This window comes from Paenibacillus rubinfantis, from assembly GCF_001486505.1.
In the GTDB taxonomy this organism is placed as follows: Bacteria; Bacillota; Bacilli; order Paenibacillales; family Paenibacillaceae; genus Fontibacillus; species Fontibacillus rubinfantis.
The window spans coordinates 287,912-345,582 of record NZ_LN909065.1; the positions used below are offsets into that span (position 1 = coordinate 287,912).

49 protein-coding genes and 2 riboswitches (1 of these 51 cut by a window edge) are annotated in these 57,671 nt (G+C 54.5%); of the genes, 11 read left to right on the forward strand and 38 right to left on the reverse strand.

Going from position 1 to position 57,671, the window contains the following annotated elements; translation table 11 throughout:
- Window positions 1–791: the 5' portion of a response regulator gene (locus BN3277_RS12700; protein ID WP_059043222.1), read on the reverse strand. It extends 877 nt beyond the left edge of the window; 791 of the gene's 1,668 nt are visible here — the first part of the coding sequence; it begins with the start codon at window positions 789–791; its stop codon lies beyond the left edge, outside the window.
- 212 nt (window positions 792–1,003) lie between these two features.
- Here BN3277_RS12700 and BN3277_RS12705 point away from each other — a divergent pair, with 212 nt between their 5' ends.
- Window positions 1,004–1,594: a hypothetical protein gene (locus tag BN3277_RS12705; protein ID WP_059043224.1), complete on the forward strand. Its 591-nt coding sequence runs from the start codon at window positions 1,004–1,006 to the stop codon at window positions 1,592–1,594.
- Window positions 1,595–1,847: 253 nt separating this feature from the next.
- On the opposite strand, the gene BN3277_RS12710 is transcribed toward BN3277_RS12705, so the two are convergent.
- The 13 genes from BN3277_RS12710 to BN3277_RS12770 all read right to left on the reverse strand — a co-directional run bounded on the left by BN3277_RS12710 (window position 1,848) and on the right by BN3277_RS12770 (window position 18,139).
- Window positions 1,848–2,828, reverse strand: coding sequence for an alpha/beta hydrolase family protein (locus BN3277_RS12710; protein ID WP_059043226.1), 981 nt, complete (start codon window positions 2,826–2,828; stop codon window positions 1,848–1,850).
- Between the two features lie 91 nt (window positions 2,829–2,919).
- Window positions 2,920–3,891, reverse strand: coding sequence for a DMT family transporter (locus tag BN3277_RS12715; protein ID WP_059043228.1), 972 nt, complete (start codon window positions 3,889–3,891; stop codon window positions 2,920–2,922).
- 3 nt (window positions 3,892–3,894) lie between these two features.
- Complete coding sequence (locus BN3277_RS12720; RefSeq protein ID WP_059043230.1) at window positions 3,895–4,599, reverse strand: ABC transporter ATP-binding protein; 705 nt, start codon at window positions 4,597–4,599, stop codon at window positions 3,895–3,897.
- Window positions 4,596–5,396, reverse strand: a complete 801-nt coding sequence (locus BN3277_RS12725) for an ABC transporter ATP-binding protein (protein ID WP_059043232.1) — start codon at window positions 5,394–5,396, stop codon at window positions 4,596–4,598. The genes BN3277_RS12720 and BN3277_RS12725 overlap by 4 nt, the downstream gene beginning before the upstream one ends.
- The gene (locus BN3277_RS12730) at window positions 5,393–6,688 is read right to left on the reverse strand and encodes a branched-chain amino acid ABC transporter permease (protein WP_059043234.1); all 1,296 of its coding nucleotides are present in this window, start codon (window positions 6,686–6,688) and stop codon (window positions 5,393–5,395) included. Before BN3277_RS12730 ends, BN3277_RS12725 begins: the two co-directional genes overlap by 4 nt.
- Before the next feature lie 10 nt (window positions 6,689–6,698).
- Window positions 6,699–7,682: a branched-chain amino acid ABC transporter permease gene (locus BN3277_RS12735; protein WP_059043236.1), complete on the reverse strand. Its 984-nt coding sequence runs from the start codon at window positions 7,680–7,682 to the stop codon at window positions 6,699–6,701.
- Window positions 7,683–7,720: 38 nt separating this feature from the next.
- Complete coding sequence (locus BN3277_RS12740) at window positions 7,721–8,935, reverse strand: branched-chain amino acid ABC transporter substrate-binding protein (RefSeq protein WP_059043238.1); 1,215 nt, start codon at window positions 8,933–8,935, stop codon at window positions 7,721–7,723.
- Window positions 8,936–9,231: 296 nt separating this feature from the next.
- The gene (locus BN3277_RS12745) at window positions 9,232–9,687 is read right to left on the reverse strand and encodes a GNAT family N-acetyltransferase (protein WP_059043240.1); all 456 of its coding nucleotides are present in this window, start codon (window positions 9,685–9,687) and stop codon (window positions 9,232–9,234) included.
- A 117-nt stretch (window positions 9,688–9,804) separates the two neighbouring features.
- Window positions 9,805–11,661 (reverse strand): ABC transporter ATP-binding protein, encoded by a 1,857-nt coding sequence (locus tag BN3277_RS12750; protein ID WP_232436417.1) that lies wholly within the window; start codon window positions 11,659–11,661, stop codon window positions 9,805–9,807.
- A complete protein-coding gene (locus BN3277_RS12755) occupies window positions 11,658–13,427 on the reverse strand; it encodes an ABC transporter ATP-binding protein (protein ID WP_059043241.1) in 1,770 nt (589 codons plus the stop codon). The genes BN3277_RS12750 and BN3277_RS12755 overlap by 4 nt, the downstream gene beginning before the upstream one ends.
- A gap of 262 nt (window positions 13,428–13,689) precedes the next feature.
- On the reverse strand, window positions 13,690–15,450 hold the full coding sequence (locus tag BN3277_RS12760) for a dynamin family protein (RefSeq protein WP_059043242.1): 1,761 nt from the start codon (window positions 15,448–15,450) through the stop codon (window positions 13,690–13,692).
- Window positions 15,451–15,552: 102 nt separating this feature from the next.
- Window positions 15,553–16,974 (reverse strand): dynamin family protein, encoded by a 1,422-nt coding sequence (locus BN3277_RS26470; RefSeq protein ID WP_059043243.1) that lies wholly within the window; start codon window positions 16,972–16,974, stop codon window positions 15,553–15,555.
- 175 nt (window positions 16,975–17,149) lie between these two features.
- Window positions 17,150–18,139, reverse strand: coding sequence for a helix-turn-helix transcriptional regulator (locus tag BN3277_RS12770; RefSeq protein ID WP_059043244.1), 990 nt, complete (start codon window positions 18,137–18,139; stop codon window positions 17,150–17,152).
- A 162-nt stretch (window positions 18,140–18,301) separates the two neighbouring features.
- Here BN3277_RS12770 and modA point away from each other — a divergent pair, with 162 nt between their 5' ends.
- Window positions 18,302–19,171, forward strand: coding sequence for a molybdate ABC transporter substrate-binding protein (gene modA / locus BN3277_RS12775; RefSeq protein ID WP_059043245.1), 870 nt, complete (start codon window positions 18,302–18,304; stop codon window positions 19,169–19,171).
- Window positions 19,172–19,177: 6 nt separating this feature from the next.
- Window positions 19,178–19,852, forward strand: coding sequence for a molybdate ABC transporter permease subunit (modB, locus tag BN3277_RS12780; protein WP_059043246.1), 675 nt, complete (start codon window positions 19,178–19,180; stop codon window positions 19,850–19,852).
- A 42-nt stretch (window positions 19,853–19,894) separates the two neighbouring features.
- Here the strand turns inward: modB and BN3277_RS12785 are convergent, their stop codons facing one another.
- From BN3277_RS12785 to lepB, 22 genes are all read right to left on the reverse strand, one after another.
- Complete coding sequence (locus BN3277_RS12785; RefSeq protein ID WP_059043247.1) at window positions 19,895–21,034, reverse strand: homocitrate synthase/isopropylmalate synthase family protein; 1,140 nt, start codon at window positions 21,032–21,034, stop codon at window positions 19,895–19,897.
- Between the two features lie 16 nt (window positions 21,035–21,050).
- Window positions 21,051–21,836, reverse strand: a complete 786-nt coding sequence (locus tag BN3277_RS12790; RefSeq protein ID WP_232436418.1) for a HesA/MoeB/ThiF family protein — start codon at window positions 21,834–21,836, stop codon at window positions 21,051–21,053.
- Between the two features lie 25 nt (window positions 21,837–21,861).
- On the reverse strand, window positions 21,862–22,344 hold the full coding sequence (locus tag BN3277_RS12795; protein WP_059043248.1) for a DUF269 domain-containing protein: 483 nt from the start codon (window positions 22,342–22,344) through the stop codon (window positions 21,862–21,864).
- Window positions 22,329–22,754 (reverse strand): NifB/NifX family molybdenum-iron cluster-binding protein, encoded by a 426-nt coding sequence (locus tag BN3277_RS12800; protein WP_059043249.1) that lies wholly within the window; start codon window positions 22,752–22,754, stop codon window positions 22,329–22,331. The genes BN3277_RS12795 and BN3277_RS12800 overlap by 16 nt, the downstream gene beginning before the upstream one ends.
- A complete protein-coding gene (nifN, locus tag BN3277_RS12805) occupies window positions 22,729–24,054 on the reverse strand; it encodes a nitrogenase iron-molybdenum cofactor biosynthesis protein NifN (protein ID WP_059043250.1) in 1,326 nt (441 codons plus the stop codon). Before nifN ends, BN3277_RS12800 begins: the two co-directional genes overlap by 26 nt.
- Window positions 24,051–25,412 (reverse strand): nitrogenase iron-molybdenum cofactor biosynthesis protein NifE, encoded by a 1,362-nt coding sequence (nifE, locus tag BN3277_RS12810; RefSeq protein WP_059043251.1) that lies wholly within the window; start codon window positions 25,410–25,412, stop codon window positions 24,051–24,053. Before nifE ends, nifN begins: the two co-directional genes overlap by 4 nt.
- Window positions 25,413–25,485: 73 nt before the next feature.
- Window positions 25,486–27,015 (reverse strand): nitrogenase molybdenum-iron protein subunit beta, encoded by a 1,530-nt coding sequence (nifK, locus tag BN3277_RS12815; RefSeq protein ID WP_059043252.1) that lies wholly within the window; start codon window positions 27,013–27,015, stop codon window positions 25,486–25,488.
- Complete coding sequence (gene nifD / locus BN3277_RS12820; protein ID WP_059043253.1) at window positions 27,012–28,466, reverse strand: nitrogenase molybdenum-iron protein alpha chain; 1,455 nt, start codon at window positions 28,464–28,466, stop codon at window positions 27,012–27,014. The genes nifK and nifD overlap by 4 nt, the downstream gene beginning before the upstream one ends.
- Window positions 28,467–28,531: 65 nt before the next feature.
- Window positions 28,532–29,401: a nitrogenase iron protein gene (gene nifH / locus BN3277_RS12825; protein WP_232436419.1), complete on the reverse strand. Its 870-nt coding sequence runs from the start codon at window positions 29,399–29,401 to the stop codon at window positions 28,532–28,534.
- A gap of 49 nt (window positions 29,402–29,450) precedes the next feature.
- Window positions 29,451–30,929: a nitrogenase cofactor biosynthesis protein NifB gene (gene nifB / locus BN3277_RS12830; protein WP_316244809.1), complete on the reverse strand. Its 1,479-nt coding sequence runs from the start codon at window positions 30,927–30,929 to the stop codon at window positions 29,451–29,453.
- A gap of 286 nt (window positions 30,930–31,215) precedes the next feature.
- Entirely contained in the window at window positions 31,216–31,491 is a 276-nt protein-coding gene (locus BN3277_RS12835; RefSeq protein WP_059043256.1) for a hypothetical protein, read from the reverse strand.
- A gap of 31 nt (window positions 31,492–31,522) precedes the next feature.
- Complete coding sequence (nth, locus tag BN3277_RS12840) at window positions 31,523–32,200, reverse strand: endonuclease III (protein WP_059043257.1); 678 nt, start codon at window positions 32,198–32,200, stop codon at window positions 31,523–31,525.
- 111 nt (window positions 32,201–32,311) lie between these two features.
- Complete coding sequence (locus BN3277_RS12845; protein ID WP_059044762.1) at window positions 32,312–35,035, reverse strand: S-layer homology domain-containing protein; 2,724 nt, start codon at window positions 35,033–35,035, stop codon at window positions 32,312–32,314.
- A 73-nt stretch (window positions 35,036–35,108) separates the two neighbouring features.
- Window positions 35,109–35,702 (reverse strand): GerMN domain-containing protein, encoded by a 594-nt coding sequence (locus tag BN3277_RS12850; protein ID WP_059043258.1) that lies wholly within the window; start codon window positions 35,700–35,702, stop codon window positions 35,109–35,111.
- Between the two features lie 25 nt (window positions 35,703–35,727).
- Window positions 35,728–37,200 (reverse strand): N-acetylmuramoyl-L-alanine amidase family protein, encoded by a 1,473-nt coding sequence (locus BN3277_RS12855; protein WP_059043259.1) that lies wholly within the window; start codon window positions 37,198–37,200, stop codon window positions 35,728–35,730.
- A gap of 580 nt (window positions 37,201–37,780) precedes the next feature.
- Window positions 37,781–38,389: a GerMN domain-containing protein gene (locus BN3277_RS12860; RefSeq protein WP_059043261.1), complete on the reverse strand. Its 609-nt coding sequence runs from the start codon at window positions 38,387–38,389 to the stop codon at window positions 37,781–37,783.
- Window positions 38,390–38,427: 38 nt separating this feature from the next.
- The gene (locus tag BN3277_RS12865) at window positions 38,428–39,942 is read right to left on the reverse strand and encodes an N-acetylmuramoyl-L-alanine amidase family protein (protein WP_059043263.1); all 1,515 of its coding nucleotides are present in this window, start codon (window positions 39,940–39,942) and stop codon (window positions 38,428–38,430) included.
- 261 nt (window positions 39,943–40,203) lie between these two features.
- On the reverse strand, window positions 40,204–41,616 hold the full coding sequence (gene ltrA, locus BN3277_RS12870) for a group II intron reverse transcriptase/maturase (RefSeq protein WP_059041086.1): 1,413 nt from the start codon (window positions 41,614–41,616) through the stop codon (window positions 40,204–40,206).
- 460 nt (window positions 41,617–42,076) lie between these two features.
- A complete protein-coding gene (gene leuD, locus BN3277_RS12875) occupies window positions 42,077–42,676 on the reverse strand; it encodes a 3-isopropylmalate dehydratase small subunit (RefSeq protein ID WP_059043265.1) in 600 nt (199 codons plus the stop codon).
- A gap of 25 nt (window positions 42,677–42,701) precedes the next feature.
- Window positions 42,702–44,126, reverse strand: coding sequence for a 3-isopropylmalate dehydratase large subunit (leuC, locus tag BN3277_RS12880; protein ID WP_059043268.1), 1,425 nt, complete (start codon window positions 44,124–44,126; stop codon window positions 42,702–42,704).
- Between the two features lie 336 nt (window positions 44,127–44,462).
- The gene (locus BN3277_RS12885) at window positions 44,463–45,392 is read right to left on the reverse strand and encodes an AEC family transporter (RefSeq protein ID WP_059043269.1); all 930 of its coding nucleotides are present in this window, start codon (window positions 45,390–45,392) and stop codon (window positions 44,463–44,465) included.
- Window positions 45,393–45,568: 176 nt separating this feature from the next.
- Window positions 45,569–46,129 carry a signal peptidase I gene (lepB, locus tag BN3277_RS12890; RefSeq protein ID WP_059043271.1) on the reverse strand — a complete coding sequence of 187 codons (561 nt, stop codon included), beginning with the start codon at window positions 46,127–46,129 and terminating at the stop codon, window positions 45,569–45,571.
- A 125-nt stretch (window positions 46,130–46,254) separates the two neighbouring features.
- Between lepB and BN3277_RS12895 the strand changes: the two genes are divergently transcribed.
- A complete protein-coding gene (locus BN3277_RS12895) occupies window positions 46,255–47,178 on the forward strand; it encodes a LysR family transcriptional regulator (protein ID WP_059043274.1) in 924 nt (307 codons plus the stop codon).
- Here BN3277_RS12895 and BN3277_RS12900 read toward each other — a convergent pair.
- Window positions 47,166–48,008 (reverse strand): carbon-nitrogen family hydrolase, encoded by an 843-nt coding sequence (locus tag BN3277_RS12900; RefSeq protein WP_059043275.1) that lies wholly within the window; start codon window positions 48,006–48,008, stop codon window positions 47,166–47,168. The two genes, BN3277_RS12895 and BN3277_RS12900, sit on opposite strands and share 13 nt — an antisense overlap.
- Window positions 48,009–48,469: 461 nt before the next feature.
- On the opposite strand from BN3277_RS12900, the gene proB reads away from it, so the two are divergent.
- From proB to mtnB, 4 genes are all read left to right on the forward strand, one after another.
- The gene (gene proB / locus BN3277_RS12905; protein ID WP_059043277.1) at window positions 48,470–49,576 is read left to right on the forward strand and encodes a glutamate 5-kinase; all 1,107 of its coding nucleotides are present in this window, start codon (window positions 48,470–48,472) and stop codon (window positions 49,574–49,576) included.
- Between the two features lie 43 nt (window positions 49,577–49,619).
- Window positions 49,620–50,867, forward strand: a complete 1,248-nt coding sequence (locus tag BN3277_RS12910; RefSeq protein WP_059043279.1) for a glutamate-5-semialdehyde dehydrogenase — start codon at window positions 49,620–49,622, stop codon at window positions 50,865–50,867.
- 54 nt (window positions 50,868–50,921) lie between these two features.
- Complete coding sequence (gene proC, locus BN3277_RS12915) at window positions 50,922–51,782, forward strand: pyrroline-5-carboxylate reductase (RefSeq protein WP_059043280.1); 861 nt, start codon at window positions 50,922–50,924, stop codon at window positions 51,780–51,782.
- An 83-nt stretch (window positions 51,783–51,865) separates the two neighbouring features.
- Window positions 51,866–52,546 (forward strand): methylthioribulose 1-phosphate dehydratase, encoded by a 681-nt coding sequence (gene mtnB / locus BN3277_RS12920; protein ID WP_059043282.1) that lies wholly within the window; start codon window positions 51,866–51,868, stop codon window positions 52,544–52,546.
- A gap of 103 nt (window positions 52,547–52,649) precedes the next feature.
- On the opposite strand, the gene gcvH is transcribed toward mtnB, so the two are convergent.
- Complete coding sequence (gcvH, locus tag BN3277_RS12925) at window positions 52,650–53,045, reverse strand: glycine cleavage system protein GcvH (protein WP_059043284.1); 396 nt, start codon at window positions 53,043–53,045, stop codon at window positions 52,650–52,652.
- 245 nt (window positions 53,046–53,290) lie between these two features.
- Window positions 53,291–53,390, forward strand: a riboswitch (glycine riboswitch).
- A 3-nt stretch (window positions 53,391–53,393) separates the two neighbouring features.
- Window positions 53,394–53,520: riboswitch (glycine riboswitch) on the forward strand.
- Window positions 53,521–53,618: 98 nt separating this feature from the next.
- On the opposite strand from gcvH, the gene gcvT reads away from it, so the two are divergent.
- The 3 genes from gcvT to gcvPB are packed head-to-tail and all read left to right on the forward strand — an operon-like array spanning window position 53,619 to window position 57,637.
- The gene (gene gcvT / locus BN3277_RS12930; protein ID WP_059043286.1) at window positions 53,619–54,749 is read left to right on the forward strand and encodes a glycine cleavage system aminomethyltransferase GcvT; all 1,131 of its coding nucleotides are present in this window, start codon (window positions 53,619–53,621) and stop codon (window positions 54,747–54,749) included.
- 18 nt (window positions 54,750–54,767) lie between these two features.
- Window positions 54,768–56,132, forward strand: a complete 1,365-nt coding sequence (gene gcvPA, locus BN3277_RS12935; RefSeq protein ID WP_059043288.1) for an aminomethyl-transferring glycine dehydrogenase subunit GcvPA — start codon at window positions 54,768–54,770, stop codon at window positions 56,130–56,132.
- 8 nt (window positions 56,133–56,140) lie between these two features.
- Window positions 56,141–57,637, forward strand: a complete 1,497-nt coding sequence (gene gcvPB, locus BN3277_RS12940; protein WP_059044764.1) for an aminomethyl-transferring glycine dehydrogenase subunit GcvPB — start codon at window positions 56,141–56,143, stop codon at window positions 57,635–57,637.
- Window positions 57,638–57,671: the final 34 nt, after the last annotated feature.

Below are 57,671 nucleotides of genomic sequence, written 5' to 3' on the forward strand. Positions count from 1 at the left end.
GCCAGTTGCTCCTGCTTGTCCGCATTTACGATGCTGAGGACCACAACCTCGTCATGATGGATGAATACCCGATCTCCCGGATGAAGCCGAACGATTTCCTCAGCGATATTAAAGACAGCAAATAACTGCAACTGCGTGTCATTGGTATCCTTCAAGGAGACGGACGTCAACCCTTTCCCAGAGTCTCCGCTTTCGGTCGGTTTTCGCAGGCTTGCCCCCGCAGAATCGATTCGAATGACGGAAACCAGGTAACGATCGCCGCTCAGGTCCAGATCATAATGCTCGCATTTCTCTTGGATTTCCGCTTCCTGCAGCCGGCGGGACACCAGTGAAGACAAAAACAGGCTTTGCAGAATCGGCAGATTTTTGCGGTAATGCTCAGTTAACAGTTGCACGTTCTCCTTTTCGGCCATCTCTTCGTCGAGTTGCATTTTGACTTTACGCAAGATCTCAGCCAGCTCCCCTGCCGAAAACGGTTTCAACACATATTCGTCGATGCCCAGACGGATGGCTTTCTGTGCATATTCAAACTCCTCGTACCCGGTCAAAATAATGATTTTTGTTGCAGGATATTGCTCGCGAATCCATTCGGAGAGTTGCAAGCCATTCATAAACGGCATTTGAATATCCGTCACGACGACGTCCGGCGTATGCTTCTCTATCAACTCGGCCGCTTCCTTGCCGTTCTCCGCCGTCTCCATAACGGTGTAACCGAGACTTTCCCAGTCGATCAGGCTGAGCAAGCCTTCCCGTACGTCCTCTTCGTCATCGGCCAATATCAACTTATACATCGATGGACCATCCTCTTCTATGCCTGAATTCCCCCCGATTTTAACGTATCGGTCCGCAAATGTAAATCGCAGATCACACGGAGAAGCCGAAAAGAACCAAGACCTTAGTCCAGTTTATTTTCCGCCTTCAGTCCGTTTTGGGATTCCCATAAACCAAGTACCATGTTATTATCCAAAGGAACTATCATCAACTCTAAATGGTGGTCGAATTTATGAACAATGAAATGAAAATTTATGTTCTGCTCAGCAATCCGAAGACAATAGTAGCTAAAATGATCGGTTTATATACCCGTGCGCCTTATAATCACGCATCCATCGCGTTTGATCCTGAGCTGCGGGAGGTCTACAGCTTCGGGCGGAAACACCCGTTTATTCCGATCTTTGGCGGCTTCGTTAAGGAAGACATTCACTGCGGGGTCTTCAAGAAAGCGACCTGCGCGGTGTACAGCTATAAGGTTAGTGCGGAGAACTACATGCGCATGAGAAATTTTGTGAAAACCTTTGAAGATAACGGCGAACTTTACAATTATAACTTTCTGGGCCTCTTGGGCGTGATCTTAAATATGGAGCTTGGCGGAGAGAACTCCTACTTCTGTTCCGAGTTCGTCAGCCGCGTATTTCAGGAAGCTGGCGTTAACCTTCTAGAGAAATCCGCGGGATTAACAACCCCGTCCGATCTCTGCGGCTGCTCGCATCTCCAGCTTGAATTCCGCGGGCGTCTCGAAACCTACCGCGAACAGTATTGCTATTCACGCCGAACGGCATTAGCGTATGAGCAAAGCCGATATTATGCCGCGAATTAAGCTGGATGATGAAGCGGACTTCCCGATGAGATCGATCGCGTTCAGATAGCGTTATTTCTTCACCTTATGGGGTGGAAATAACGCTATTTTTGATGAATAGAGGGATGGAATCACCTTATTTGATCCAAAAAGGCCCCAATAGACGGTTTAGGACCGAATTAAGACTAAAAAATCACCCTATTCTGCCGTTTTTCGAAATTTCCAGGCGGATAAGGTGATTTTGTGGCGTTATTTTGTTTGGTCGGACATCTATCTATTCGACGATAAAGGGTTTGGGGGCACCATACTGTTGCAGCCATTGATTCATTTCTTGATTCCTCTGATCAATGTACTTATCCTCTAATCCATGCTGACCCTCGGGGTATACCACAAGCTTTACGGTTTTACCTGCCTTCTCCATTTCATCCGCAAATAATTGAACGGTTTGCCAAATTAAGTTCTTATCGCCAGTACCCTGCAGCAGCAGAACAGGGGCTTGTATATGTGGAATTCGGTCCAGAATTGTATAGTCCCCTTTGGATTTCTCATGACCATTAATATATCTAAATCTAACATAATACGACAGTTCCCTGTGCTCCTCTACTATCGCCGGGGATGTCACGTCCGAATGCTCATCTAACCAGCGTATCGTTGCATCCCAGCCCACAAACGGACTTATCGCAACAACCGCTTTGACATCCTGCCGTTCAGAAGCCAATCTCAAAGCCACACCACCTCCCATCGATGAGCCGAGCAGGTAAATCGAATTCGGTATTACTCTTCCAGTGGATATCGCCGCTTGTATTGCATTTTCCGCATCTCTCTTATTCTCCGCAATTCCCTGCACATGGCCATCACTTTCCATATATCCGCGATAAAGGGGAAACAAACCTACCACTTGGTCGCTAAAATATTTAAACCCGAGCGTGAAGCCATAGTTATAATGAGACAACTCTTTACGTTCCCAAGCGTATCCCCCATGAAGAGAAACCACCAAGGGATATTTCCCCCGTGCCTTGGGAACGGTTAGATAGGCTAGAACTTTGATATTGTCACTCCTATAAAACATTTTGTAGATACGAATATTGGGATTTTGTCCGGGCAACTTTATTAATTCTTTGGATAAGACTTCTACTTTATTTACCTGTGTCTCTCGAGCATTACATCCGGACATCGCGACAAGAATAAGAATCAATACGAACGCAAACGAATCTCGCAAAACTCCCCTTCTTCTACTTCTTTCAAATCCCTTCACTTATCGGCCCCCCCGATTCCCTAATACAGTCAACAGCATCATAAATGGTTATATATGTATCTTAACCCACAAAAATAGGATAGGCATAGACCTATCCTGTAAACGGAACCTCCTCCGGAATGGGTACCTTCTTTTGAGATAATAGACTATGTAGGACCATCCCGCCGATAACCAGAGCCATGCCGAGCATGGACACAGCCGAAGGTCTCGGAACCGGCAATAATAGCAGCTCGCCGATCGTTGCAAAAACAACTTCACCGGCTTGCGTTGCTTCTACCGCCGCCAAACGATGCGGGGAGCCTTTGGCCATATCCGTAGCGGCAAAAAACAACACGGTCGCGATCAAGCCGGAACAAACGGCCACCGCCAGCGCTTGGCTGGCCTGACCCGCGCTAGGCGGGCTGCTGCGCCAAAAGGCGATTGCCGTCAGCAGCAACCAGAGCGGCAGAGTAGCCAAAGCCATCCCGAGGACTCGCTGGTACGCATCCAGCCGTCCTTCGCAAATCGCCATCATTTTGCGGTTGCCGAGCGGATAAGCGAAAGCTGCAATTACCACAGGCAGCGCGCCAAGCAGAAGATCCCGCCCCGATAGGGCGTGAGCCTGGCTAAACTGCATGATAAATACGCCTAGCAGGATGAGGCTAGACACCCCTAGCCCTTTCCATTGGATCCGTTCCCGAATCTTGACCGGGCCTGCCGGTGTCATGCGAGTTGAACGAAAAGCCGGCGCTACCAACAGGCCGGCCACAATTGTGGTTTGCCACGTGCCGGCGATCAGCCAGCCAGGTTCATATTCCGCCGCAATACAAACGGGAACGTACATCACCCCAAAACCGATGAAGCTCCATCCGATCCAGGCCCAGGGCCGCCTGCGCATCTCCGCCCATAACGGCCTCCACTTCCCCCGAATCGCAACGACGCCAAGCAGCAGCGGAATCATAAACAAGAAACGCAGGGAAGCTGTGTACAACCAGTCTCCCCCTGACCATTTCATCGTCTGGTTAAGTACAAACGTCGAGGAGAAGAACAAGGAAGCCAACAAACCATACAATATCGGGCGCATGGGTTAAGCCAAATAAGCTTCCTTAACCAGCTCGTTGGCGAGCAGCAATTCGGCCTGGTCCTCCATCAAGATTTCTCCGGTTTGCATCACATAGCCGCGGTGAGCAATTTGCAAGGCTTGAAAAGCGTTTTGCTCAACGAGCAGTACGGTCATCCCCTCGCGGTTCAACTGCTGGATAATCTCGAAAATCTGCTCGACGATAATCGGGGCGAGCCCCATCGACGGTTCGTCCAGCAATAAGATCCTCGGCTGCATCATCATCGCCCGGCCGATGGCCAGCATTTGCTGCTCTCCGCCGCTCATGGTCCCGCCTGTTTGCGTTAGCCGCTCCCGGAGGCGCGGGAAATGGTCGAACACCCTCTCCATCCGCTGTTTGATTACTTTTTTGTCCCCCACGGAAAAAGCGCCCATCTCCAGGTTCTCCTTCACCGTCAACCGCGGGAAAATCCGCCGTCCCTCCGGTACATGCGCAATTCCCTCCAGCGCCGCTTGGTGCGGCGGCAAACTTGACATCTCAGTGCCGTTAAAGCGAATGGTACCGGTCGTGTTCACTTGACCGCAAATCGCCTTCAACGTTGTGGATTTTCCGGCCCCATTGGAGCCGATCAACGAAACGATCTCTCCTTCCTCCACGGTTAAGGTGACCCCTTTTAAAGCCTCAATTGCCCCATAGTAGGCGTGAACGCCGTTCAGTTCCAGCAAGCTCATGAAATCACCTCAATTTGGACGGTTTCGCCATGAACGGCGCTTTTCCCCAGGTAAGCCTCAATCACTTTGGGGTGAGAACGAATATGGTCCGGCCCGCCTTCTGCGATTTTCGTGCCATAATCCAACACCAGGATATGCTCGGACAGTTCCATCACCAGCTTCATGTCATGCTCGATCAGGATGATGGTCATCCCCGTTTCCTCCTGGATTCGCCGAATTAAATCAATCAACTCAACCGTCTCGCGCGGGTTCATCCCCGCAGCCGGTTCGTCCAGGAGGAGCACCTTCGGCTTGGCCGCCAACGCCCGGGCGATTTCGAGCCGCCGCTGCGCGCCGTACGGCAGACTCGCCGCCTGTTCGTTCAGCAGCTCTTGCAGCCCAACGAACTCCAGCAAACGGTAAGCTTCCTGATGCACCATCTCCTCCTCATGGCGAGCGGGTGGCAGCGAGAGCAACGTGCCGACGATTCCCGCCTTCAGGTGGATGTGCATGCCGACCATCACATTTTCCAATACGGTCATACTGCCAAACAAGCGGATGTTCTGAAAAGTCCGGGCAATTCCCAAACTAACGATTTGATGGGGTTTAACGCCTACGATGGACGTTCCGTCGAGTTCAATCGTACCTTCGTCCGGCATATAAATACCGGTAATCATATTAAAAAACGTCGTTTTTCCGGCCCCGTTGGGACCGATCACCGCGGAGATTTTGCCGCGCGGAAACGCAAAGTCAACGCCCCCAACCGCCGTTAAGCCGCCAAAGCGCTTCACCAGCTTGCTGACCTTGAGAATCGTCATTGACCTACACCTCCGCTTTGTTGCTTCGCCGGCGGCATCACGGGTAACGCCTTGCCCGAAGACTGCGCCTTCAGCCGCTCGGCATCGACCTTCTTATTCTTGGCGGTGATCAGGCCGTTGGGCCTGAAGATGGCGACAAGCACCAGAATCGCCCCGAATATCAAACGCTGCATCTTGGAGGGCGAGATCGAGCTGGGAATATGAATCACCCCTTGCAGGGTTAACTGGTTTAGCCAGTTGGTGAGTTCCGTCAGCACCTGCAAGTTCAGGAGCGTCACCAAAGCCGCACCAAGAATGACGCCGGGCACGCTGCCCATGCCGCCCAGCAGCACCATCACGAGAATCGTAATCGATTCGAGCAGCGTAAAGCTGGTTGGATCGATAAACGTTTGCTTCGCCGCAAACACCACCCCCATCATCCCAGAAAAAGAAGCGCCGATGGCAAAAGCGCTCAGTTTGGTGCGGATGAGCGGGATGCCCATCGATTGCGCGGCGATCTCGTTCTCCCGAATCGCCTTCCAGGCCCGCCCTAGACGGGAATGCTCCAACCGTTTCACGCTGAAAATAACGATCGCCAAAATAAAAAGGACGATAAAATAAAACTGGTTGGGAAACGTAAAGGACAAGCCAAACAAGTTCGGCGGTTGGATCGAAGACAACCCCATTGCCCCGTTCGTAATATTCACCGGTTTATCGAGATTGTTAAAGATAATCCGGATAATTTCCCCGAAGCCTAGCGTGACGATCGCCAAATAGTCGCCCTTGACCCGAAGGACCGGCAAACCAAGCAGCAACCCAAACAACGCAGCCATAAAGCCGCCCAGCACGATAAAGATCCAGAACGCTCCTCCGGGCAACGGGAACAGTTGGCCGGAGATAAACTCGTTCGCCTGCGGCGTGGCAAAGATCGCATACGTATACGCTCCAACCGCAAAGAACGCTACGAAACCAAGGTCGAGCAGTCCAGCGAATCCAACTACGATGTTAAGCCCTAACGCCATCGCGATATAAATACCGCACTGCGTGGCGACTTCCATATACGACTGATGGGCCGGGCCGCCGGAGGTCGCAAACGGAATGACCAGCAGCAACAGCACCGCACCAATCCCCCATTTGATCGGGGTTTGGAAGGTCGTCAAATAGAGCAGCAGCAAGGATCCGAGTAAGAGCAGAAAGGCAACGACCGACTTATTCGAAAAATATACGCTGGCCGCCGTAACAAGGACAAACAGCGTTAACAACAAGGCTTGGGCGGGTTGGCTTCGCCCCAGCCAGAGCTTTAGTTGATTCATGGCAGCTCACCTACACTTTCTCTTTCACGGCTTTACCAAACAACCCTTCCGGCTTGAAGATCAACACCGCGATCAGGATCAGAAAAGCGACAACGTCTTTATACTCCCCGCCCAACGCGCCGCCGGTGATGACGGACAGGTTCGCAGACGAGAACATTTCCAGCACGCCGATAAACAACCCGCCAAACATGGCGCCCCGGATATTGCCGATGCCGCCGAGAACCGCAGCGGTGAAAGCTTTCATTCCCAAAATGAACCCGATATACGGATCAATGGTTCCATACTGCTGGGCGAACAGGACGCCGGTCCCGCCCCCCAGCGCCGATCCAATAAAGAAAGTCAGCGCGATCACCTTATTGACGTTAATCGACATCAGCGATGCCGTCTCCCGGTCCTGGGCTACAGCCCGCATGGCGGTTCCCCATTTGGTGCGATTCACGAAAAAATCAAGCCCCACCATGAGGACGACAGCCACCGCCACAACGATGATCGTATTCGTCTTCAAAAAAGCATCGTCAAACCCGCTCCATACGAAGGATGCGCCCAGCTTCAGATTCTCGCCGTACAAGGAAATACCGGTGACGATGAAATTCCCCGTCCGGATATCGGCGATAAATCGAACGATGTCCTGCAGCAGGAAGGACACCCCGATCGCCGAGATCAATGAGATGAGCTTGGGAGCCCGGCGGAGCGGGCGATACGCCACCCGCTCGATGCCGATCCCCAACAACCCGGTTGACAGCATCGCCGTCGCCAGGATGAGGAAGTAGGCGAGCCCGGCGGGCAACCCGGTCAGCCATCCTGCCGAGTTCATCGTCAGCAAGGCCGCCGTACCCACGAATGCGCCGGTCATAAAAATTTCCCCATGCGCAAAATTGATAAATTCAAGAATGCCGTATACCATCGTATAGCCGATAGCCACCACCGCATAGACGGCGCCTAAAGTTAATCCGTCCACCAAGACCTGGGGGAGTGTTTGCAGGATCATCTCCATAAGTCCATACCCCTTCTGCGTTATTGCCGAAAGTCTAATTATTTCGGCTGTTCGATTTCCGATACCATCGTGCCAGGGTAGGTTGGTGAATCAAATTTATAAATGAAGACCTTGGCATATTCGTTATCGCCTTTGTCGTCAAAGCTAACCTTCGTGGCGATCCCTTCAAAATCGGTTGTTGCCCGGACCACATCGCGGACCTGCTCGCGCGTCGGCAGCTTGCCGCCGTTGTCTTCGATTGCTTTTTTCACTGCGTTTAAGATGACATTCATCGAATCATAAGCATATGCCGAGTAGTTCTCGACGGATTTGCCAAACTTCTCTTGATATTTGTCCGCCCAATCCTTGTTGGACTTCGTGACGTCCGTAGACACGGAGCTGTACGCCACTTCGGTTAACTTGTCGCCGGCGATGTCTACCATCCCCGAGGAATCCAACGCATCCCCGCCCATGATTGGTACTGTGATGCCTTTTTCGCGTGCTTGTTTGACGATCAGCCCCGCCTCGGCATACATCCCGCCAAAGAAGATAAAGTCCGGCTTCTTGCTGAGCACCTGATTCAATACACCGTTAAAGTCTTTCTCCCCTACCGTGATCCCCTCGTACCCGGAGATGGTCGCGCCCAATTCCTCGGCGGCACTGCGGAACGCGTCGGCCAACCCTTGCCCGTAAGCCGTTTTATCCTGGATGACGAAAATATTTTTCGCTCCCACCGTCTTCACGGCATATTCGGCACCCGCCGGTCCCTGGAAGTCGTCGCGGGCGACAATCCGGTTGGCCGCCTTCAGCTTCCGGTCGGTGAAGTCGGTCGCCGTGCTGGCCGGGGAGACCATTGGAATCCCGTATTTCTCGTACACCACGGAGCTCGGAATCGATACCCCGGAGTTCAAATGCCCAAGAACCGCCAGTATCGCTTGATCGGCGCCGATCAATTCGGAGTTAGCCACACCTTTCTTTGAGTCGCCTTGATCGTCGTAAGGCACGAACTGCAGGTCAAATCCCAGATCCTTAAATTCGGCTTGACGCTCTTCCAGCGCCATCTGCCCGCCGAGCTTGATCGATTCCCCCTGAATAGCCGAGCCCCCGGATAGCGGGGATTGCGATGCAATTTTGATCACCGTGAGTTTGTCGCCTGCCCCTGCGGTATCCCCATTCGCTGGTTTTGCCTCACCGCCGGACGAATTACACGCCGAGAGCAAACCCAGCAATAAACAAATACTAGCAAGCCATGCAAATCTTTTTTTCCCCTTCATACACATCCTCCTCAGATCGATCTTTTTCTAGGGCTTTGCCCCGCTTGGTGTTATGTACGAGTCACTTTACATAACATTAACTGCACTTTAAACTCTTTTATGTTAGTATTCGTGACATTTGAAATCACCTTACCCCATCGACTACGTAAAACTACAATTTCCTACTTCATCTCTAGTTAGGTTCTTAAAAATATTTTGCGGGACGACTCCACCTTCCCGTTGAAACACAAAAAAGCCCCGCCCTTCATCAGGGCGGAGCTTCCATCGCAGTTTGCCATTAAGGTCTATTTATTAGGTTAACTTACCGGCTTATTCATTCGGTAGCCAGTACAACTGAAGCCGCAATGCTCATAAAACGTTTTGGCGGACAGATGGTTCTCGCGGGCCGTGGATAACACCAGATCCGTGCTGCCCCGTTCACGGGCCCACTTCTCCGCTTCTTCGATCAACCGTCTCCCGATCCCCGTGCCGCGGTGTTTCTCGTCAACGACCAATGCCGTAATCCGGGTAACCGGTTTACTCATATCATGCGTCTGATGCTGCTTCAGGAAAGCCGTCGCAATGACTACGCCGTCAAGTTCCGCCACCAGATTACCTAGCAACAGCTGGCCTTCCAGCATCGCTAAACGTTCCTTCAGCACGCTTGCCGTCATCGGATAGCGCAGTTGACGCATTAAAGGAAGCATGTGTTGAACATCGTCGCAACAACCGTTGCGAATGACCAAAGCCGGAGCTAACGCCTCAATACTCAATTGGACCAAACCACCTTTAATAAATTTGCCAATTCACAAATCCCATTCTATTTTCCGGCTTTACGAGCAAGATTGCAATAGTTCTAGTTAAAAATCTAAATATTTTTCGATAAAAAGTTACAAATACCGAAATTGAGCTTCAACTAAGCCGCAATAGATTCCCTTTTGTTCCATCAATTCCCGGTGAGTGCCCGATTCTTTGATCTCCCCATGATCCAACACGATGATTTTGTCGGCGCTTCGGATGGTAGAGAGACGGTGAGCTACGATAAAAGACGTTCTCCCCTTCAACAGCACCTTCAACGCCTCCTGAATCTTGAGTTCGGTCTCCGTATCGATGCTAGCCGTAGCCTCGTCGAGGATGAGAATTCTTGGATTCGCCAGCAACGCGCGGGCAAACGATAGCAACTGGCGTTGCCCCATTGACAGCACATTACCTCGCTCCTCCACCTCTGTACCATAGCCGTTAGGCAGCTTCATAATAAAATCGTGGGCATCCACCGCCTTAGCCGCCGCCTCTACTTCTTCATCCGTTGCGTCCAACCGGCCGAATCGGATATTATCCCGGATCGTTCCCGAGAATATAAACGTATCCTGCAGCACGACGCCAATTTGGCTGCGGAGGCTTTGGACGGTGACGTCGCGAATGTCATGGCTATCGATGACAACCGAGCCGCCACTGGGATCGTAAAAACGGCTGAGCAGATTGATGATCGTGCTTTTTCCCGAGCCCGTATGGCCGACAAGCGCAATCGATTGGCCGGCTTTCACGTCCAGATCGATCCCTTTTAGGGCGGGACGGCCTTGTTCATATTCAAAGACCACCCGGTTAAAGCGAATCGCTCCCGTAATCGCCGGCAGCGGCTTCGCTCCCGGTTTATCGGCAATATTCGGCTCCTCGTCAATAAATTCAAAGATCCGCTCTGACGAAGCCATCGCCACCAACAGCTGGTTATACATTTGACCAAGGCGGTTGATCGGATCCCAGAAGTTGCCCACGTAGTTACTGAAGGCTACCAGCAGGCCGATGGTCAACTCCCCCGACTGAATGAGGTAAACGCCGAGCACAAACAGCACAAACGTACCGATGCCCCCGGTGATTTCGATTAAGGGGCCAAACCCCTGGTTCATCGCAGAAGCTTTATCCCATGATTTCTTGCTGCTTAGGTTCATCGAATCGAAGTAACGCATATTTTCCCGCTCTTGCGTGTAAGCCTGAGTTACGCGAATGCCCTGAATCGATTCGTTGAGATGGGAGTTAATCCGCGAGTTCTTCATGCGGACCTCCTGCCAAGCCATCCGGATTTTTTGCCGCAGTTTAGTGGAGATCAGGAACATAATGGGGACGGTAATCATCACCGCAAGCCCCAGCTTCCAGTTAATCAGCAGCAAAATAACAACGATCCCGGCCAGCTGTACGCAGTCGATCATCAGGTTGACGACGCCATTGGTAAACAGCTCCTGCAGCGAGTTAATATCATTCGTAACCCGCACCAGCACCGAGCCGGCCGGACGTTTGTCAAAGAAGTTAAACGAGAGCTTCTGGATATGCTGAAACAAATCGGCGCGCAAATCATAGATGACCTTCTGGCCGACGATATTCGTGTATTTGATTCGGTATACGCCCGAGATCCATTGGATCAGGTACAGCACGAGGACAGCAGCAGTAATGCCATAAAGCAGCGTTAAGCTCGTTTGACCGTTCTCCGGCACAATAGCCCGGTCGATCGCCAAACTCGTCAAATAAGGCACGGCCAGCTTCGTCACTGTCCCAAGTACCGTCATCAGGATGATCAAGGGCAACATCTGTTTGGCATAGGGGATCATATAAGCAAAAAGCCGACGGAATTGCTGCCAATCAAACGCCTTATCCATGATCTCGTCATCTTGATAGACGAAGCGCTCCTCGATGCTTCCGCGGGGGGTCTCCTTACCGGACGCCGGCTTCGGCCGGGTTGTAGTTTGCGTATTCATGCGTTCCCCTCCCCTTTACGCCGGACCGTTCCGTCCAGATGGTCTGCATATTGGATACGATACACGTCCTGGTATGGACCCGAGGCTTCAATCAACTCCTCATGTTTCCCGCGTTGAACGACCCGCCCTTCGTTTAAGACGAGGATTTCGTCTGCATGACGGAGCGAAGAGATCCGATGGGCGATAATAAACGTCGTTCGGCCCCGCATGACCTCCTGAAAGCCGGCTTGGATCTCCTGCTCGGTCTCCATGTCCACCGCGCTGGTGGCGTCGTCCAGGATCAGGATTTTCGGGTTCTTGAGCAAGGCGCGGGCGATGGCGATCCTCTGCTTCTGCCCGCCGGATAAACCAAGTCCCCGTTCGCCGACCACCGTATCATAACCTTCCGGCAATTCCATGATAAATTCGTGCGCCTTAGCCAATTGGGCGGCGCGGATAATCTCCTCCATAGATACGTTGGTCATCCCGTAAGCAATATTGCCCTTAATGGTCGACGAGAACAGGAACGTCTCTTGAAACACCGTGGCGATTTGACTGCGCAGGCTGCGCACGCTGAGCTCGCGGATGTCTTTACCGTCGAGACGGATATGGCCTTTATTCACGTCGTACGCACGCATCAACAGCTGGATCATCGTTGATTTGCCGGAGCCCGTGCCGCCGAGAAAACCGATCACGGAGCCGGGCGGGGCATGGAAATCGATGTCGACCACCGCCGGCATTTTGTTCCCATAAGCAAACGTAACGCGCTCGAACCGGACATCGCCGCGAACCTGTTCGGGGTGAAGCTCCACCGCTTGCGCTTCGTCCTTCACGTCGATCGGCTGATTCAAAATCTCCAGCACCCGTTCCCCGGACGCCTTGGATTGCGTATAGTTGTTAATATGGAAGCCTAAGCCCCACATCGGGCCGATGATAAACCAGATTAAGCTGAAAAAGGCGACCAGATCGCCAAGCGACAACTGCCCCTTAATCACCAGCGTCCCGCCTACCGACAGCAGTACCGCCACGCTGATGGAAGCCAGCAGCTCCATCACCGGAAAGAACCGGCTCCATAACGTCGCCGCAAAAATCTGATTATCCTTGTAGCGCTCGTTGCGATGCGAGAACTTCTCGACCTCATGCGGCTCCCGAGCAAACGATTTGACAGTCCGCACGCCGGTCACGTTCTCCTGTACCGCGGTCGTCAAGGAGCTGAGCGCCTGACGCATTTCCTGGAACGCCGGATGGATTTTGGACTCGAATTTAAGGGCGACGCCGGCCAGGAAAGGAATCGTAATCATCGTCACCAAAGTGAGCTGCCAGTGAATGGAGAACATCACCGCCGATCCAAATGTCACCATCAGGATAAGATTTAACAGCTGAGCGAAGCCAAACCCCACGAAGTTGCGGATCGCTTCCAAATCCCCGGTTAATCGCGACATTAAATCCCCGGTTTTGGCCGTATCGTAATAGCGGAACGATAAGAACTGCAGTTTTTCGTAGCACGCATTGCGCAGCCGGTACGCTAGATAGTTCCCCAGCCTTCCGCCAAAAAAACCGTGAAGAAACTGCAGCAGCGCCTTCACAGCTACAACGGAAACCGCCGTCGCGGCTATCCATACCACCTCTCCGTAATTCCCCGGCCGAATCACATCGTCGATCAGCTTGCGCAGCAGCATCGGATAAACCAAGCCCAGCCCGGTGGCCGCCGCCAAACATAAAATCGACAATACCAAGTAGTTCAGCCTCGCCTGGTAATATCCCCGAAGTTGCCTGAGAACCTCCATGTCACTCCTCCTACACCCGTTTGTTGAAATAAACTTGGACAACCGTCATAAACCAATGACCAATGATTTCGGACGTTTTGGATGAAGGGGCAGAGGGGAGTGTCTGAACGCCGCGAAACCTGTCACAGCCTGGAAGCATGCGCTTTCATGGCCTTAGCTCCTTGCAGTGTATCATCAGGATTTTCCCGCGGCAAAGCGAAGAAAAGCCTAATATCCCCTAAATTCGGAATATTAGGCCTTGATCTCCGGTTAAACCTGCTTATTATTCATAAAAAGCTTCCATTTCCTCCACATCCCGCCCGATTTGATTCAGGATGCTCTTCCAATGCGCCAGCTCCTCCGGGGAGGCTTTGGAGCCCTGGATGCTCTGCTCCCATTCCGCCCACAGCCCGCGGAACGTTTCGGCGGTTTGCTCCTTGCGAAGCGCGATTTCCCGCTCATAATGCTCCCGGAAAAACGTCTCCATACTTTCTATGATCTCCTTCAGCTTGGCAAGCAGCGGCTCCTCAAGCTTCGCCCGCAGTTGCAAACGGCCGCCTCCTTCAAAAAACGCCTTCGGATTCTTAAAGAAGGGCCAGTAGGTCTCCGGCGTCAGCGTTCCGCCGTCCAGCAGACCCTCGGGGATCTCCGGCGTATTCCAGCTCGATTCCGCGTTTGAATAGCTGAGCGGCATTTCCAGAGCCGCCTCATGCCGGCGGCACCAGGTTTCCGCCTCGCGGCGAAGCAACGCCTCTGCTTTGCGCTCCAAGCGCAGCGTGGTGGCGAGCAGCTCGCGCTCCAGTTCGCCCGAGATTTGATCCAACCAACCGCGCATAGCGACGGTAAAATTGCGTTTCAGCGGACCGTTATGCTCCTGCAGCAAGGAGGGGTGGAAAAATTCGGCGAACAGCTCCAGCGCCTGCAGTCGGACCCGCTGCACAACGTGGAATAACAGCTCGGCGTTCTCCTGACTCCACTCCCGGCCGATATCGACCTGGACAAACTCGGTCACAGCCCGTTCAAAGACATCCCGGCGTCCGCGCAAAATGGCGAGCTGCTGCTCCGCGTTTTCCGCGTTTTGTCCAGCTGCTTCCGTCCATTTGAATAACCGTTCGCGCATCTGCTTCATCATTTCGGCCGCAGAGGAGACTGCGAGGTTCCCTAGATCGTGTTCCAGGAAAGCCGAGAAGCGCTGCCGGAAAAGAGAGAACCCCGGGTCATCCGCGGCATTCTCCCGCCCTGCGGCCATCGCCCGCATGCTGGAAACCGCAAATACATTGGGCTCCTGGATCCCTGCGGTGCGAAGGCCGTCCCGCACATGCGCTACGACGGCAGTTAACTCTTCCTCCGAAGCAGCGAGATCGGCAGCATTCACAACGAAGAACATTTTATCGAGAGCGAAGCTGCCCTTCATCCGGCCCAGCTGGCTTAACAACTGCTTATCGGCCCGCGAAAAGGCATGATTGTAATACGTCACAAAGATGATCGCATCGGAGTCCTTCATATATTGGAACGTCACTCCCGTATGGCGAGCGTGGATCGAATCCGCCCCCGGGGTGTCCACAAGCACGATGCCTTGTTCGGTCAACGGACAGCTGTAATATAAATCGATCTCCGCCACAAAGCAGGCTTTTGCTTCATTCGCAGCATAACTGCGGAACTGCTCCGCCTCCACGATCTCCACCTGACCTAGCCGCTCGGCCGATCCTGCCCATCCCGCTTCCGCCGCTTTCAGGAAGCTGTAATGAGCGCGGCCGGCCGCCGGAACGTCTTCGGGTTTCAAGCGCCGCACCACCTCAAGCCAGGCCGTTTCCTTCCATTCCCCCAAACCAAGGGCTTGGAATGAATAGGCCAGGTCTTCGCGGATCGCCTCGGCGCTTTTGAACTTGACGGCGGCCGTGTGATGGCGCTGGCCTCCGGACGGCGCCATCACGCGGATAATCGCCGCGGTGGTTGGATGCGGCGAGACGGGCAGCACGGCTTCGCCCAGCAAAGCGCTGGCGAAGGACGACTTACCGGCGCTGAACGCCCCGAACAGCGCCACGGTGAAGACGCCGCCGGGGGGATATGGCCCTGCCTCCTATACACATCTTCTAGTGGATCATCAGGATTTTCCAGCTCGGAAGAGCACACGTCTGAACTCCAGTCACGCGCGGCGGAAGCGCGCGGCGATGCCCGCGCCAACCGCCGCCGCGTAATGCAGCGTCGCCTCGCCGGACAACATCGCTCCGCCCGGAAGCGGCTCCGTGATCCACGCCTCCTCCGGCCTCGGCAGCCGCTCGTCCAGCTGTTGCTCCCAGGCTTCGCCCCAGACCTCCAGCTCTTGGCCGATCGCCCGCAGCTCCTGACGTACATGCCAATCTAGCTGCGCTTCAACCTGTTCCCCCAGCGCCTGGAGAAACTCGGCTTGACGCCCCTGCTTCTCCGCTTCCGTCTTCCCACCGGCGAACCAGCCTTTCGCCTTAAATCCCGGCGCCCGACTTTCCAGAAAACGCCCGGCCAGCTCGCGCAGCGGCGGTGTCATCAGTTGGGCCGTCTCCAGCAGGCTCCCGATGCGGCGCAGCCACTCCAACCTTCGCGACGCCCACACCTGCTCTCCCGAGGTTCCAACAACCTCCTCCAGTTGGTGCAGCTCTTCCTCCAACGCCGATATGTCCGTTTCGCCGCCCGCCTCTGCCTCAAGCCGCTCGCGCCGGGCCTGCTCCGCTTCGGACGCCCGGACCAAATACCCTTCGACCGACTGAGACGCTGAGGCATAAGCCCCGTATTCCAGCAAACCGTCCCCACGACCAAACAAGTCGCGGATCACCTGCTTCAACTGAGGCAGCATGTTCCCGGGCGCATCCTCCCGTTTCAAAGAAATATAAAAAATCCCCTGAGCCGCAATATTCCATACCCGAAACGCTTGGCTGACCGACGCTTGATAGTCCGCGAAGGCCAGCTCCGCTTCCCGGTGCTTATCGATCTGATTCACGACCATATAAACCGGCTTCCCGTAATCGCTCAGCGATTTGGCAAAGCTTAAATTCGTCTCCGAGGACACATGGTTATAATCCATCACATAAAACACGACGTCCGCCAAGTGCAACGCGGAATGCGTGGCGATCGCATGGCCGGCGTCATTGGAGTCGACCCCCGGCGTATCCAGCAAAACGCCGCCGCGGGGCGGCAGTTTCACTCGGTCCCACAGCTCTACGCGGGCGTATTCCTCCCCATTGCGGCAATAGTCCGCGACCTGCTCCACCGGCACTTCCACCTTGGCTTTCGTCGGATCCGCCGGCGTCAGCAGCGCACGCGCTTCCCCTTCCCGAATAAGCACCACGTTCGCGCTGGTGGGAAGCGGGCTGGCCGGCATCACCGCCTTGCCGCTTAATGCATTAATCAGACTCGACTTTCCTGCCGAAAAATGGCCGCAAAACGCAGCTACCAATTCCCGCCGTCCCAGCTTGTCGCCAACCTCCCGCAGTTCCGCTGCCGCGGTGTGGTCTCCTTCCCGATCCATCAGGTCCCGCAGCCGCTGCAGTCGCTCCTGCAAGGTGTGCTCCGTTTCCGTCATCGTCCCATCCATCCTAGCCCCTCCGTTTTCCACGCTGCGAAATCCAGTTTCATTTTTATTATTCACATTTTAACATTTCCCTGCGCGCTTGGAAACGCTCCCTTGCCGCGGTTCATCCGGGTTCGGCGGCATACCAAAAACCGCCTCCCAACGAGGCGGTTCAGTTCTACCATCAATTCCACACCATCTAATACAACCCGGCCTCTCGATCGGCCAGCACCTGACCGGTGAGCGACAGGTCATAGTCGCCCAACGACGACAGTACCCCGCGCAGCTCGGTCGATTCCAGCGCTTCGCGCAGCTTGGCGATCCACTCGCGGTTTTCCGGTTTGTTGAGGACAACGAGATCCACCCGCTCGAGGGTGAGCGGAACAAATTCCAAACCGGCGATCCGGGCCGGACGTTCGCTGCCAACCCCCACATCCGCCTGGCCTAGGGCTATTCGTCCCCCAAGCCCCATATGCGAGGTTTCCTCTTGAGAGTATCCGACGATGGTCGCCGGCGTGATCCCGTGCTTGCGCAACTGTTCGTCCAGCAGGACTCGGGCACCCGAGCCTTTTTCCCGGTTGATTAACCGAATTCCGGACCGAGCCAAGTCCTCCCAGGTTCGAATCCCCAGCGGGTTGCCTTGCTTGACGTAAAAACCGGCCCGGCGCGTAGCAAAATTCAACACCATATAAGGAAGGGAAATAAACAGCTTGCGAATGTACGGTAAATTGTACTCCCCGGTATCCCCGTCGTAGAGATGGGTGCTAACGATATCCGCAGAGCCGCTATACATGGCCACCAAACTGTCCATACTGCTGGCAAAGGACCGTAGCGGACGGCACGTACGAAGTTTGGATTCCAACGTTTTGGCCAACAAATCAAGCCCGGGGTCCTGACCGGTGATGACCAGCGTCCTCGCACCGTCCCGCGCTTCCATGCCGCCTTCTTCCGGACGAGGCGGTACAGGGTATGGAACCTGAAACACCGGCATACCGGCGGCAGCGGGCGATACAGCCCCGCCTTTCGCTTTTTGCTTATAAGCTTCCAGGTCGGTGGAGTCGACCCGCATCTGTTTGCCAACTCGGTAAGCGGGAAGTTCCCCTTTTTTGATCAGGTCGTAAACGGTTAGCTTGGACACCTTCAACAGCTTGGCGATTTCTTCTGCCGTATAAGAGATCGGTTCGGTCATAATGTGATGTACTCCTCATCCGTTTCACCAAAGTTCATGCAACTAGACTCATCTTACCGGGGATTCCCCTTTTTTTCAATGAAAACTCCCCCAAGGATCTATGCAGATCGTTATGTTTCGTATAATCTAGATATAATTAGATATAATTGAGGAGGGATACCCATGCATAAATTATTGAAACTGCCCTTTTTGGCGCTGTTCACAGCCCTTATCATGCTTTTACCCGCCGGATGCGGGGGCAACGCAGCCTCTTCCAACAAGGCTCCCTCCGTCAGTGCCGAAAGCAGCACAGCGGCGAACCCTTCGCCAACAACGGCCGAGAACCAATCCGAACCAACTGAGCAGGTCGAACTGCTCGTTTCTGCCGCCGCCAGCTTAACCGAAAGCCTCGATGAACTCAAAACTGTATTTGAAGCCAAGCATAGCAATGTGAAACTTATATTTAACTACGCGGCCTCCGGAACCCTTCAACAGCAAATCGAACAAGGCGCTCCGGCTGATTTGTTCCTGTCCGCAGGGACCAAGCAGATGGATGCACTGGTTGACAAAGACCTCATTAACCACAACCTGAGAACCAACCTGCTGACCAATGAGCTGGTGCTGGTCGTCCCAACGGACGGTTCCGTAAAGGTACTGGATATGGAAGACTTAACCAATCTCGGCGATATCGCGATTGGCACACCTGAATCGGTGCCCGCCGGGAAGTACGCACAGCAGACCCTAACTTCCCATCAGCTTTGGGAACCACTGCAACCCCATCTGGTGCTGACGAAGGACGTCAAACAGGTGTTGTCCTATGTAGAAACCGGCAACGTCGACGCCGGATTTGTTTACGCGACCGATGCCGCCCAATCTGACAAGGTGAAGGTGGCTCTGATCGCAGAGCCGGAAAGCCATGACCCGATTGAATACCCGATGGGTGTCCTGAAGAGCACCGTTCATCCGGTTGAAGCCAAGGCTCTCTATGAATTCTTATTGAGCGAGCAAGCAAAGCAAGTGTTCAGCCAATATGGATTTACCCCGGCGGAGTGATCTAACATGCTTGCACAAGTTAATTCGTCTTCCTTTTGGGAGCCTGTTGGATTATCACTGCAAGTGTCCATTGCCGCCACCGCCATCGCTTTTGCGGTTGGCCTTTTAGTGGCATGGCGCATGTCCGCCGCTTCATTCTATGGAAAAACGCTGGTGGAGACCGTCTTTCTGCTTCCCCTCGTCCTCCCGCCAAGCGTTGTTGGCTTTATTTTGCTCGTGATGCTAGGCAAGAACAGCTGGATCGGGCAAGCCGCGGATACCCTGCTGCACCTGAGCTTCGTATTTCAGCCACTCGGAGCGGTGATCGCAGCAGCCGTCGTTAGCTTTCCGCTGATCTATCAAACGTTGAAGTCCGGCTTCCAGGCGGTGGATAAAGAACTGAAGGACGCCGCCCGTTCCCAGGGAGCTGGGGAATGGCAAGTGCTTGCCTATATCGTGCTGCCGCTGGCCTCCCGTTCGCTGCAAGCGGCGGGTGTTCTTGGGTTCGCCCGTGCCCTTGGCGAATTCGGTGCGACCATGATGATCGCCGGCAACATCCCCGGCCGAACGCAAACGATTCCGACGGCGATTTATTTTGCAGTTGACGCCGGAAATCTACAGCTGGCCTGGGCCCTGACCGGCTGTACGATTCTGCTGTCCTTTGGTCTGCTGCTGATCTCCTCCCGATTAAAAAACGACTAAACCAAACACCCCGCCAGATCCCTTTCTGGCGGGGTGTTTGTTCTAGGCTTCATGCTGCTGGGCTAGCTCCTCCAACGCCCATTGCCTCAGCTCCCAATCGGCAACCGAACGCTTGCGTTCTCCTGCCGTTTGCCGCAGCCGGTGAAGAAGGGAAACGAGGAGTCCTTCGCTGACCTCCACCCCCTCCTTCCGGAGCACCTGACGAACCGAGCTACGCCCGGAATGTTTGCCCAGCAAGAATTCATGGTTCATGCCAAGTTCCTGGGGATTCAACGATTGATAGGTGCGCGGGTCTTTGAGCAAGCCGTCCACGTGAATGCCGGATTCGTGGGCAAACGCCAGCCGGCCAAGCAGCGGCCGAGCTTCGGGAATCCCTCTCCCGGCGGCCCGGGCTACGAGCTCTGCCAGGCTCTTCAAGCTTTCGGCGCGCACTGCGCAAGTCCCGTTGTAGAGATGCTTCCAGGCCATAACGACCTCCTCTAAAGGGGCGTTGCCCGCCCGTTCGCCGATCCCCAGCACGGTTGTGCTCGCCCACTTGGCGCCGGCTTGGATGGCCGCCAGCGTATTAGCCGTCGCCAAACCAAAATCGTTGTGACAGTGAATCTCCAGCTCAATGTCATCGGGACAGCCCGCCAGCAACGCAGCAACTCTTTCTTGCAAACCGCCGGGATAATGCATCGAGAGCGTATCGGCATAACGATAACGGCGCACCCCCTCACGTCCCAGCGCGTCCATCAGCTCGCGCAAAAACCCCAGCTCCGCCCGAGAGGCGTCCTCGAACCCCATCGAGACGGTTAAGCCATTCTCCAAAGCATAGTTCACTGCGGCCTTACCGAGTTCCATGATCTCGGAGCGTCCCGCTCCCAGCTTGGCTTTCATTTGAATGTCCGACACGGGCAGGGAGATATGGGCCCAATCCACCCCTGTCGAAAGCGTCGCGTCGATATCGGCACGCCGCGCTCGGTTCCAGGCCATCCACTGGATCGGGAGGCCTAAAGCCAGAAGGCGGCGAATCGCGGCGCGCTCCTCGCTGCCCATCGCCGGAATCCCCACTTCGGCCTGCTCGATGCCGCAAGCGGCCAAGGCTTTGGCGATTTCCAGCTTCTCCTCCACCGTGTAAGCCACACCCGCCGCTTGTTCCCCGTCTCGCAGCGTGGTATCGCAAATACGCAAGTTTTTCATGAATGAGCCCCCTATTTTATCGCGATTTGCAGCACGCACAATCCGGATTTCGCCGCAGCGCCACCACGAATTGGCTCAGGTCCAATGTATGGAACCGCAGCATTCGATGGACAAGCGGTTGACCGATCCCAGCGATCCACTTGACGGCTTCCAACGCCGCTAGACAGCCGACCAAGCCCGAGGTGGCGCCAAGCACCGGAAATCCAAATGGCTCCCAATCCTGTTCCCGTTCGGGATAAATACATGCCAGGCAAGGAGTTACACCAGGGATAATCGTCGTCAGCGAGACTTCAAACCCATACATCGCCGCTTCGACCATCGGTTTTCTCGCCGCAACGCACAACCGATTTAATTCGTACCGTTCGGGAAAATCGTATCGCGCATCTATTACGAGATCCGCCCGTCGAACCCAGTTTTCGCTTTCTGCGGTGATTTTGGCGTTATATCCTTCAATCACCACATCTGGATTCAGCCGCTTCAAGCTCCGCACCGCGGTTGCCATCCGCTCTTGGCCGATTTGATCTGCATCCATCAGAATCTGCCGGTTGAGATCCGGTTCTCCGATCACCCCTTCATGCGCCAAGATCAACCGGCCGATCCCCGCCGCAGCCAGGTAGAGCGCCGCTGTACCGCCAAGCCCGCCAATGCCGGCTACCATAACCGTCGCCGCTTTCAGCTTGCGTTGCCCTTCCCGGCCAAGCAAACGCAGCTGACGTTCGTACCGAAGGAACTCCCACGATTCCCCCTCGGCATTTCCCCCGTTCTGGCTTGAGACCTTCTCCCCCAAATGCATGTACGACATGCTTTCGCCCTCCTGTTAAACGGCCTTATTCCCCGCAAGCGGCCACATCCTTAAAGCGCGATTGCCATACGAGCGCTTCTTGCATTCCGCTGAGCACAAATCGATCCAGCTTCATCCTTGAAGTGAAGGGAAAACGCAGCCCGGCTCGAAGCGTCGTTGAAACCAGGATCAGTCGCCCGCTGCACACGATCGCCCTGCCGAAGCCTTCCTCGTTCATTTCGACCATACTTTGCACCAGGAAGCCGGTTTCCGTCTCCAGCGCGACCGCCATAGCCTGAAACACGTGCTCCACCTGACGGCGGAGTTTGGGGCTTGGACGGCAATCCCTGCTTAACGCTTGCTTCTCTTCCGACGAGAACAGCAGCAGCCGTTCAATCTTCTCCATCGGCTGAAGCCTGGCAGCCCTTCCCAACCCGTCCCAAGCGTCGATCAAGCCGCATAGGGAGTGATAAAACAGCTGTAGCAACCTTTGTTCCGCTTCATGCTGAGCATTTAAGGTTTCTTCCATCGCTCCCCCTCCTCTTGAGGCGATCCGTTCTCTTGTACGGCGTCCTCCTCGGCTCGGAGTACCTTACTTAGCCACATCGGCGGCTTCCCGCGAAGCAGCTCCAGCAGCTTGCCGACCTGATCCTCGATCCGCACGCCCGATTGCACTTTCACCGGCATCATTTTCCGCCGCGTGACCTTCGCTGCGGCGGAAGCCCCGATTTGAGTCAAAAACACGAGGGTACAATCCTCGATGAGTGTGATCCGCAAATCGATTTTCCCTAGCTCGTCTCCCGCAATGTGCGCGGGAACGCAACGCTTCTCCGAGGAAACGGCGCTGCCTTGGCGAATCTCATAAACCGTAAACATCGGGGCATGGCCGAAATGGGCGTTGACATGTTGCCCGTCATCCGTGGCGAACGCGACCCGCATGGCGTTTCCCCTCCCTTTGCATCAGCCGATTCCCGGCTTTATGAATCTGATCCATCGTCCCCCGATATCCGATCGTTAACGAGGTATAAGCGCCAAGCTCATCAAGAATTGGAAATCCCGCCGCCATAAAAGCCGCCCCGCAGCGCTCGGCGCTATGTTTTCCGTGGGAATTGCTAATCCAGAGCTCGGCCCCCTCCGCCAACCGTTCCGCATCCTCGAAATCGCCAATCAGGATATCCCGCTCCGCTTGTTGCAGGCTTGCCGCATCATACGAAACGACCAAAGCGTTAAACTCAACCCCCATCTCCTCTAACCATACAGTGGATGAAAGCAAATGATCCGGCTCTAAAGCGACCACCGCCTTAGCCCCCGCAAAATAGAAGTGGGCGTCCAGCATCGCGTCCAGCAGATTTTCCCGCTGCCACCGATATCGGACCGGAACCGATTCCCGGCTTAAATCCTGCAGAAAGTGAAAAAAAGCGTCACTGGCCTGAAGTCCCGTGAGGCCGGGGAATACGCGGTACGGAACCCCCGCCCCGTTAAACAGCCGCCGAGCCGGACGTTCCATACTGGAGCCAATGGCGATGGTGAACTCCGAGCGCAGCATCTGCCGCGCCGCATCCAGCGGCACGCCCCCTCGGGTTAGCGGGGTAAACCCGGTCAGCAAATGCCCTGACAACGAGGTTGATACATCAGGAAGGGCGAGCACATCAAAGCCAAAGGAACCGATGATTTCCTTGAGCTCCATGACGTCTGCGGCAGTCAACCAAGAGCCGGGAAGCAAATTGATTTGACGTTTGACCGGTTTTTGCGGTTTCCGTCCCGCTTGCTCCAGCAAGCCGTCAACCACCGCTTCGGTCATCGCGCTAAAGCCCGACTCTAACGAACCACGGTAGTCCGGAAGCGAACAGGCGACGACCAGCATATCCTTAAGGCACCGCTCCCTTTTGAATTTGTTCAGGGTTCCGGCGTAATCGGCTCCCGACGCCTCCGTTAACGCCGTGCTGATCACGCCGATACAATCCGGATGATGCTTTTCCAGCACCGTTTCCAACGCTTCGATCAAGTTTCGGTCGGCATCAAAGATCACATCCATTTCCTGCAAAGCGGTCGTTTGTACCGCCACGGGTTCATGGAAGTGCCGGGTCAGCAGTGTCTTGGCAAACGAAGCGCAGCCCTGGGATCCATGGAGGATCGGCAGAGAGCGATAAATGCCTTGCAACGCCAACACGCCGCCCAGCGGCTGGCTGGTTTTTAACGGATTACAGATCAGCGGTTTCGCATTTGTCCGCAACGTCATGAAGGATTCCCCCGTTCCCATGGGGCTGGCGAGCGAACCAAATCCCAGACGGGATGCTCCATCGCGAGGGTTAGCTGCTTGGCAAGACGAATCAAGCCGTCGTACCCTGCGTAAGCGGTATGCCGTTCTTGATTAATGTCTACGAACGGAATTTGCTCCTTCAGCGCCATATACATATTGCGACCGCCGGCAATCACTACGTCGGCCTTGCGCTCGCGCACCGTCTTCAGGATCCGTGCCGCTCCCCCATCGTCAATGTACGCCGCTTCTTCTCCAACTCGTTCGGCAATTCGCGCAAGATCGCCGGTGGTGCTTTTGTTCGTCCCGACGCCCACAACCTTGATTCCCAGCTCCTGCAGCGCCGTAATCACCGACCAGCTTTTGACTCCCCCCGTATAGAGCACCGCCTTCTTGCCTTTTAGCTTCTTCCGATAAGGAGCCAATTCGCGCCTGACGCGCGCTTCCTCCTGCTCCACCAGCCGGTCAACACGCCGCTCTACCTCCCGCTGATTCAACAAATAGGCCAACTGGCGGAGGGAATAGCTGGTTTCCTTGACTCCGTAAAAAGACCCTTCAAAATAAGGAATCCCGTATTTCCTCTCCATGTTCACGCCGAGTCCAAGCAATGCCCGGCTGCATACGATCATGTTGGCTTTTGCCCGGTGGGCTCCGGCGATTTCCCGAAACCGGCCGTCGCCGGTAATCCTCGCGTGAAGCCGAATGCCCGTCTGATTTAGCAGCCTTTCGATATCCCACAATTCGCCGGCAATGTTATATTCCCCGATCAAATTCACCCCGGATTCAGCAGTAACCTCTGGCTCCAGGCTCCCGATCACATGTTGGAACAACGCCTCCCCGGCCAGGCGGGTGCCCAGGTTTTTGCTGCCGACAAATCCCGGACTATTCACGGGCACGCACACCACACCAAGCTCTTCGGTCGCCTGCTTGCAGATCGCATCGATATCCTCTCCCGTCAGCGCCGAAATACAGGTGGCATAAACAAAAATCGCCGGAGGCGAATACCGCGTAGCGATATAATGAAGCGCCTCACGGAGCTTCCGTTCCCCGCCGAAAATAATATCGCGCTCGCCTACATCGGTGGTGAATCCATACGCCGACAACCGGGGGCCGCTCGACAGGCTACCCCGCGTCCCCCAACTGTTTCCTGCGCAGGCGCTGGGACCGTGTATCAGATGAGCCGCATCTGCAATCGGCAGCAACGTAATAAGCGCGCCGTCGAACGAACATCCTCCCGCAGCGCTGCCCGGTTTGGGTCGCGGGCACGGTTTGCTTTGCGGCGCTTCTTTGCCGCAGGATTCCTGAACTCCTGAATAACCCGTTAACCTGATCGCTTCCATCCGTCCAGCCCCCTCCCGCTTGTGCAAGTTGTGTCGTTACTCTCGCGTTAAATCACCTTTTGACCCTGTACGTTTAACGTACAAGGTCAAAGCTATGAGCCGGAGCTTGCTGATCCAATTGCTCCAACACGGTATTGACGAACATCGTAAGCAAATTCAGCGCTCCCTGATATCCGATAATCGGGTATCGCTGCAGATGATGCCGGTCGAAGATCGGAAATCCAACCCGGAGTAAAGGCACTCCGGCTTCCTTCGCCGCATATTTCAAATGGCTGCTGCCGATGGCAAGTTCAACGGGTTCATCAAACAACAAGGAGCGCAGATGCCAAAGGTCCCGGCCCACATGCACCTTCGCTTCGCTCCCGTAAGGACTGCGGTCCAGAAGCAGCCGCGCCTCCTGCTCAAATTCCGGATCTCCGTTCGAACAGACGATGTGGATCGGCTCCATGCCAAGCTCTAAGCAAAATTCAATCAACCCCAGCAGCAGATCGGGATCGCCGGCCATGGCCACTCGTTTCCCGTGAAGGTAATTATGGGAGTCGGTAAAGGCGTCCACAGCCCGAGCGCGCTCGGTCAATAAGCTTTGCGGGATCGGCAGCCCCGTCATCGCGGCCATCGCTTCAAGCAGGCGGTCGGTCGCACCGATGCCTAAAGGGGTATACATGGACTGCACCCGCTGCTCCCAAGCCTCTTCCATGTAGGTTAGTGTTTTGCGCAAGCTGTATTTTTGGAGCGCCAATGTTCCCCTCGCTTCGGCAGCCTTTGGCACTGCGTCCAACGGAGTACCGCCGTAATAATAGGTATATGTCCCCTCTGCGCCGGAATCGAAGTTCTCGCTGTGATCCCCAAGTACGGTGTACTCCGCGCCAAACTGCTCCAGGATGCGTTTTAGTTCATCGAAATTCCCCGTATACGGCTCGAATCCGAGCAGTACATTTAACTTCTCACTCAGTCCGGCTTGCGTTTGCGCATCGGCTTGATCGTACAAATAGCTCAAGATCGCCTTTAGCATATGATCATACCCGTTGATATGGGAGCCGGAGAAGCTGGGCGTATTGGCGAAGGGAACCGGCAGATCTTCAGGCAGGGCCCCCTCCTTGCGGGCATTCCCGATAAATGCCGATAAGTCGTCGCCGATGACTTCGGCCATACACGTAGTGCTCATGGCGATCATTGCCGGTTTGTAGAGGGCGAGGCTGGTTTCCAGCCCGTCGATGAGGTTGCGCATGCCTCCAAACACCGCTCCATCCTCCGTCATTGAGGAGGAGACCGCAGGCACCGGCTCCTTGAAATGCCGGGCCAAATGGCTGCGGAAATAAGCGGTACAGCCCTGAGAACCGTGCACAAACGGCAACGTCTTCTCAAATCCCAGCGCCGCCATCACCGCGCCCAGCGGTTGGCAGGCTTTAGCCGGGTTAATCACAACCGCTTGACGTTGAAAGTTTTTGTCCGCATATTCCCTGGATCGGGTGTAGGCTGCGGTTTGCAGCACCTCCTCCTCCGGACACCCGTTTTCGAATTGCCGTTTCCGTTCCCGCTGCTGAACATATTTTTCGTCTTCAAACAGCTTGTTGTGATCCAAAACCGGTTTCCCGTCCATCATGCCGTGACCTCCTCTCGCCGCTGTGATTTGACCAACTTCCATACCGGGCTGTTGACGGCCATATCCATGTCGCGGGCAAACACCTTAAACCCGTCGAAGCCATGGTACGGTCCGCTGTAATCCCAGGAATGCATTTGTCGGAACGGGATGCCCATTTTGTGATACACATACTTCTCTTTGACGCCGGCTCCCATCAGATCGATGTTTAATCGCCCAGCCAATTCCTCCAATTCATAGGCACCTGGATCATCCATCAGGATCGTTGCCTGTCGCAGCTCAGGGATGGTTTTCAGATAATCGTCTTTGTGGGCAAATTCGTAGCCGGTCGCTACGATCTCCATACCCAAATCCTCGTAAGCGCCAATCGTATGCCGGGCCCGAAGGCCGCCAACCAGCAGCATGACCTTTTTCCCTTCCAACCGGGGCCGGTATTTGGCGATGACCTTCTCCATCTCCCCTTGATAACGCGCGATAACCTTCTCGCAGTTGGACTGTATCGTTTCATCAAAATGAGCGGCAATGGCTCTTAAGCTTTCGATCGTTTTGGTTGGCCCAAAGAAGTTATACTCCATCGACGGAATCCCGTACTCCTTTTCCATCACCTCACACATATAGTTCATGGAGCGGAAACAGTGAATCAAATTCAGCTTGGCATGATGCGCAGTCATGATCTCCTGGACCGTACCGTCGCCGGACCATTGACCGATCACCCGCAGTCCCATTTCTTCCAGCAGGATGCGCGAAGCCCAGGCGTCGCCGCCGATGTTGTAATCGCCGATGATATTGACATCATACGGTCCAGATTCCTTCAATTTCGCTCGACCCATAAGGAAATCACGGATCGCATCATTGGCGATGTGATGACCTAACGATTGGCTGACGCCCCGGAACCCCTCGCAGCGAACCGGTATGATCGGGAGGTCCAGTTCTTTGCTCATTTTTTTGGCAACCGCTTCAATATCGTCGCCGATCAGCCCAACCGGACATTCCGATTGGATCGTAATGCCCTTGGCCAACGGAAACATTTCCTTGATCTCCCGGCAGATGACCTCCAGCTTCTTATCCCCGCCAAATACGATATCCGTTTCCTGAAAATCACTGGTAACCTGCATCGCCGTAAAATTATTAACGCCAAGCAGACCGTTCGCGTAGTTTCGTCTTGTTCCCCAACTGTATTGACCGCAGCCGATAGGTCCATGGCTAATATGGACCATGTCCTTGATTGGTCCCCACACCACTCCTTTTGAACCGGCATAAGCGCAGCCTCGGACGGTCATTACCCCCGGACGCGACTTGACGTTCGACTTGATCGCACATTTGCCGCAATCTTGCTTGTAGTCCTCCTCCATTACCTCGTAGTGCCTTTTTCGCTCCTTGCCGGCTTTTTCCGGGAAGACCTCCAGGATCTCCTCCACATGCCGCCGGTTGTGAACCACGTCCGCTGTTCCCATCCTCCAACCTCCCTCACTCTAAATCTATTAGCTTCTATATGATTTCGATTTAGGCCATCTTTACGTTATTGCGCCGCTTTTAAAGGGGCTGCAGCGGCAGCCTCCTCGTTCTCGATCACCCCAAATTCCATCAGCAAGTCTTCCAATTCTTCCATACTGATCGGTGTCGGGATCGTCAGCATGTCGTTGTGAAGGATTTTGTCCGCCAGTTGCTCGTATTCGGAAGCTTGCGCATGAGCCGCATTGTATTGGGTTACGGTCATACGCCGCAGTTCGGCATGTTGCACGACATTATCCCGCGGGACAAAATGAATCATCTGCGTATTTAGACGCCGCGCCAGTTCGGTGATCAGCTCATCCTCTCGGTCCGTGTTCCGGCTGTTGCATATCAAGCCGCCCAACCGAACGCCGCCGCTGTTGGCGTATTTCAAGATACCGCGGGCAATGTTGTTGGCGGCGTACATCGCCATCATTTCGCCGGAGCAAACGATATAGATCTCCTCGGCTTTTTTCTCGCGGATCGGCATCGCAAACCCGCCGCATACGACGTCGCCCAGAACATCGTACGAAACGAAATCCAATCCGTCGTATGCCCCTTCCTCCTCCAGGAAGTTGATCGCCGTGATAATGCCGCGCCCTGCACAGCCGACGCCGGGCTCCGGTCCTCCGCATTCCACGCATTGGATCCCCCCAAACCCTTCCTGGATGACGTCCGCCAGCTCGAGATCCTCAACCGATCCTCGTTCCGCAGCCATGTGCAACACGGTTTGCTGGGCTTTGGTGTTGAGAATCAAACGAGTGGAGTCTGCTTTTGGATCGCAACCAACGATCATAATTTCTTGGCCAAACTTTTTGGCCAGTTGGGCCAGCGTATTTTGCGATGTGGTAGATTTCCCGATCCCGCCTTTTCCGTAAAAAGCAATTTGTCTCATCATTAAAACCTCCCTATTTATGATTAAAATTTGGTTTTATCGATCCTCTGATCTATGCGTGTCCAGACGTCTTTCCGATCTTTGGCGCTCGCAGGTAATGTTCATACTTCGCATATTCCAAAATCATTTCCTCAATGGGGCCGGGTTTGACCAGCGGAAGGATCCCCGCCGTTCTCAACTTCGCTTCCGGCGCTTTGCCGATCCCCGTGGAGAGCAGCGCAGAGCAATCGCTCAGGCTGATGACGATTTCCTGAAGTGTGGCAACCTTATCCCCGTTGCAACTGGCACGCCCCTGACAGTAGGCCTGCACTTTTCGGATGCCGAGGAAGGAGACGGTTTCTCCATCGGTTTCATACACCATAAATTCTTTGGCATGACCAAAATGCAGATTTACCCGTCCATCGCCGCGGGAAGCGACAGCTACGCGAAGCAACTCGTTTCCCGCTTGGTCCCTGCGAGTTGGGAAAACATCTCCCTGACACGCGCATGCGGTTGATCTCGCCCGCTTCCCGGCAGCGATCTGTGCCTCTTTGCGTTTCTTCAGCTGCCTAACTTTCTCTTCCAAGTCCTTATGCAGCAACTGGCGGGCTTCCGGATCAAGGGGAGGTGCGGACTCCAGCTTCTCCCAAGTGAAATCGCCGCTGCGGTCCTCACCTAACAATCCGATCGCATCCGCCCGACACTGCCTGCAATGCCGCATAATCCGCGCCCCCTCATCCCCACAGGCTGCTTGCACAGCATGGAGCTGTCGTGGAGTTGGAGCTTGACGCCCCTCCTGCTCGTAACGGCTGCCCGGTGCGATGATCAGAGGCATGATGTTATGCATGAAAGCACCTAATTCCTTCACCGTTTTTGAAACCACCGGCAGATGCTCGTCGTTGATTCCCGGAATCAGGACAGAGTTCACCTTTACGAGTACGCCCTTTTCACTTAAAGCTTGGATTCCCCGCAACTGCCTCGAGATCAAGAAGCTGGCCGCCTCCTTCCCCTCGTATTTGCGACCTTCCTCCTCGTCATAGACCCACCCGTAAATTTGGCTCCCGACCTCCGGGTCCACAGCGTTCATGGTAATCGTGACATGTTCGATCCCAAGCTGTTCGATTTCCTCGATATGCTTTAACAGATTAAGTCCGTTCGTACTCAAGCAAAGCGTGACGTCAGGAACGGCTTTCCGTATTCCCCGGAACGTCCGAAAGGTCTGCTCAGCATTGGCCAGCGAATCCCCCGGACCGGCAATACCAACCACCGACAGCTGAAGGAGCTGCGAGGCGACGCCTGCCACCTTGCGCGTGGCTTGCTCTGGAGTCAGCAATTTGCTCACTACACCAGGACGGCTCTCGTTAGCACAGTCGAATTTCCGATTGCAATAAAGGCATTGAATATTACAGGCAGGCGCTACTGGAACATGCATCCTTGCAAAATAACGGTGCGCTTCCTCGCTATAACAAGGATGCTTGACATTACTCTCGTTGCACGAGGCCTCGCTTGTACGGACCATACCCATCTCCCCTCTCCACTCGGTTCGTTTCATGTCAGATTTTCACATCCCTAAACCAAAACAACTGAAAATTACTGTAAAAATTTATCTTTATCATAAATTCGTGTAAAATAAGCGTCAATTAACATACCACCAAATTCCGGTCGATTTCCGTTCAATCCACAAATCAGCCATATTTTATGTTATATATCATGACACATTAATAACATGGATTCGTTTACATTTGTGATTCTCAATAAAAAAATCCCCTGGAGGATTCGCGCCATCTGCACGAACCCTCACAGGGGATTTCCTAAAAGATTTGGGAATGATGTCCCGCTTAGCTCACAACTTCCGCTGTTTCTGTCGGAAGCAATATTTCAAATACTTTGCCATGCTGTAAAATCGTGATGCCTCTCGTTTTATCCTTCATCACAACAACTTCGGGTTTAACGGACATCCGTTCCAGATAATGCTCAGGCACTTCGCCGGAGTCGCTGACGACCAAGCCTTCGACTTCCCGCTCATCATTTTCGCCTAGTTTCAGGTCGATCACTTGCTCAAAAACGTCCGAGAACTGTTCAAAGTTATCGGTATACACAGAAATGCATCTCATGGGGTCTCTCATCCTCACCTATTCGTTTATCTTACTTTGCCGCATTTTTCTTATTTTTTCTGTTTTGCGGCGTTTTCATACGTTTCTTGCCCTCCCGGCATACATCAAGCAGCGGGCAGACTTCACATTTTGGGTTTTGCGCCTTGCAGTGGTACCTTCCGAAAAAGATCAGGCGATGGTGCGTTAACGTCCATTCTTCTCGAGGTACCCGCTTCATCAGCTTCTTTTCCACTTCAAGCACGGAATCGTTCCAACCGGCCAAAGCTAACCGTTTGCTGACGCGTTCCACATGCGTATCCACGGCGATGGCCGGAACGCCAAAAGCGTTCGACACCACGACGTTGGCTGTCTTTCGCCCAACCCCGGGAAGTTCGACCAGGCGCTCGTGTTCCCTAGGCACCTCACCGCCATACCGCTCCAGCAAAATATGGCACAGGTTTTGAATGTGCTTGGCTTTGCTGCGAAACAAACCGATTTTGCGGATATCCTGTTCCAGCTCCTCGATCGGAACCGAAACATAATCCTCCGGCGTTTTGTACTTCTGGAACAAATCGGCCGTGACTTTATTTACGGTGGCGTCGGTGCACTGCGCGGACAGGAGGACGGCGATCGTCAGCTCGAAGGCATTCTCGTGGTTCAACTCGCAGCGCGCATCCGGAAACATGGCACCGATGGTGTCTAAAATATGGCGGACATCAGCCGCATTCATGTCTCCACCCCTTTCCTGGAGGCCCGGCTGGCAGCTCGGATTTCTCCGCGAAAAAACCGCCTTGATCCGGGAAACATCCCGCATCAAGACGGTTGATCTCACGAAAAATGATTATTGCTTTTCGATTTCAACCAGCTTGTCTCCGTTGAAATACAAAACAATTTTATCATTATTCTGGAGGGATTGCACGGATATTGTCGTGTCACCTTGGTGAATATAGGTGTCCGCCGTTACCGCAAATCGATAATTGTTATCCGAGGTACTGGACCGTAATACGATAATTTCTTTGCTCACCCCGTCATAACGAGAGAACTTGCGTTCCTGCGAGGTCAACACCTTCACAACAACCGAGCTGTTGGTGTCCTTACGAACTTCCACATGATCATTGGTTGTCAGCGATGTGGTGCTCGTGCTTACCTCGGTCCCCCGCTGAACCTTCACACCATTAGCCAAGGAGTAAGTCTCGACGTTACCGGCAAAAGATTTCACCGTCAAAGTCGTACCGTCAACGCTTTGTACCTTGCCTAGCGTCAATTTCACAACTTGTAGCGATACGGCCGTTTGTCCGTTAAACGTCACATCGATGGTTTGTCCAGCTTTCAGATCGCTGACTTTGATCGCCCCGCCATTTTCGCCGAGCAATACGGCCTGATCCACATAGAACTCGCTGGTTACTCCGCCTGTCGTTACCCGAATGCGGCTGTTCGTCGTGTTCACCGAAGCGATTTCGAATTGGATGGAAGTCTTCACCGCTAACGTTTGCAACGCGTCTTGATTTGCCGTCAGCATCGCGGTTACCGGGTCACCCGCTTTGATATCAGCTAATGTGGCACTTGCTTTGCCATAGAGGCTGATCGAAGGCGTGGTCCCCTGATAAGGGATTTCAACGGTTTTCCCGTTGGCCAGCAGGATCGTAATTTTCTTCGTCGACGTATTGGCCGAAACATAAGTGCCTTCGTATTTGTAGGTCACTTCCACATTGACCACACGCGAACCTACAACCGTCAAATCAACTCGGCGTCCTTTGGACAGCAGCGCTTCCAACCCGGATAAGGTTGGCGTTGTTGTGTTATAGGTGTATTTCGTTTTGTCATCAATAACGAAAACATACGGTTTTTCAGCGGCATCCATCACGGTGAGCGCCTTGGTTTTTGCATCATAATTGATCACAGTTGCGTTCGCCAACTGCTCAGACTGGCGTCCGGTTACGACGATTTTAGTCACTTCATCATCCGGGTTCAAGGTCATATCGACCTTGTCTCCGCCTTTTTCATCGGTGATCAAATCGTCCAAGGTCGCATCGGCAATCCCGTTAATTTGCACCGTAACATTCTTCGAGAGCCGCTTGATTTCGTCGCGTCCGCTGGCGTTCGTGTAGCTGAGCAGCGTATCGCCAACGAGATCCAGCAAGGTCCCCTTCACCGTACGCTCCGTTGCTTGGGTGACTTCTAGGGAAGCCAAGACCCCGTTCTTAACCGAATAGTTGACCGAAGCCCCTGTGTTCACTTCACCCATTTGATTAAGACGTTGGTTTTGATAAAGCAAAATCGTCTTATCATCAAACTTAAATATTTCCTCACTGCCGCTGGCGACTTTGATCGTGACGGTTTTTCCAGTGAGGTCCACATTGGAAACCGTACCGCTGCCGGAGACATTCCCTACGGATTGCAGTTGTACGATCACCGGCTTCTTCTCGGCGGTAAACGTTTCGCGTTGGACCACGACCGTACTTTCCGACGTAAGATCGCTTGCCTTGATGGCATTCCCATACTGGTCAACAAAAGACGTGTTATTATCGTACGTTAAGGTCAATGGAGTGTTGTTTACCAACAATAGCAATTGATTATTCCCGAGGTTCCGCAGCAATGTTCCTTCCGAACGTTCCAGTTGCTGGTTCGCATCCGTTACTTCCACGTAAGCCGCAGAGCCCACCTTATCAACTACCAGCAATTTGGTGTAGAGCTTCAATGCGCTTTGGGTCGTTCTCACTTCGGAATCCTTCGTAAAATAAACCGAACGGTTGTCCAGCGTAAAGCTTCTCATTTGACCGTTCGTATACAACGTCAGCTTGCTGTCCGTCAGTTGGGTTACAATCCCTTCGTAAACGTTGGCATATCCCGGGTTTACGTATTCGCCGCCGCGGCTGAAGAAGGTTGCGATTTGAGCCCGCGTTACTTTGCCAAGCGGATCAAAGCGGTTGCCTTCCACCCCTTTGGTCAGGTTCAGTTGAACTGCGACATTCACATACCCACGGGCGTTCGCAGAAATGCTCGATTGATCGGCAAAACCGGTTGACATGGACGCCGAGGCTTTCGCTTCCGTATCCTTACCTAAGGCACGAACAAGAATCTTCGCAACCCATTCCCGAGAAGCCTTCTTCTCGCCCCACGCTTCGCTATCCTTCATGGCCGCGATCTCTTCATTTTTATCGATCAAATTCTTCGAAAGTGCCAGTTCCAAATAAGGTTTAAAATAATTGCCGACTTTGAGGTCTGCCGGAGCACCGGAGCCGCTGCCCAACTGGGAATCCAGGTTCATAAACCGGATCGCCATCGTAATCGCTTCCTGTTGAGTTACGTTATCGCCCGGCCGGAATTTTCCGGCATCGCCAAGCAGAATCCCTTCAGACGCCAGCTTGTAGATATGCTTCTCCGCCCAAAATCCGCTCTGTACGTCACTGAACAAAGAAACCGAAGCAACGTTCTGCGAAGTGGTTACGGCTGGTGTTTCCTCGGCAAATGCGGCCGTTGTTCCGCCTAAGCACATGGCCGTGACCAGCATGGCGGACACCGCTCTTTGAGTACTGCGTTTAAACGAACGTTTATATGATGCCATCAAATTCTTCCTTTCTACAAAAAAGATCTCTTTACCCATTCGACGGCAGACGGGCGAGTTCCTCCCCAATTCCTTAATTTCTTGACAATGGATGCGTCAGTTCGACATGGCCCATAAGCGTATCCACGGGAGCCCCGTCAACCAGCAAATCGATCCCTTGCACTTCATTGAATTGGAACAAGGTCTTTTTCAGCGCATCGAGAGCGAGCGCTTCCCCACCCGCACCAAGGCGCGCTTCATCAGGCAGCGACAAGTCGACGGTTACCGTTCCGTCCTTGAAATCGGCGGAATGAAACTCCACTTTACTCCACAAGGAGAACTGCGTGGTGTTGCTTGGGGTTTGCAGCGATTGGAGGGCCGCCAGATATTTGTCCCCTTCCGCCTGGAAAGTGATCTCGCGACGAACTTGAGTTAACTCCAGCATTTGATCATCCGTAAAATACGTATCGATCGTTTCCGTCATTGGCTGCGATTGATTTGTCCCGCCGGCTCCCTGCGATGCATCCGCATCCTGCGGCGTCGTTACGTTCGAATCTTGAGCGTTCTGTTGATTGGTCTCTGCATTCCCCGCACCCGCATTAGGCGAGGCCTGCGGTTTCTGCCCACAGCCGCTGCTCAAGGCGAGCAGAAGAACCAAAACTCCCAAGATATAGCTTTTTTTGTTCACGGTTACTTCCTCCTTCGCCCGGCAATCACTGAAGGCCGAGATATTCTTTGATGCCGTCAACGATGCCTTGAGCAACCTTATTGCGGTATTCGTCGGTTGCCAGGAGCGCATCGTCATTCTTGTTGCTTAAGTACCCGCATTCCAGAAGCACGGCTGGCATCGTCGTTTCCCGAGTCACGTGCAGGCTTTGCGTGCGGACCTTTCGATCGGCCAAACCGGAGGCTTGAACCAGATGCTTATGCATGACTTTCGCTAAATCCAGGCTTGCTGCCCGGGTATAGTAAGTTTCCACGCCGCTGGCCGTACTGGAACCGGAGTTCGCGTGTACGGAGATGAAGATATCCGCGTTTGCCTTTTCGGCGATTTTCACCCGATCCTGTAACGTCGGATACGTATCGCTTTGGCGCGTCAGCACGAGGTTGATGTTGGGTTCATTCTGCAGCAGCTGCTGCACTTTCAGAACGACTGCCAGGTTAAAGTCCTTTTCCTTCTTTTTCGTAACGCTGATCGCTCCTGGGTCGCTGCCTCCATGGCCGGCGTCCAGTACAACCGTCTTCTTCCCGTCACCGCCGGAGGCTCCCCCTTGGCTTGGGTCCACGTTCAAATTCACGACGATCAAACCGTCGTTTTCGTTGATCAGTTGGTAATTCACCTTATAGTTCAAATCCAGTACGACACGTACGGTCGAGGGATTATTGCTGAACATGGCGTATCTGACCTTGGAAACATCGGGATAATCCGTTACCTCGATGGCTCCACTTTTGTTCACGTCGAGCGGAGCTCCGTTTGCCAACGTTTCAGCGAATTGCGCTTGCGGGAAGTCAATGACCAGTCGTTCTGGACCACTCATCGTAAAAATGGTTGGCGTCACATTCTGATCCACCGCAATCATCAGGCTGTTGTTGCTAAACCCGATCCCGGTCACTTGGGCTAGGTTGTTGGCCGTATCCGTTGGCGGCACAACCGTACCCGGTTGCGATCCATCGGTCCCTGTACCGCTATCGGTGCCGGTGTCGTTGCCGGAACCAGCATTGCCTGTATTCCCGCTGCCGCTGCCCGAACTAGGCGTTGTTAAATAGGCCGCTTTGGCCGCGTTGTCCCAAGACACCTGCAGCCCCATCTGCTCGCTGACGAAACGCATCGGTACGAGGGTTGTATCCTCGACAAGCCTTGGCGCTACCGCCAGTTTGAACTCGCTGCCGTTAACGGAAGCGGTTGTTTTGTTGACGTTGAGAATAAGCGTTGTCCCCGATTGCTTTATGGTTACCGTGCTCGTCTTTTTCTCCCAGTTGACGTCAAAACCCAGCTCCTCCGCGACGACACGAATTGGAATCATCACATTTCCATTCACATTTTGAACTTGTCCATTTTTGGGCAAAGCGAGCGCTTTCCCATCCAGATAAATCGTTGTGCTGCCCGACGCGGCATGTCCCGTTTGCGCCATCACCAACAGCAGCATCCAGGCGAACATCAGCGCCGCCAAACCTTTTTTCTTCATCCGTCACCCCTACCATCCTAGAATTTTTGCCTCATGATGACCGATGACGATTCACTTGCGTTCCGACATCACCAGACGACATATTAGACGCCAAAAGCCATGGAAAGTTGCGAAATTATGGCATTTTTCTGCTTAACTTTTGCCAGCGCTTCCTACGAAAATCCTTGGTTTCCTGAAAGCGGAAAAAGACGCCTCCGGGGCGCCTTTAACTTGAGGGTTTGGTTGCCTCGTTCGCCACGGCTAACGGACCTCAGAGCCGTTATTGGCTTTACTCTCGGGTAGTTCATCCCCTAACGGACTGAAATGACCTTATTTGCTGTAATTTCCACCCGACAGCTCCTAAAAGGTCATAATAACGCCGTCTGAGTCCGTTACATCGGGAAATCCTCGGGAAATAGCGAAATAACGGCTCTCCGGTCCGTTACAAGTAGTTACAATCCCCGCCCCACCACTCTTTTGGGCATGATCTCAATCCAAACAAAAGAAGAGCGCTTCAAGGCCAGAGGGTGAAAGGATTCTGTGAGAACCCATCAGAACCTTTTACACGGCGGCCTTCCCGCGCTCTTCTACATTCAATCATCTACCGGCTCATCGGATGTTCCAGATCGACGTGGCCCATCAACGATTCGACCTGCTCCCCATCCAACGTCAGCTCGATTTGCTTCACTTCGTCAAACTGGAACATCGTCTTCTTCAGCGCTTCAAGAGCCAGCGACTCTCCACCTGCACCAAGGCGTGCTTCGTCCGGCAGGCGGATGTCAAGATTCAGTTGACCATTCGCCGCGTCGAACTTCACGGTATTCAGGATCACTTTCTCCCAGAGGGACAGAAGGTCGTCATCCGCCTGTTGCAACGCCGCAAAGGCGCTTGCGTATTTGCTCTGTTCCGCCGAAAATTCAATCTCGCGCGCCTTCTGCTTCAACTCCAGCAGATCATTGTCGGTAAAGTATACTTGGATCGTTATTTTCTCCGATGCCGCCACTGGCGTCGTTGCATTGGCATCGCTCGCTTCATTCGCACCGTTCCCAGCGCCCTGAACCTCCTGCAACTCGGTTCCCTGTGCACCGCCGCTCAGCGCACCATTCAATTCATTTACCTGATCCGGCGGCGAAGCAGCCGGTTTGTTCCCACATCCTGCGGCTACTCCCAACATGGCGACCATCGCCAGCAAAATCATTCCTTTTTTCATGCCGCTTGCCCCCTTGTCGATTCGGCCTCTGCGTTCTGTCATAGGCCCAGATATTCTTTAATACCCGCGGCAACACCTTCTGCAACACGCTGTTGGAATTCCTCAGTATACATCAGGTTTGCATCGTTTTTGTTGCTAAGGTATCCGACTTCCAGCAGGACAGCCGGCATTTTCGTTTCCCGGGTGACGTGCAGACTGCTCTTCCGAACTCCCCGGTCTGCCAGCCCCGTCGCTGTGACCAAATGCCGGTGCATCACATTCGCGAGCGGGATGCTTTCGTCCCGAGTGTAATACGTTTCCGAACCGCTGGGGTTACTTGGCGGATCGATGCTGTTCCCATGAATCGAGACGAACACTGAAGCCCCTAGATCATTTGCAACCTTCACCCGGTCTTGCAGTGACATCGTAACATCGGTCGTACGCGTCATAACCACATCTAAATTAGCTTCCTGCCGAAGCAACGCCTCAACTTTCAGCGCTACCGCCAGGGTAAATTCTTTCTCCTGTTTCTTGGTGATACTGATCGCACCCGGTTGGCTTCCGCCATGCCCCGCGTCGATCACGACGACCGGACGGCCGTTTCCGCCCAAGCTATTCCCCGGAACGGCAGCCCCTTGAGTTAAGTCAACGGTTATCAGACCGTCGTCAAGGTTGGTTACCGTAAACTCCACGCTCCGATTCAAATCTATCACGATCCGTACCGTTGACGGAGCCGTACTAAACAGAGAGTATCGGATCTGAGATACGTCCGGATAGTCGCTGACTGCAAACTGCCCCATCTGTGTGACGTCCAAAGGATGAATTTCGCCAAAGGTCGACGCAAAATCGGCGTTTGGAATATCAACAACAAGCCGATCGGGGCCGGTCATTTTAAACACGTTTGGCGTTACACTGCCGGAAACAGCCAACATCAAGCGATTTTCGCTGAAGCTGATGCCTTCGATGAACGCAGTGGAATTCTCGATGGAACCCCCAGTTGATGCTCCCGGAACGTATGTATGATTATCCCCCGTCGCCGGTTGCCCTGCCGGAACGCTGTTAGGGGTTCCCTGATCAGGAGCTTGACTTACATTACCCGGAACGACGCCGCCGTCGGAACCGCCTGCAGGACTGGTCAAATACGCGGATTTCGTCGCATTATCCCAACTGACCTGCATCCCCATCTGTTCACTGACAAAACGCAGCGGTACAAGCGTTGAGTCCTCCTGCAGATAAGGAGCGCTGTTCAGCTTAACCGTCTGACCGCCGACCGTAGCCGTAGTTTGGCCAAGCGTCAGCTTGAGCTCCGTCCCCTCCTGCGAGATCGTTATCGTCCCGCTCTTCTTCTCCCAGGCCACCTGGTACCCAAGACCTTCGGCAACCACGCGCAGCGGCACCATCACGTTGCCTCCCACGATACCGGCCTGGGCCCCGGCAGGCTGCTGCAACTCCTGACCGTCAAGGATAATATGCGTCCCGGAGGATTCCGATGAGGCCGCGAAGGCGTCTTTTGCCAATCCCGGAAAAACCAGCAAGCCAACCAACATAAACATCATCAAGCCAAGCTTCTTCATTCGTTAATCCCTACCCCACCCTCGTATTTTGCCGAATCAAGAACTTCATTGGCGGATACGCCTTGCCTTTCGGCACCGTAACCTTTTGTAAACGCCAACTTCCCCAAAACGCTGCTAATTACTTCCATAATATCAGAAAAAGCGCAGCCCTGATAGACTCATATTTTCATAGATTGAATCGGGTAGGAGGCTACCCATTAATTGAGTAGCCGACCTCCCACACCACCGTACGTACCGTTCGGTATACGGCGGTTCCTAAGTTTACGCAGTTACTTGTCGATAATAATCCGAGAAGAAGAGAAATCCTAAGCCCTTGAGGGTGTTATTTCCGAGGGACTTCGAGAGGACGGGGCTATTGGAGATTCTCCAGTAGCCCTTTCTCGTGTTTGCGTATTCCCATGCTTTTTGTCCTTGGATTCCGAGCGATTGCAGTTTCTCGAATTTCGTCCTCACTCGTTTCCACTGCTTCCAGAAGATCATGCGAATCCGCCTTCTCATCCATTCATCCGTGGATTGGAGCATACTTTTCATATCCGCTATTTTGTAGTAGTTGATCCACCCCATGATGTAGCGTCTAAGCTTTTCGGCTCGTTCTTCATTTCCCATCCCGTTGCTTCTGGACGTGAGCTCCTTTACTTTGGCTTTCATCTTGGCAGCGGATTTCGGATGAATGCGGACTCGTGTCTCTCCTTTCCTTTTGTAGAAGGAGAACCCAAGAAATTTAACCTTCCACGCCTCGTCCACCACTGTCTTTTCCCGGTTCACTTTGAGAAACAACTTCTTTTCAATGAAGGGAAGAATGTTCTCCAGTGTCCGTTCCGCGCTCCTTTTGCTTTTGTTGAAGATCAGGAGATCGTCCGCATAGCGCACGAAGCGGTGCCCGCGGCTTTCCAGTTCCTTGTCCAGTTCGTTCAGCATAATGTTGCTGAGAATTGGACTCAGATTGCCCCCTTGCGGTACGCCGATTTCCGTATCCTCGAAGCGGTGCTTCACGACAACGCCGGCTTTCAGGTACTTGTGGATGAGCGAGATGACCCGCCCGTCTTTAATGGTTCGGGATAAGACTTCCACCAATTTGCTTTGGTTAACGGTGTCAAAGAATTTCTCCAAGTCCATATCGACCACGTATTTGTACCCTTCTTCGATGTTTGATTGGCTTCTCTGAATAGCGTTATGTGCGCTTCTCTTGGGTCGGAATCCGAAACTGTTCTCCGAAAACTGTTTTTCGTAGATCGGGGTAAGCACTTGAGCGATCGCCTGTTGGATAACTCGGTCAACAACCGTAGGAATTCCCAGGTTTCTCTTCTTTCCGTTCTCTTTCGGGATTTCTACCCTTCGAACAGGATTCGGACGGTAGGTTCCGTCCAGAATGGATTCCTTGATGGTTTCTCCGTTCTCTCGGAGATATTGTAGAAGTTCATCTACTCCCATCCCGTCGATTCCGTGAGATCCTTTGTTAGTTTTGACCCGCTTGAACGCTTCGTTCATGTTGTCTCTGCTAACGATTTTCTCAAGCAACTCGTCCTTCGACTCGGTTGCGTCGGTGCTGTCGGTTTCAGGTATCCGCTCAGGACTGTGCGCTCCCGCATATTCTCCATGTTCCGCATGTACGTTTTGCGTCGAGCCTTCTCTTCGAAGTTGGCTGCACTTGACTCCTGTTTCGGTACCATTCATTAACCCACACCTCCTTAGGTTCAGCCCTTCCCTCAAGTTGTCGACTAACCGAGGTACTATGGCGTCTGCTGACTTCTCATGATAAATCTTGTTTCAACCATGATTTGAAATTCATCTCCTCACGTCCATGAGACCTCCCACGGTAAGACGCGTAACTTTCATCCCGTATACCCGCCGCATTTACATCCGCGTGTCCGTGCAGTTTATTGGATTTCGTCTTGTTTAGCAGACTCATCCCACTTTGGATGCCTGATGCGATTCGTGTTCCTCAGGCCGGGACTTTGCCTCCAGCTTCCTTCAGATTCCACCTCACGATGGACACCCTTGCTCTTGGCTAATGGTTGGCAACTGCCAGCCCCCATAGCGGACTTTCACCGCCTAGCTACGCGCCATGCGTGGCGCACCAAAAAAAGCCCCGACTGCTTATCGCAGCCGGGACTTTCCCTCTAACTCAGGCGGTTTAGGCCAAATTCGCGAACTTTTTCTTCTCGTAAGCCGAAATCAAATCTTCATGCTGGAGCGTCAAGCCGATGTCGTCCAAGCCTTGCAGCAAAAACTGGCGGCGATGCTCATCCAGATCAAAACTTAAGTTCAAGCCGTACTCGTCGGTGATCGTTTTTTGCTCCAAATCCACCGTCAGCTTGTAGCCTTCATGCGCCGCCGTCCGCTGGAACAGCTCTTCGACTTGCTCTTCGGACAGTTTAATCGGCAGGATGCCGTTCTTAAAGCAGTTGTTATAGAAAATATCCGCAAAAGACGGCGCGATCACACAGCGGAAGCCGTAATCCAGAATTGCCCACGGTGCATGCTCCCGGGAGGAGCCGCAGCCGAAGTTGACGCGCGAGATGAGCACGGACGCCCCTTCGTAACGAGGTTGGTTTAATTCGAACTCAGGGTTCACGTTCCCTTCCGTGTCAAATCTCCATTCATAGAACAGGAACTGACCAAATCCAGAACGCTCGATCCGCTTCAAAAATTGCTTTGGTATAATGGCATCGGTATCCACGTTTACGCGGTCCACCGGACCTACGACACCGGTATGTTTCACAAATGCTTCCATCGTCGATTCTCCCCTTTTCCCTTGATTAGCTCAGGACTTCGCTTTTGATTTCCCATTCGCGCACGTCGACGAAATGACCTTTGATCGCCGCTGCAGCCGCCATGGCTGGAGAAACCAGGTGCGTTCTGCCGCCGCGCCCTTGCCGTCCTTCAAAGTTACGGTTAGAGGTAGAGGCGCACCGTTGTCCCGGTTGCAGGACGTCGGGATTCATCGCGAGGCACATGCTGCAGCCTGCATCACGCCATTCAAAACCCGCTTCCTTAAATACCTTGTCGAGCCCTTCTTCTTCCGCTTGCAGCTTTACGCGGCCCGAACCGGGAACGACGATCGCCGTAACTTTGTCCGAAACCTTGTAGCCTTTGGCGATTTCCGCTGCTGCACGGAGGTCTTCGATCCGGCCGTTTGTACAGGAACCAATAAAGACATAGTCGATCGCGATATTCGTCATCGGCGTGCCTGGCGTTAAGCCCATGTATTCCAGCGCCTTCTCGGCAGCTTTCCGTTCATTATCCGATGCGAAATCGGCCGGATTCGGCACCGTTCCGTTGATATCTGTACCCATCCCTGGGCTCGTTCCCCAGGTAACCTGCGGGATCAACGAATCGACGTCAAATTCAACGACGCGATCGTAAACCGCACCTTCGTCGGAGGCCAGTTGCTTCCATTCCGCTACGGCTTGCTCAAACGCCGCGCCTTGCGGTACATGCTCGCGGCCACGCAGATAGTTAAACGTCGTTTCGTCCGGCGCGATTAAGCCGGCTCTCGCTCCAGCTTCGATCGACATGTTGCAGACCGTCATCCGCTCTTCCATCGACAGCTCGCGGATCGCTTCCCCGGTATATTCGATTACATAGCCGGTAGCGAAGTCGGTGCCGTATTTGGCGATGACGCCGAGGATCATATCCTTCGCGGTAACGCCCGGTTTGCGTTTGCCGACAAAACGAACTTCCAACGTTTTCGCTTTCGCTTGCTGCAGACATTGGGTTGCCAAGACGTGCTCAACCTCACTTGTGCCGATCCCGAAAGCAAGTGCGCCAAACGCACCGTGCGTGGACGTATGGCTGTCGCCGCAAACGATTGTTTTCCCTGGATGGGTTAGCCCCAGCTCCGGTCCCATGACGTGCACTACGCCCTGGTCAATCGTATCCAGATCGTACAATGTAACGCCGAAATCGCGGCAGTTTTGAGACAACGTATCAATCTGCTGCTTGGAGATCGGATCGGAGATGTTAAACCGATCTTTCGTTGGAACGTTATGGTCCATTGTAGCGAAGGTTAATTCCGGACGACGTACCTTGCGGCCGCTAAGGCGAAGCCCCTCAAACGCCTGCGGAGACGTTACCTCATGCACCAGGTGCAGGTCGATATAGAGGATGCTTGGTTTGCCCTCCTCTTGATAAATGACGTGTTGATCCCAAATTTTCTCGTACATGGTCTTTTTGCTGCTCATATTCATTCACCCCACTAAAGGATTCGTACATTGATCAAGGCGGAAGCAGGAGTTGCTGTTCCCTCCGGCCTTGAAGATTGAATTCAATATAACATGATCCTATTCATTGTTCCAAGATATAATAACTATAAATGTAATAGGTTTAACTTATAAGCAGCGCAAAAAAAGGCGGACGGCCATTTCACCAATCCGCCCCGCAGAGCGATCTTGATTTCTCGGCAGATGAGCCTACCGATTCTACTAGCTCTTCTCGACTCCCTATACCGATGGGGGAAACATGGATGCGTTGGATTCGATCGTCAGCTCAACCCCCCAGGCTGTCTGGCCTCACATTAATCATGTGGCCTGGACGAGCACGATCAACGCCGTAAGTGTCAGGAAGGAAGCCAGCGTGGTCCAAACGATACACTTGGACACCAGCCCGGGGGCGGCGTCAAACCGCTCGGCCAGCACCACGGCATTGACCGCGACCGGCATGGAGGCTTGAATAAACAGGACGGAAAACAACAAGCCCGAAATGCCCAGCAGCTTTAATGCCCCAAAAGCGATGAGCGGCGCCAGTAGCAAGCGGATTACCGTACCTGACCAGAATGCGGCAGGCCTCACCTGCTTAGCCTCCGGACGGCCCACCTTCACCATTTGCGCGCCTAAGATCGTCAGCACCACCGGCGAATAAGCATCCGCTACCATGGAAATGCCCTGCTCCAGCCCGGCGGTCAGGTGCAGCCCAAAGCATTTCAGAAACACAGCCAGCGCCGCCGCATAAACCGCCGGCAGGGTAAACACGGATTTCACCGCACTTGGGACGGAAAACCGGGATCGCGCCGCAAAATAAACCCCTACCGTATTTACGATGATCATCTGCGTGATGACGTATACTGAAGCTTTATCTAAGCCCAGTTGGCCAAAGGCCAGCAACACGAGCGGCAGTCCGTAATTGGCGCTGTTGGTTAAGGTGGAGATCAACGTCAGGCCGGCTTGCTCCGTCGAATCCAGCCGAGCGATACTCCCGATCGCTTTGGCGGTTCCCCACATCAGCAGGAGGTTAACGAGGGCGAAGCCGATCGTGCTGAATAGCTCATCCATCGAGATATGAGCATTTCGCAACGTGTCGAAGATAATGGCCGGACTTAGCACGTATAAATACAACGTGAGCAGAGGCTTCGTATCCCAGGTGCGAAACCGGGCCAGCAGCGCCCCGGCGGCTACCGGAACCGACAGCGGCACAAGGACGCCAAGCAGCGTTGCAACGACCGTTTGGAGCATGACGGCACCCCCTTTTTTGAATTGCCTCCTATTTTAACGGCGGATAAATCCATCGTCCAAGACCAGAAAGCAATATGTTTGATAGACAAAACCTATATCCTACCCCAAGCCCCATAAAAAAGAGCAACCCGGCCGAGAACCTTCTCGGACTTCGGATTGCTCCATTTCTTTCGGATTTAAAACGAATCGATTCCCATCACATGATCGAGCGGCACCGGCCCGATGCTTCGGCTATCGTTGCTGTTGTTCCGGTTATCTCCCATCACGAATACGTGGTTGTCCGGCACTTGCCAGACCTGTGCGACGCCGGCATCCATCTGCTCCTTGATGTAGGGCTCCTGCAGCTGTTGTCCATTGCGGAACACGTGCCCGTCCTTCACTTCGATCGTGTCTCCTGGCAAGCCGATAACGCGTTTGACGTAAAACACACCCTCTTCTTCCTCGCCGGACAGCCAGGTAATGATCGGATGCTCCTTCACGTCGTCCCAGAACGTGCGGCTCCGGTCGACACGGCTGTCGATAATGACGATGTCGCCATAGGCCGGCAGCTTCTCCAGCACATGCGTAAACTTCCAGGCATAAATGCGCTGATTGTCGTTTAAGGTTGGTTCCATTGAATGTCCGTCTACTTTATAGGGTTGAATGATAAAAATGCCGATGATCATGCTAAGCACAAACCCGAGGGCGATCGAGAAGCTCCAGCCGCCGATCTCTTTCCACCATTTTTTCCGTTTCAAGCGATTTACCTCCACCCACTTGATGTTTGTCTCTATTATAAGGGCAAACGATATGCCAAGACAAACATCTATATGATATAGTGAGCTTATAGGTTCTACTTATAAGATACAAAGGGGTTAATCACATGGAACTTCGTCAACTTCAATACACCTTGCAAATTGCCGAGGAAAAAAATTTCTCCCGCGCCGCTGACAAGCTCCACATCGCCCAACCGTCGCTAAGCCAGCAGTTGTCCAAGCTGGAGCAGGAGCTTGGGGTGAAGCTGTTCCAGCGCAATACGAGCACGGTTGAGCTGACCTATGCTGGAGCCAGTTTTATCGCGCATGCGCAAAAAATCATGGACGCCGTCGCCGAGCTCCGGCAGGAAATGGACGACATCTCCCAGCTAAGAGCGGGCCGCGTCGTCGTTGGGAGCATGCCGATTACCGGTTCCCACCTGCTGCCTTACGTGCTTCCGGCGTTTAAGGAGAGCTATCCGGATATTCAAGTGACCCTGCTGGAAGACACATCACTTAACCTGGAGAAGCTTACAGCTGGCGGCGGCACCGATCTCAGCCTGCTTTCCTTGCCGTTGCAGGAGCCTTCCCTCTCTTACGTGCCGATCGGCGAGGAGATCATTGATTTGGCCGTTCCGCCCAACCACCCGCTGGCGACGCATCCCGGAGTGCAGGAGCGGGGAGTCGAGTTAGCTCAGCTTCAGGAGGAACCGTTTATCGTACTCAAAAAAGGCCAAGGCTTCCGCAAGCTGACCGTTGAATTGTGCCGAAGCGCCGGGTTCGAACCCAACGTGGTATTCGAGAGCAACAACATCGAAACCGTACAGTCGCTCGTCGCGGCTGGCATGGGAATTACGCTTGTACCGCGGTTTATCGCCCGGGCCAAACGCAGCGAGCTGATCCCCGCTTATTTGCCTCTCGCCGCCCCCGCCCCAAGCCGGACGCTGGTCATCGCCTATCGCAAAGGCCGCTATCTGTCCAAGGCCGCCGAGGCCTTCATCGAGACATTTAAGGCGACGATGGAGCATCGCCAATCGCTTTACCATTCATAAAGCTGCGGCCGGCGGTCGGCAAAGACGGGAATGCGGCGGCGGACTTGATCGACCAGCGTGAGATCGATAATTCCGGTGACGATATCCTCCCCTTCGCCGCCTTCGGCTACGATTTCGCCCCAAGGGTCGATGATCATCGAATGGCCAAAAAATTCATCGCCGCCGCTTGTTCCCGTCCGATTACAGGCAATCACGTACATCTGATTCTCAATAGCTCGTGCGGTGAGCAGGGTGCGCCAATGGTTGAGCCGAGGCTGCGGCCATTCCGCTGCCACAAACAGCAGCTTGGCGCCCCGGAGGGCCAGACTGCGGGCCAACTCCGGAAAGCGAATGTCGTAGCAGATCATCGCTCCGGCCTGCTGGCCGTCCAGCTCAAAAATCATGCTCTGCCCTCCCGGTTGCAGATACTTCTCCTCCTCCATCAGTCGAAACAAATGAATTTTGGAATAAGCGGCAACCTCTACACCGCTGCGATTGAATACGAGCATCGTGTTATACACCTGACCGCCGCGGTTTTCAGCGATGGAACCGCCTACCACATGAATGCCATGGCGGCGTGCAAAAGCAGCCAACCACTCCCGGCTATCCCGCCCTTCCGGATCGGCGATTTCTCCGATTTCCGTTAAGGCGTATCCCGTATTCCACAGCTCTGGCAACAGGATGACGTCCGGCTTCTCCCCGGCGCTCGCCGCCCGTTCCATTGCCAACTCCAGCTTGGCCCGGTTCACTCCGGGTTCGCCTAAAGCGATATCGCATTGGATTAAGGCAATCCGCCATGGAGCCGCTTGGCGAATCGTTGGATTCGACGATTGATTTATCGATTGATCCATCGCTTGATCTCCGCCTTTCGTTCGCGCTTAGACTTCCTTGTGTCTCATCATAGCGGTGCCTTAACGGTTGCGCAAGAAGAAAGGCACCGCGGGCGGATGCGGTTCTTACGCGGTTTCTTGGCGGGTTTCCTTTGCATTGGGGAGAAACGCATGGTATGCTAACATTAAATGAGACCCTTTTACGGATATGATGGAAACGCAATGACGGGACCAGTACGAAAGAATGCGGCGATCCAGAGAGTAAATTCCACCGGCTGAAAGAATTTACAAGCTTGCCCTTTCCGAACCCTATCCCCGAGCGGCCGGCCGAACAAGCTGGACAGCGCCCGCTGTTACCGGGCATTCGAGTTGGATGAGCTCATCTCATCAATAAAGGTGGTACCGCGGAAGTCAAAACTTTCGTCCTTTGCATGCAAAGGCGGAAGTTTTTTTATTTTATCTATCGTTTAGGAGTGATCCCCATGCTGCGACGCATCGTCGTCAAAATCGGCAGCAGTTCGCTGACATCGTCCGAAGGAGGATTAAACCGGGAGGCGGTCGCCTATTTCGCGACCGAATTGGCCGGGCTGATTCAGGCTGGATATCAACCGTTGCTTGTAACCTCCGGCGCGGTTGCCGCCGGTTTCCGTGAAATCGGCTACCCCGAACGGCCCAAGCTGCTACACGAGAAACAAGCCTCAGCTGCCGTGGGTCAAGCGCTGCTGATGCAGGCCTATCGCGAAGAGTTGGCCCATCACAGAGTCTCCGCTGCCCAGGTGCTCCTAACTCGGTCGGATTTCCAGAATCGCAAGCGGACGGGCAACGCCAGCATGGCGATCGAAGAGCTGTTGAAGCGAAACGTGCTGCCGATCATTAACGAGAACGACACCGTGTCGCTGGATGAGTTGAAGTTCGGCGACAACGATACGCTTTCGGCCCTCGTCGCCAACCTGATCCGCGCCGATCACCTGCTGATCCTGACCGATATGGACGGTCTATACACCAAGGATCCACGCCTGGACCCGAAAGCGGCTCGCATCGGACGGGTCACGGAAATCACCGGCCAGATCTATGCGATCGCCGGCGGCGCCGGTTCTTCCGTAGGAACGGGCGGCATGCGGTCGAAAATCGACGCCGCCAAAATCGCTTCGCTGGGAGGCGTTCCCGTCTTCGTTGGCAAGGTCGCCTCCCCCGGCGATCTGATGGCCGCTTTGCGCGGGGACGGGCACGGCACCTATTTCGAAGCCCACGGCGCCGCACTGCCACGGAAGAAGCAATGGCTGGGCTTCTTCTCCACCCCCATCGGGACGCTGACGGTGGATGCCGGTGCCGAAGAGGCCTTGATTCGCGGCGGCCGCAGCCTGCTTCCCGTTGGCGTCAAAGCCGCCAGCGGGCATTTCCATACCGGGGATGTCGTAGAGGTCGTCAGCACCGACGGCGAAGTGCTGGGACGCGGTATCGTCAATTATGATGCCGAGCAACTGCACGGCATCCTCGGGCTCCCTAGCACCGAGGTTGTCAAGAAAATGGACAGCGTCCATCGCCTGGAGGTCATTCACCGGGACGAATGGATCTCGCTGAAATCTTAAATATAAACCCATCTCAAAATCAGAGATTTAAGGAGGTATACCTATGAGTGAAGTGAGACAAAAAGCAGAACAGGCCGGCGGTGCCGTATCCGTGCTGAATCGGTTGACGACAGCGCAAAAAAACGAAGCCCTGTTGGTGGCGGCCGAAGCGCTGGTGCGCAGCACCGAAGCCATCCTTGCCGCAAATGAGGAGGACCTGCAGCGGGGGCGCGACAACGGGACATCCTCCTCCATGCTGGATCGCCTGGCCTTAACCCCGGAACGGATTGAAGGCATCGCGGAAGGGCTGCGGCAAATTGCCGAGCTGCCGGATCCAGTTGGGGACGTGCTGGAGACGATCGACCGACCAAACGGACTGCACATCGTCAAACGCCGCGTCCCGCTGGGTGTAATCGGGATCGTTTATGAAGCCCGGCCTAACGTCACGGTTGACGCGATGGGGTTATGCCTGAAAACAGGCAACGCCGTTGTGCTGCGCGGCGGCTCCTCCGCTCTGTCCTCCAACCGTAAAATCGTGGAGATCATCCACGGCGCGCTCGCCGAAACTCAAGTTCCGGTCGACGCCGTCCAGCTGATCGAGGATCCGAGCCGCGCTTCCGTTGACGAAATGCTGAAGCTGAACGGACTGCTCGACGTTGTCATCCCGCGCGGCGGCAGCTCGTTGATTCAAACGGTCGTGCAAAACGCCACGGTCCCGGTCATCGAGACGGGAGCCGGCGTCTGCCACACGTATTTGGACGCCACGGCCGATCCTGCGATGGCAACGGACATCGCGTTAAATGCGAAAGTCCAGCGGCCTTCGGTGTGCAATTCGATGGAAACGTTGCTGGTGCACGAAGAATTCGCTGGCCGTCACTTGCTTGAGCTGGCGAATCGTTTTAAGGAAGCCGGCGTCGAGCTGCGGGGCTGTGAGGCTGCCAGAGCGCTGATCCCTTGGGCGGTGTCGGCGACGGACGAGGATTTTGCAACGGAATACAACGACTATATTCTCAATGTCAAAATCGTACGTAATCTCGACGAAGCGATGGCACACATCGCCCGTTACGGCACAAAACACTCGGAGTGCATCGTGACCCAAGACGGCGCCAACGCCAAACGGTTTCAGCAGGAAGTGGATGCGGCAGCGGTCTATCATAACGCCTCCACCCGCTTTACCGACGGCTATGAGTTTGGCTTCGGCGCAGAGATCGGCATCAGCACTCAGAAGCTGCATGCCCGCGGACCAATGGGGCTAGCAGCGCTCACATCGAGTAAATATATCATTCAGGGGAACGGGCAAATCCGGCAATAACGGGGCCGGTGCCCCCCTTTTTTTATCCACTATTCCAATCGGAGGTCCTATGCTATGAACACAAATCCAACTTTGTCCGCCTCCACCATCTGTTTCTATGGAGCAGGCTCCATGGCCGAAGCCATCGTGCGCGGCTTACTCCATAAGCAAGTTGCTGGCGCGGGCCAAATCGTCATGCTGAACCGTTCGAACCGGGAGCGGCTCGATTATTTAACGCAAACCTATCAGGTGCAAACGGCGGGCGATGACGATGCCAAGCGGGTCTATCTGCGGGATGCATCGATTATCGTGCTGGCGATGAAACCCAAGGACGCCGGCGAAGCCCTGTCGGGTCTTGGTCCGCTTTTGCGCGAGGGCCAGCTGATCGTCTCCTTAATCGCCGGCTTATCCATCGACACCATTCAAGCTCTGCTTGGCACCCCAGCCGCGGTTGCCCGGACGATGCCAAACACCTCCTCTTCCATCGGACACGGAGCCACCGGAATCTCCTTCTCGCCGGAAACGACTGAGAAGCAGCGCGCCCAAGTTCTGTCGATGTTTGAAGCGGTTGGGATGGTTAGCGTCATTCCTGAAGAGCAAATGGAAATATTGACGGGCGTATCCGGGAGCGGACCTGCATATGTTTATTATCTAATGGAAGCGATGATCGAAGCCGGTATCGAAGGCGGCTTAACGGCAGAGCAATCCCGCGAACTCACCGTGCAAACGGTGCTGGGCGCCGCCCTCATGATGGCGGAGACCGGCGAAGCACCAACCAAGCTGCGTGCGGACATCACTTCGCCGAACGGTTCAACGCAAGCGGCGATTGGCGTGCTGGAAGCCGGCAGCTTCCAGCCAAACGTTCGCGCTGCGGTCCACCGGGCTGCGGAACGCTCGAAAGAAATGGGAGAAGCCGTGAAACAGGCGCTGTTGTAGAATTGTTGCCGTTTAAAACCAAAGCAGCAACGAGCTGATGATCGGCGACGCACTAGGGGTCAGTACGAAAGGGGGACGGCAACATGAACGACGTCGATATCCCATGGGAAGAAAAACAAGCGGCGCTGGGTACCCTCCTCCGCGTGCGGGAGGAATACGCGGTCCGCGGGTGGTTTCCCGCTTCCAGCGGGAGCTTGTCGGTACGGGTCGGCCGTTATACGCCGGACCGGTTTGTGTTTGCCGTTACGGCTGATGGCGAAACGAACACGCCGTCGGAGTTATCCGCAGCGTCTTCCCCACCGGTAGGCGTGTTGTTTGTTGATGCCTCCGGCGCGCCTTGCGAGCCGACGCGGCTGAAGCCATGCGCCGACATGCCGATTCATGCGAGAATCTACCGGATGACCGGCTGCGGCGCGATTATCCATGTACATACCGTGTTTAACAATGTACTCAGTGAATTTTTTGGCGAGGAAGGTGGAATCCCGCTACAGGGAAACGAGCTGCTCAAGAGCTTGGAGATTTGGGAGGCGGCGGCGGAAATCCGGGTGCCGATTCTGCCAAATGTCGCCGAGCTTCCGGCGATTCTTAGGCGAATCCCAAGCGGACTGGATACGCGCGTCCCCGCCCTTTTGCTGCAAAACCACGGGATTTATGCCTGGGGGGCCAACATCGCTGAGGCCAAGCGCCGTCTGGAAGCGTTGGAGTTTATGTTTGAAGTGCTGTACCGTTCCCTACGGCTGCCCCCTAAAGGGCGTAATGCCTGAACACAGCAACTCGCGGCTTGCGTTAGGCGGAAGTCAACTGACTTAGTAAGTTGCTTCCGTCTTTCACGCGGACCGCGAGTTTTTTCATGGGGATGAAATTGAATTATCTCTCGATAAATTCCGCATAAGCCTTCGCGTCCATCAAATTCGCCAGCGCGAGGTTCGGATCCTCCTTCAACCGGATATGCACCATCCAGCCCCCGTCATAAGGCTCCTCATTCACCAGCTCCGGCGCGGTGTCCAGCTCTCCGTTCACCGCCAATACAGTCCCGCTCACCGGTGTAAACAAATCGGCAACCGTCTTGACAGATTCAATCGTGCCGATGCCGTCCTGCGCTTCGATTGCCTGCCCCGGATCGGGCAATTCCACAAACACGATGTCACCCAACCGATGCTGGGCTACGTCGGAAATGCCGATTTTCACCGTGCCGTCCCCCAAATCAAGCACCCATTCATGTTCATCGCTGTACAAAATATTTTCCCTGATCTCACTGGCCAAGGCTAGCTCCTCCTCTTTCCGGATGATCTATCGTACTCTTCCCTTTGCTTACACTTGATCCTGGTGTTCCCACGTTCAGATTATTCCAAACCTAGCTCTCATGTCAATATTATTAACACATTTGATAGACTCTATCAAAATGTAAGCGTAGCCTTTTCCAGTTAACGAAATATATTAAAATTATTATGATAACTTTATTGACATAAGCGCGAATTTTGAGTATTAATGAGATGTGTAAGCTGCGGTTGAGGGCAGGGGGAGAGATTACAATACGCTGTATTGTAACGCCGAAGGAGCAAGCCGCGATGCGGTGAATCTCTCAGGCAAAAGGACCTCTGCCGGACGCAACTCTGGAGAGCATTCACGAAGAGGTAGTTCATAAAGTGATCTAAGTACCTCACGTGAATCACCCAAGGGGAAACCTGTGCGAGCTTCCGCGCTCCAGCAGGGTAACTCTCAGGTACAAGGGACAGAGCCTGGAAAAACTGTCAGTTTAACTGACGGGGTTTCTTTGGCCTGTCCTTTTTGTTGTTCACAAAAATTGGCCGATCCGGCCCTTTCGAGGTGATGGTAATGTCCGAATCCGCATTACGGCGTACGCCGCTCTACCCTAGGTATGCGCGTTTTGAGGGAGCCCGCTGCATCGATTTTGGCGGCTGGGAGCTGCCGGTCCAGTTCAGCGGCATCCAGAAGGAGCATGAAGCCGTGCGCGAGCGCGCCGGACTATTCGATGTATCGCATATGGGCGAATTTTACGTGGAGGGGCCTGAAGCGGAACGCTTTTTGCAGCGCCTGACAACCAACGACGTGACCCTGCTGGAGCCGGGGAAAGCCCAATACACCTTGCTCTGCTATTCCAACGGCGGCGTGGTGGACGATCTGTTGATCTATAAGCTGGATGAGGAAACGTACATGCTGGTGGTTAACGCCTCAAATATCGAAAAAGACTGGGACTGGCTGCGGCAGCACCTTCCCGCTGATGGCGTCACCATGCGGAATGCTTCGGATGAGACCGCCTTGCTGGCTATTCAGGGGCCACTGGCCGCCTCCCTCCTCTCCCCTCTCTGCGAAGGGCAGGATCCCGCAGTCTTGCGCCCGTTCACATTTATCCGGGAAGCGCGGATTTCCGGCATACCCGCGCTGCTGTCCAGAACCGGTTATACCGGCGAGGACGGCTTCGAGTTATATGTGGCGGCCGAGGAGGCGGCAGCGCTTTGGGATGTCTTGCTCGAAGCCGGGGAACCCCACGGCCTTCTCCCCGCCGGGCTGGGCGCCCGGGATACGCTGCGCTTCGAGGCTTGTCTGCCCCTGTATGGGCAGGAGCTGGGCCCGCAGATCTCCCCGCTTGAAGCCGGCTTAAACCGCTTCGTGAAGCTCGAGCAAGGCGATTTCATCGGTCGCGATGTGCTAATCCAACAGCGGGATGAAGGCATCCCTCGCCGCCTCGTCGGGCTGGAGATGATCGATCGCGGGATTCCGCGCACGCATTACCCGGTGTTTGCCGAAGGCTCGGAGGAACCGATCGGAGAAGTGACGACAGGTACGCAATCACCTACCTTGAAAAAAAACCTCGGACTGGCGATCCTTGCCAGCCGCTATACCGAACCCGGCACGACCGTAGAGGTTGAGATTCGCGGCAAGCAGTTAAAGGCCCAGGTCATCCCGTTGCCGTTCTATCGCCGAAACCCAGCCGCCAAGCGGTGAAAGGAGAAAACGAAACAGATGCTAAAACACCGTTACCTGCCGTTAACCGAACAAGACCAAATGGAAATGCTGGCGACCATCGGCGCAAGCTCCGTGCAAGAGCTGTTCAAGGATATCCCGGAGGGCACTCGTTTTCAAGGCGAGCTCCCGGTATCCCCGCGTTTGGACGAATACGCGCTTACACGGCACTTATCCGCATTAGCCGGGCGCAACGCCGATACCGACCGGTTCGCCAGCTTTCTTGGCGCCGGTCTGTATGACCATCATATCCCTTCCGTCATTCAGCATGTCGTGTCCCGTTCGGAATTTTATACGGCCTACACCCCGTACCAGCCAGAAATCAGCCAGGGCGAGCTGCAGGCGATCTTCGAATTCCAGTCTTACATCTGCGAGCTGACCGGTCTTAAGGTCGCCAATGCCAGCATGTACGACGGAGCCACTGCAATGGCCGAAGCGGGCAACCTGGCCGCCGCCGCCACCAAGCGTAAGCAACTGATCGTCTCCCGCACCGTCCATCCGGAAGCTCGTGAGGTGCTCGCCACCTATGCCCACGGCCTGAATCTCGAGATCGTCGAGGTTGGCTGGGAGCAAGGTGTAACCGATCGCGAGGCACTCGCTGCGGCCATTACGAAAGACACCGCTGCCGTGCTGATTCAGAATCCGAATTTCTTCGGCTCCCTAGAAGATCTGCGCGCCATCGGCGAACTGGCGCATGCGCATGGGAGCTTGCTGGTCGTCAGCAGCAATCCGTTAGCCCTTGGCCTGCTGGAAGCCCCGGGTAAGCTTGGCGCCGACATCGTCGTTGGCGACGCCCAGCCGTTGGGGCTGGCCCCTTCCTTCGGCGGACCCACCTGCGGCTTCTTCGCCGTCTCGGAAGCGCATATGCGCCGGATGCCCGGCCGGATTGTCGGGCAGACGACCGACCGCAACGGCAAGCGCGGGTTCGTCCTGACGCTGCAGGCCCGTGAGCAGCATATCCGCCGCGAGAAGGCAACCTCAAACATCTGCTCCAATCAGGCGCTGCTCGCCCTGGCCGCGTCCGTTTACTTATCTGTGATGGGCAAGCAAGGAATGGCCGAGGTCGCGGAGCTGAATTTGCAGAAAAGCCATTATGCCAAGCAGCTGTTCACCGCCATCCCCGGCGTAAGCGCCGCTTTTGCGTCGCCGTTCTTCAACGAGTTTGTGCTTCGGCTGCCTGAGGGTACCAATCCGCTTCAGCTGCAGCGGGATTTTCTCGCCGCCGGATTTATCGGCGGATACGACCTGGGCCGCAGCTATCCCGAGTTGACCGGCCATCTGCTGATCGCCGTAACGGAGAAGCGAAGCAAAGCGGAAATTGACCAATTCGCCCGCGTACTGGAGGAATCGATATGCTCGAAGTAAAAGAGACAATGCCATCCGATGAATTATTGATATTTGAGCGCAGCCGCCCGGGGCGAATCGGCTATTCCCTGCCGGAATGCGATGTTCCGCCGGTCCCGAAGGAAGAACTCGTACCACAGGGGATGCTGCGGAACGAAGGCTTAGCTTTCCCGGAAGTTTATGAGGTGGATGTGATTCGCCATTATACCGCGTTATCCCGCCGGAACTTTGGCGTGGACAACGGATTTTACCCGCTGGGCTCTTGTACGATGAAATACAATCCGAAAGTTAATGAGGACGTGGCACGTTACGCCGGTTTGGCAAAAATCCATCCTTATCAGCCGGAGGAAAGCGTTCAGGGGGCGTTGGAGCTGATGTACCACCTGCAGCAGGATTTGGCCGGACTGACCGGGATGGACGAGGTGACGCTGCAGCCGGCAGCCGGTGCCCACGGCGAATGGACCGGCCTGATGATGATCCGCGCGTATCACGAAAGCCGCGGCGAGAAGCGCACCAAGGTGATCGTGCCGGACTCCTCGCACGGCACGAACCCGGCCAGCGCTTCGGTCGCCGGCTTCGAAACGGTGACCATCCCGTCCACCAAGCGCGGCATGGTGGACCTGGATGCACTGCGCGCCGCCGTCGGCGAAGACACAGCTGCGCTGATGCTCACCAACCCGAACACGCTGGGCTTGTTCGAGGAGCAGATCCTGGAGATCGCCGATATTGTACACGAAGCCGGTGGGCTGCTGTACTATGACGGCGCAAATTCGAACGCGATCATGGGGATCGCCCGCCCCGGCGACATGGGCTTTGACGTTGTGCACCTCAATCTGCACAAAACGATGAGCACCCCGCATGGCGGCGGAGGTCCCGGTGCCGGACCGGTGGGCGTCAAGCAGCGGCTGGTTCCGTTTCTGCCGGAACCGAGAATCGTCAAGGACGACTCTGGACGGTACGCCATCCGCGGTGCCCGTACCGAAGAGGCGGCAGGTGCCGCCACTAGCGGATCGATCAGCTCGATCGGCCGGGTAAAAGCTTTTTACGGCAACTTCGGCATCCTGGTCCGCGCGTATGCGTACATCCGCAGCTTAGGCCCCGAAGGACTCCGTCAGGTCTCGGAGAACGCTGTTTTAAACGCCAACTATATGATGAGACGCTTGGCGCCTTATTACGAGCTGCCATACCCGGATCAACCGTGCAAGCACGAGTTCGTGATGTCTGGCAGCGGGCTGGCGAAATACGGCATCCGTACGCTGGACGTCGCCAAGCGGCTGTTGGACTTCGGCTATCATCCGCCAACCATCTACTTCCCGCTGAACGTAGAGGAATGCATCATGATTGAGCCGACGGAAACCGAAAGTAAGGAAACGCTGGACGGTTTTATCGACGTGATGATCGCCATCGCCAAGGAAGCCGAGACGAACCCAGATTTGCTTCGGAACGCCCCGCACACCACGCCGGTGACGCGCTTGGACGAAACCGGCGCCGCCCGGAAGCCAGTGCTGAACTGCGCATGCGGGTGAGTCTAATCCACCACACCACACCACACCAAAAAGA

What these genes read in the sequence shown, in the direction of transcription:
- BN3277_RS12860 (WP_059043261.1), bottom strand. Translation starts at nt 38,389, where the DNA reads ATGAAAAAAGGAATGATTTTGCTGGCGATGGTCGCCATGTTGGGAGTA.
- leuC (WP_059043268.1), bottom strand. Translation starts at nt 44,126, where the DNA reads ATGAGCAGCAAAAAGACCATGTACGAGAAAATTTGGGATCAACACGTC.
- BN3277_RS12865 (WP_059043263.1), bottom strand. Translation starts at nt 39,942, where the DNA reads ATGAAGAAGCTTGGCTTGATGATGTTTATGTTGGTTGGCTTGCTGGTT.
- nifN (WP_059043250.1), bottom strand. Translation starts at nt 24,054, where the DNA reads ATGACGTTGCGGACAAATGCGAAACCGCTGATCTGTAATCCGTTAAAA.
- nth (WP_059043257.1), bottom strand. Translation starts at nt 32,200, where the DNA reads ATGAATGCGGCTGATGTCCGCCATATTTTAGACACCATCGGTGCCATG.
- nifB (WP_316244809.1), bottom strand. Translation starts at nt 30,929, where the DNA reads ATGAAACGAACCGAGTGGAGAGGGGAGATGGGTATGGTCCGTACAAGC.
- BN3277_RS12895 (WP_059043274.1), top strand. Translation starts at nt 46,255, where the DNA reads ATGGAACTTCGTCAACTTCAATACACCTTGCAAATTGCCGAGGAAAAA.
- modA (WP_059043245.1), top strand. Translation starts at nt 18,302, where the DNA reads ATGCATAAATTATTGAAACTGCCCTTTTTGGCGCTGTTCACAGCCCTT.
- gcvT (WP_059043286.1), top strand. Translation starts at nt 53,619, where the DNA reads ATGTCCGAATCCGCATTACGGCGTACGCCGCTCTACCCTAGGTATGCG.
- BN3277_RS12740 (WP_059043238.1), bottom strand. Translation starts at nt 8,935, where the DNA reads ATGAAGGGGAAAAAAAGATTTGCATGGCTTGCTAGTATTTGTTTATTG.
- BN3277_RS12730 (WP_059043234.1), bottom strand. Translation starts at nt 6,688, where the DNA reads ATGAATCAACTAAAGCTCTGGCTGGGGCGAAGCCAACCCGCCCAAGCC.
- BN3277_RS12750 (WP_232436417.1), bottom strand. Translation starts at nt 11,661, where the DNA reads ATGAATACGCAAACTACAACCCGGCCGAAGCCGGCGTCCGGTAAGGAG.
- BN3277_RS12715 (WP_059043228.1), bottom strand. Translation starts at nt 3,891, where the DNA reads ATGCGCCCGATATTGTATGGTTTGTTGGCTTCCTTGTTCTTCTCCTCG.
- nifE (WP_059043251.1), bottom strand. Translation starts at nt 25,412, where the DNA reads ATGGAAGCGATCAGGTTAACGGGTTATTCAGGAGTTCAGGAATCCTGC.
- BN3277_RS12900 (WP_059043275.1), bottom strand. Translation starts at nt 48,008, where the DNA reads ATGGATCAATCGATAAATCAATCGTCGAATCCAACGATTCGCCAAGCG.
- BN3277_RS12795 (WP_059043248.1), bottom strand. Translation starts at nt 22,344, where the DNA reads ATGGAAGAAACCTTAAATGCTCAGCATGAAGCGGAACAAAGGTTGCTA.
- mtnB (WP_059043282.1), top strand. Translation starts at nt 51,866, where the DNA reads ATGAACGACGTCGATATCCCATGGGAAGAAAAACAAGCGGCGCTGGGT.
- BN3277_RS12800 (WP_059043249.1), bottom strand. Translation starts at nt 22,754, where the DNA reads ATGCGGGTCGCGTTCGCCACGGATGACGGGCAACATGTCAACGCCCAT.
- ltrA (WP_059041086.1), bottom strand. Translation starts at nt 41,616, where the DNA reads ATGAATGGTACCGAAACAGGAGTCAAGTGCAGCCAACTTCGAAGAGAA.
- BN3277_RS12885 (WP_059043269.1), bottom strand. Translation starts at nt 45,392, where the DNA reads ATGCTCCAAACGGTCGTTGCAACGCTGCTTGGCGTCCTTGTGCCGCTG.
- BN3277_RS12910 (WP_059043279.1), top strand. Translation starts at nt 49,620, where the DNA reads ATGAGTGAAGTGAGACAAAAAGCAGAACAGGCCGGCGGTGCCGTATCC.
- BN3277_RS12705 (WP_059043224.1), top strand. Translation starts at nt 1,004, where the DNA reads ATGAACAATGAAATGAAAATTTATGTTCTGCTCAGCAATCCGAAGACA.
- BN3277_RS12735 (WP_059043236.1), bottom strand. Translation starts at nt 7,682, where the DNA reads ATGGAGATGATCCTGCAAACACTCCCCCAGGTCTTGGTGGACGGATTA.
- BN3277_RS12755 (WP_059043241.1), bottom strand. Translation starts at nt 13,427, where the DNA reads ATGGAGGTTCTCAGGCAACTTCGGGGATATTACCAGGCGAGGCTGAAC.
- nifD (WP_059043253.1), bottom strand. Translation starts at nt 28,466, where the DNA reads ATGGGAACAGCGGACGTGGTTCACAACCGGCGGCATGTGGAGGAGATC.
- BN3277_RS12835 (WP_059043256.1), bottom strand. Translation starts at nt 31,491, where the DNA reads ATGAGATGCATTTCTGTGTATACCGATAACTTTGAACAGTTCTCGGAC.
- BN3277_RS12720 (WP_059043230.1), bottom strand. Translation starts at nt 4,599, where the DNA reads ATGAGCTTGCTGGAACTGAACGGCGTTCACGCCTACTATGGGGCAATT.
- BN3277_RS12845 (WP_059044762.1), bottom strand. Translation starts at nt 35,035, where the DNA reads ATGGCATCATATAAACGTTCGTTTAAACGCAGTACTCAAAGAGCGGTG.
- nifK (WP_059043252.1), bottom strand. Translation starts at nt 27,015, where the DNA reads ATGATGGACGGGAAACCGGTTTTGGATCACAACAAGCTGTTTGAAGAC.
- proB (WP_059043277.1), top strand. Translation starts at nt 48,470, where the DNA reads ATGCTGCGACGCATCGTCGTCAAAATCGGCAGCAGTTCGCTGACATCG.
- modB (WP_059043246.1), top strand. Translation starts at nt 19,178, where the DNA reads ATGCTTGCACAAGTTAATTCGTCTTCCTTTTGGGAGCCTGTTGGATTA.
- nifH (WP_232436419.1), bottom strand. Translation starts at nt 29,401, where the DNA reads ATGATGAGACAAATTGCTTTTTACGGAAAAGGCGGGATCGGGAAATCT.
- BN3277_RS12785 (WP_059043247.1), bottom strand. Translation starts at nt 21,034, where the DNA reads ATGAAAAACTTGCGTATTTGCGATACCACGCTGCGAGACGGGGAACAA.
- proC (WP_059043280.1), top strand. Translation starts at nt 50,922, where the DNA reads ATGAACACAAATCCAACTTTGTCCGCCTCCACCATCTGTTTCTATGGA.
- leuD (WP_059043265.1), bottom strand. Translation starts at nt 42,676, where the DNA reads ATGGAAGCATTTGTGAAACATACCGGTGTCGTAGGTCCGGTGGACCGC.
- gcvPB (WP_059044764.1), top strand. Translation starts at nt 56,141, where the DNA reads ATGCCATCCGATGAATTATTGATATTTGAGCGCAGCCGCCCGGGGCGA.
- BN3277_RS26470 (WP_059043243.1), bottom strand. Translation starts at nt 16,974, where the DNA reads ATGGATGGGACGATGACGGAAACGGAGCACACCTTGCAGGAGCGACTG.
- gcvPA (WP_059043288.1), top strand. Translation starts at nt 54,768, where the DNA reads ATGCTAAAACACCGTTACCTGCCGTTAACCGAACAAGACCAAATGGAA.
- BN3277_RS12725 (WP_059043232.1), bottom strand. Translation starts at nt 5,396, where the DNA reads ATGACGATTCTCAAGGTCAGCAAGCTGGTGAAGCGCTTTGGCGGCTTA.
- BN3277_RS12855 (WP_059043259.1), bottom strand. Translation starts at nt 37,200, where the DNA reads ATGAAGAAAAAAGGTTTGGCGGCGCTGATGTTCGCCTGGATGCTGCTG.
- BN3277_RS12770 (WP_059043244.1), bottom strand. Translation starts at nt 18,139, where the DNA reads ATGACCGAACCGATCTCTTATACGGCAGAAGAAATCGCCAAGCTGTTG.
- BN3277_RS12790 (WP_232436418.1), bottom strand. Translation starts at nt 21,836, where the DNA reads ATGTCGTACATGCATTTGGGGGAGAAGGTCTCAAGCCAGAACGGGGGA.